Genomic DNA, 57671 nt, shown 5'->3' with positions numbered 1-57671 from the left:
GCAATAGCAGCAACACCTAGGCCAATAGGACCCGCACCAACAACCAATACAGCCTCGTCTTTTTGAACCGATGCACGCCTAACCGCATGGGCACTGATAGCAAATGGCTCTATTAAAGCAGCCGCCTCTGGAGCAATTCCATCAGCTGATAATATATTCAATACAGGAACATTTAAATAATCCGCAAAGCCACCATCAGCATGTACACCAATAACAGAAATATTTTCACAACAATTGGTGCGTCCACTTAAACATGACGGGCATTTCAAGCAAGCAACATAAGGAATAACTGCAACTTGTTGCCCAACTTTAAATTCAGATTGATTAGAACCGAGTTGAACAATCTCACCACAAATTTCATGTCCTAATACTCGCGGGTAACTAAAGAAAGGTTGGTTTCCACCCCATGCATGTATATCAGTACCACATATACCAACAGTTTTAATTTTAATTTTTGCTTCGTTCTCTGCTGGATTTTGAATTTTGCGCATTTCCCAAACTAATTTCCTGGGCTCTTGGCAAACTAATGTTTTTATTAATGACATAATGTTCTCCTTATTTGTATGGCTATTAATTTCTTCCAAAAAATAGAAAAAAAGCATTATGTTCATGAAATTTGCGATGTAATACACATAAACCCGCATTAAATATGTTTTTTATTTCTAATACACAGAGAAATATAACATTTAATTCATTAAGTACCGATAAAAAACAGTAAATTACTATCGAGCGCACGATTCAATGAAATTATCAGTTATAAATATGCCGTCCCACATATTCTCAGATTGGACAAAGTCGATTAAATGTTCAATACCACCAAAAAAAAATAAAAAACAAATTAAAATCAATCAATTAGATTTCAAGAGTGCCAATCTAATAATATTAGAAAGATAAGGAGTTAATGTGAAAAAAATAGATAGTACTATTAATCAAAATAATCATTTATCTAGAAGTCATAAATCGGATATTTTAGATATCGTACCTGAAAAAAGTCAGCGGTTAAAACGAGTGCAAATGACAGCAATGATCCTATTATTTTTAGCTGCCATTATTAACTACCTCGATAGAAGCTCACTTTCCGTCGCAAACTTAACAATTCGCGAAGAATTAGGCTTAAGTGCAACAGAAATCGGAATATTACTTTCTGTATTTTCTTTTGCTTATGGTATCGCCCAATTACCTTGTGGCCCACTATTAGACCGTAAAGGCCCTAGATTGATGCTCGGTATTGGTATGTTTTTTTGGTCATTATTCCAAGCGCTATCTGGGCTTGTTCACTCCTTTACTCAATTCGTATTTGCACGTATTGGTATGGGAATCGGTGAAGCGCCAATGAACCCATGTGGTGTCAAAGTCATCAACGATTGGTTTAATATTAAAGAACGTGGTCGTCCAATGGGTTACTTCAACGCAGCATCAACCATCGCGATGGCTATCAGTCCCCCATTACTTGCAGCGATGATGCTCGTCATTGGATGGCGTGGCATGTTTATTACTATTGGTGTACTCGGTATGTTCTTAGCTATTGGCTGGTATATGTTGTATCGCAACAGAGAAGAAATCGCCTTAACTCAAGAGGAACAAAATTACCTAAATGCAGGCAGTGTTAATGCGAAACGTGAGCCACTAAGCTTTGTAGAATGGCGCGGATTATTCCGTAATCGTACAATGTGGGGAATGATGCTCGGGTTTAGTGGGATTAACTATACCGCATGGTTATATTTAGCGTGGCTGCCGGGTTACTTGCAAACAGCTTATAATCTCGATTTAAAAAGTACAGGTTTAATGGCCGCTATTCCATTCTTATTTGGTGCCGCAGGCATGTTATTAAATGGGTATGCTACTGACTGGATGGTTAAAAAAGGCATGGCGCCTCTGAAAAGTCGTAAACTGAGTATCGTTGTTGGTATGGTGCTATCAGCAATATTCACATTTATTGTGCCGCAAGCAACCTCATCAATGTCAGCCGTTTTATTTATTGGTATGGCGCTATTTTGTATCCATTTTGCAGGAACTTCTGCATGGGGACTTATCCATGTATCCGTTGCTTCAAGAATGACAGCTTCTGTCGGTAGTATTCAGAATTTTGCTAGCTTTATCTGTGCCTCATTTGCGCCAATTGTGACCGGTTTTATTTTAGATAAAACGAACTCTTTTAATTTAGCCTTGGTTATTTGTAGTTGTGTAACATTACTTGGCGCACTTGCTTATGTATTCTTAGTCAAAATACCTATTACCGACACAAAAAATAAATAAACCCACACGTAGAACCACGGTGATTATCATGGTTCTACTCCCTTAAAACTCTTAATACTATTAAGCAATAATAGGGGAGATAAAAATCACGATTTATATCCCAATACTAATATCTTAGCTCCCCAAATAATATATTACCTATAGCTTAACTTTCATTATTGAAAAGAAAGTTTTAATACTGATGTACCTGTATACTCTCCAGCTTCAATGGTTTTTTTAGAGTTAATATTTTTTCTTAATCTCGCATGTATTGGTATATTAATATTATTTACTCCGTCAAACAGTATATTACTCTGAAGGGCATTATCAAGGTATAGATCAGCGACTAAATCCTCACCCATTTTTACTTTATTAGGATCGCCATTTTCACTATTTGCCGTAATTACGGAAAGATCAATTTTTGCGGGTTCAATACAATTAATATCTAAATTTTGTGTATTGCTTTCCTTAGAGAAACCAGGTTCATTTACCGCACCTTCCGTCATTGTTCCAAAATCAAATTGATACTTAGTTTGTCCAATATTACAATAATTAGTAATGTCTATAGATATATTTGCATCTTTGATGGCATAAAAATTTACCGCTGTTTGATACCAAGAAGTATTAGAGCCATTCACTGCATATGCAATACGAAGTGGCAATAGGAAAGAATATCTTTTTGCATCAACTGTTTCTCCAGCTTTTTTTTCTAAGCTCGCTTGATAATTCAATAATACAACTCCATCGCTATAATTAATTCGTTCTGTATATGGCCCACCTACTTTACATTCAACAGGAGGAAAACCAGTTAGCTCACCGATATTATATCCATAATAGCGCACCCCATCTTTTGTCCCAAAATATATACCTTCATTGCTTGAGGTTAACCTTAAAGTCAATTTTTTTGTTGAATCTTGTATTTTTTCAGGGATAATAAAGTAACGAGTCCAAGCATACTCATGGTTAAATACACAACCCGTTGACTGGTTAATATAATAAGTTGATAGCCCTGAAAAATTCATATTTATAGCCACATTAAAATCTAACCCATCAATAAATGAACCTTGAGTTATATTTGAATCCGCATTAAGAGTAGCTATACTTTTATATAACCGAACAATGTCAGCAGCGTATGCATTTAAAATACAAAAACTGGGCATAAGATATAATATGCAGATGAGCTTAATTACCTTCATTTTCACTTTCCTAATTAATAATAATTTGTATAGACAGTGATTAAACTATCAAATGGCCCTGTCTCTATATCTTTACTGGTATCAGTATGCAGTTTCAATACTATCGGAATACTATTGAGATTATCAACCTGATAATCAGTAGATATATCTTTATTCAAAGGGATCGCTGTATCATTTTTGTCATAAAAACCAATGGATAAATTATCATTACTCGTAGAAAGATAGTTATTATTAGCCATAGTAGGATCTACGCCGTATTTTCCAGTGGTGAAGTTAAGTTGTACGCGTTTGTTACTAGGTACTCCCCTACAAATAGTTTGTAAAACAATTTCTTTAGTCGTATCATTAATAGCCGACTTATCAATATAATCAAAAGAAATATTTGTATTATTATCTTCTACCTTAATATCACAAGTTCCTGCCTGCACAGTAGCTTTGAACGTTATTTCTATTTCATTGTCCCCACTCATGCTTTTGGGAGATAAAAAAAAACATGCGATATAAGTGAATGATAAGATTATTTTTTTCATCATCACTCCTATATTAATTATAGCTAATTACGAATGAAACCACACCAGAATATGAACCAGGTTTAATATCATCAGGTTCATTAGTAACTCCCTTAACATAGAAAATTAACTCTGGAGCTACCGTTCCAGGAATCGATTTATCTAAAGCAATCGGGGTCTTATCCTCATCGAATAATGACAACAACATACCTGTGTCACCACTCGTCGAAATATATTTAGTTGAATCTACGACAACAGGATCAATTGTAGAGAAGGTAATATTAAATGATGAACTTTTACATGATGACAGTTTTATCTTAAATTCCGAGTACTCGGTTTCCTTAGTATTAAGTAAACTATTTTTACTAATATCAGCCAACTGTACTGGTATATTATCATTATCTAATATACATCCTTTATCATTTATATTTCCAGAAAAATTTAATGTCACACCATTTTGGGCATAAACATTGCTAAAACAACCAATAAAAAAGGATAATAATAATAATGTATTCTTATTGATAATTAATCCTAACCTCAACATTGTCACTTCCTTCTAATTTAAATATAATTTTGTTTTGTCCATCATAAATACGGTTCGTTTTAGATTGTAATGTTTTAGTATTTAAATTAGTTATTGTTAGCTGAAGCGGCAACTTTTCTTTTTCACTTGCTAACGGATTGCCACATCCATCTAAATCCAGATAATAATAATTTTCTGTTCGTGTTGGTGTAATATAATTAATGTAACAAGGAGATGCTACTACCGTTATATTTAACCACAGGCTACCAGTCAACAAATATGAATTAAATTTTTCTTTACTTTCAAAATCAGGTACTGCCGCTATCGATTGTTGGCCGCTGAAAATAAAAATAAATAATAAATACGATTTAATATAGTTCATCATCAAATAAACTCATCATATTTTCGTTGCTGTACACTGTGCTTGTTGGCAACTGAATGGGATTGATTTTTTTCCACCAAAATCATTTAGATATGTTAGAAAAAACTGATTCAATTTTTTACTCTTAATTTCTATATCGCTAAATGGTTTAGCCATAAATACGGGAATATCAGATTCCACAGCATCTTTCTCTGTTTTACCCAATCCAATAATAGTTATATGGAAAGGAGTTGGGTTTTTAACTTTATAGCCTTGAGGTGTTTCAGTTAAAACTAGCTCACGTTGATAATCCGTATTTGCCTTAGCTAAAATCCCACTAGGTCTATAAAATAGTTTAATATTTGTTTGCAAAGCTACTTGTAGCACATTTCCTTCTTTTGCTTTGGGTGGAATTTCTCGTAAATTAAAATAGAATAATGACTCTCTATCCGCAGGAAGATTTTCAGCGAATCCAGTTTGGCTAATCTGAACAATCCCTTTTGTTTTCGGTGATAGTGACTGTAATGGAGGCAAAGCAACTAACTCACCATCTTCTATTTTTTTTCCATGCTCATCTTCTAGCCAAGATTGTGCAAGATACGCTGTATTATCATTGGTATTTTCAATGTTTAACACTATAGAATTTTTATCACCAGGAAAAATAGCTCTAGTTCTATCTAAAGACACCGCTGCATAAGATTGATTTAAAAATAATAATAAAAACACAAAGAAATACTGTTTAACATTCATAAAAACCTCAAGATTCAATTAATTTGTTTATATGCAAGGAACGGAAACTTTATTCTCAAGTTTTTTAGGTAATATCAATGAACACTGACCACTCCCCCAAATAACATCTAGAGCTTCGTTTTCTTTAACTCCTGCTAACCAAGCAATTCCATTATCTGCTACTATTCCCACTTCACGGCCTTCCGCTGTATAGACATAACTACCAAAATAGGCAAAATCACCATTTTTTAATGTGATTTGGGCAAATATTTTACCGCCACGATAAGTTGGAATTTTTCTATAACCAATCGCACCTTCAGTTAATGCTAATGATGCTAATGGATTTGGAGCATCAATATCTTTAGGTAAATTTTCTACATTTATCCCTACTGTCGTTTTGTTATAACTGACAATACTAGGAATAACGCCTAATCCTTGACTATTAGTTAATGTATTAGAATTTAATAATGGCACATCCGGCTCTTCTGCATCAATAACGACACGGGCTCTACCATTATTATTTCCTGCATTATAGGCAACACCATGCTGAGTTAACACAATACCGCCAGATAAACTTCCGGAAAGCGAGGCATTATTGCTATTATCTATCATTGTAGAAACACTATACTGGCTCATACTGTTTTCTGACTGCAACATTCCAGAGACATAAGCTAAGTTATTTGAATCTCTTCCCCCATCATAGCCAACACCTAAATTATAATAATTACCATCATTATTCTGACTGTAAGATACTTTATTTGAAAGATACCCACTTGATTGATAAGTACTCCAATTTATGTATTGATTTTGACTTAATGGAATGTTCAACATTAAATTGAGGCTATCATTATTAGTGTTATACTCCGATCTTGATTTAGTATAAGCTAAACTTGTAGATATATTTTTTATTTGCCCTACATTAAATGTTTTACCTAAAATAAAACCGTATTGCTCCGTTGAATCTCGATCCCAATATGTTTGTTTTTGCATACTTAAAGTGACATTAAATGCATCAAAATTCTTTGAGAGATTCATTTGATAACGTTCTTTAGGCTTATTAAGAACCCGATCTGTCTCATAATGAGTAATAAACTGATCCATTGAAACAAAGTGACGATCAGTAAATCTATAACCTGAAAAAACAATATTGACATCAGGATACTCTAAGTATTTAGAGTAATTTATTCGCCATGAATTTCCTGTTTGTTTTTTGTTATTCATATCATATTGGCGTAAATTTGCTGCTGAATGAGTCAAATCAACTGAAAATGTTCCTAAATATGGTACATTTTGTGCAATACCAAAAGCGCCAGACTGATAATCATTCGCTAATATTGAGCCACCAAAAACGGAGGTTTCATTCAAGACACCATAAAGAAAATCGCCCGTCAAAAATTTAATATTTTTTATATCAAATTTTTCAACGTTCGCCTTACCCGTTGAAAGGGTATATTCAAAATGACCGGGTCTCACTATATATGGTAGTGATGAGCTTTGAACGCTAAAACGTTGTATTTCACCATTTTCCTCTTCAACTGTCACATTTAACGTCCCTAAAGTATACGTTGGAATACTTTGGATTCTAAATGGTCCTGCGGGAACAACAGAATTATAAACAACCGCACCTGTTGCATCAGTCACTTTAACTAAGGCATTTGTTTTGGCCACACCAATTATTTCAGGTGCATATCCACGTAATGCAGGCGGTAACATAGAGTTATCAGACTCTAGACTGACACCTATAAAACGCCACGTATCAAATAGTTTAGATCTTATATAATTTTGCCCTACTTGTAATTTAGAGTTAATACTCTTCAGTGGCATATAGGCATATAAACGATTAAATTGTAAATTCTTATTGTGAAAGTTTTGGTTATCAGTATAAGACGCTTGATAATCCCCACGAAATCGTAATGCACTTAGGTTAAACCCTAATGTTCCATTAGAGAAAATACTTTTTGAATCAGCAACACCCTGACTTTTGTTATAATTAGCAGAAATGTTATAATCAAAAATAGCGCCATTAATTCCGTTATCCCATTGACTTTTAGGTAACCAGTTATAGTTAACGTACTCTATATATGACTGTGGAATATTAATATCCAGCTTTAACTTGGACAGTTCTGTTTTATAGGAAACACCTTTAAATGTTCCTAAATTAGAACAAGATTTTTCATCATAAGTTATTTGTGATAATATACTGCTATTCAGCCCCATGACTCCAATCAAGTCCTCTGTAATACATGGTGTTGAATCAACACTATAATTAATTCTTTGATTGTCCTTTAAGTCCCGTCCATTCATAAAAACATTAATGGTATATTCACCCGGTGGAATATAATTTGGATTAGTCAATCGAGTCATATCGATATTTTTTCTTTCTTTTGCATCCAAAAAATCCAAATTATACTCTAGCCCATCGGCTCTTATTGATGACGCAAATAAAGATAACAAAATTATTGTGACTACATTGTATTGACTATTCATAATATAAATTAAATGTTAGGTATGAATGATAGCTTCCTAGCTCAGCTAAAGAACCATTTTTAGCTTCCAAAATAAATGTAAAATTTATATTTTCTTTAGGTAAGGGCTCACGCCAAGAGTTATTAAAATAAATTGGCTTTAAAGTATTAAATTTATTTGGCGAAATAACAACATCACCATATAGAATAGATAACTTCAATTCATTTCCTACTTCACCAAGCTTGAATGAATCAACACTATCATTGTATAACGGCCCATTAAATTTTATTTTAACCAGCCCCTTTTCGAGGTATTTATCACATTCATTTATTTGTATGGAAAACACATCTTTAATAAAGTGCGCTCTTGATAAAGTCGATGCTCCTACTAAACCAAAATCAATAGATTGATTTTTGTTAGGAAGATAAATAGAACAAGGTGTGCTATAAACGCTTCCTGTAAATTTAGCTTGCCCTCTTAAATCAATTCCATTAGCTATGGGGATTAATCCCCCCATTAATAATAAAATATAAGAGAGATTACGTAATCGTTTAATCATGTTCATATTTATCTTCAACTAACTTAGATGACTATTGGTAACTAATTACAAAGTTAGAAATAGCTTCAAAATTCCCTTCAGTCACTAAATCTTTGGTTTCTGTACCTGAGCTTGTCTTATATGCGATAGCATTAAATGTCAGCTCATTATCTCCTTTAGTATTTAATCCTGTTAACACTTTAGCAGTACCTAATACAATTGGACCTAGTCCATTCGCTAACTCTAATTTAATACCCAAGTTATTAATTTGAGTATTAATAAATGCATTAGACGTGTCTTGTGATGGAGAAGTAAATCTAATTGAAGTTGCTTTACTCGTTAAGTCACAATTGCTCAATAGAATAGTGAATCTCTCTGTTGCAGTATTATTTGCATTAAGCTGAGATTTCGATAACTGATTAAAATTCACATTAATATCAGAACCATTTTGTCCCGCTTTTAAATCACAAGGAGTATCTAATACAGTACCGGTAAATGTAACTTTTCCTGAGTTAACATCTGCCGCATTTACAGTTGATGCAACACCTAAAGTCATAATAGTTGCTATAGCTAACGTTTTCATTTTCATGAAGGTTGGGTCCTATGTTTGTTTTAACACATAAATAAATAATTAAATAAATTTTTATTACCAATAAACACTTTAAGTTGGCATTTTAAAAATCAAATATTATTGTCAGGTATAAATGTTTGTAATGGAACTTGAAATATATCAGCCAATTTAGCTAGTAAATCTATATGTACGTAGTTAACGCCTAACTCATAACGAGATACTTGTTGTTGACTTAGACCAATACACTTTGCTAATTCATCGCCTGTTAAGCCTTTTTGTTTCCTTAATTCCTTTATTTTATTCCCTATATAAAGACTTAATACCGGTGTTTTTTTTGTCGTTCCCATAAATATTAACCTTAATTATGATATTCTCATAATATTGCTGGAATAGTCTCTATGCTTATCATCACACATTTAAACTTTATACAATATATAGTGATTTTTTAATTAAACACCTCTTAGTAATAGACTAATACTCACATTTAGACGATCAGCAACAAGCTGAATCTGTTCTATATTCAAACGAACAAGACCGCGCTCAATGCGCGAGACATGCTGTTGAGAGCAAAGCAGTAGCCGAGCCAAATCAGAGCCAGTTATTCCTTGATTTTGGCGTATCCTTTTTATATTGCTCCCAACAATTTCTTTAGGAGATAGCATCATATTTACCTCAAAAGAAAAATGTAAAACTGTTGTCAAAATACCCCAAATTGACAATAGTGCACTCAATCTAGTTGTATGTCTTGTTTTTGTTTATTTTTCAAAATATATAACTAAATAGACCGCTAAGTGCAGTATTAACATTCAAACAGTTTGTTTCGAAATGTTTGTTCATATAATTTTAAGAGGTGAGGTGAGGCGAGAATAAGATAAATTGCAAGTAAATTCAATGTACTAATGACAACTAATCTTAGTAACATTTAGTAATAGATACAGCGTGTTATTTAGTAGTTACATATTTGACACGCATATTAGTTTTACTTAAGATACCCCTGATTGATATGGGCTTGTCAATTTGGGGTATTTTGACAACAGTCTTACTTATCTGTTAGCCCAAATTCCTTTAAATCTAGCAGGATTACTTGCTGTATAACGAACAGTATGACGAATGTTAGTATGCCCTAAATAGTCTTGAATCAATCTAGTGTCAGCCCCCCCTATCAGCTAGTGCATAGCCACATGCGTGCCGTAACATATGCGGGTGTATTCCCAGTGTTAACTGAGCAATTTGACCTAACCTTGAGAACAACTGATAAAAACGCTGCCGTGTCATCGGTGTCCCTCTTTCAGTGATAAATAACCACTCTTTCTCTGCTCCAAGTAATGTATTTCTAACATCCAACCATTCTTGAATAATTAGAACTTCTTCTTCAATTAGCGGGTGGTTAACTGAAAAACCATTTTTTAAACGATGTACATACAATTCTCGACTTTCTAAATTTATATCGGATAGCTTCAATGACAGAGCTTCACTAGCACGTAATCCATGGATATAACACATATAAATTAAACAGGAGTTACGCTCAGGATGTCGAGAAGTCCGACATGCTGTGAGTAAGCGTATTATTTCGGATTGAGTTAAATATTTTCGTGTTGACATATAATGAATCTCTTGTAGTTGATACATTGCTATCATAATAAGAATACATACTATTACCTATTGTTTTTTATAAATCCTTATATAATTCAATCAAGTGAATAAGAAATCTTATTAATGAAATCGCAAACAATCAGTTTAATTTATATTTACAGTCGTTAATCACATGCTTATTTATCAGCAGTCCTTTGTACAAATATGAATACAATTTTATTACTAGCTTAAGCACGTCTAGAAAATCTCTATTTTATATAATGGTAAAAGTTTTACCCTAATTGAGAGTTACATATTACCCGTTTTGATTGTTATATCAACAAATTAATTCACATTAAAAAAAATAACATAACAAAATAGATATGATGATTATAATTTAACTATCTGATTGTGATTAATTTAGAAACTCTAAAAGATAATTGACAAAATAAGAGACAAAAGGAGGATGTTTAACAACGATAGACTTTTTGGTATGTTAGCACTTATATTTTATGACAGACTCCTATCTTTAAAACATCAAACTCTGATATTACAACGATATTTTTCTATTATGTCATTTTTTTACTATTTTAAACTGATAATCTACAATGTATTTTCTTTATTATAAATATATCCCCCTGCATTTTAGAAATATTTTTTTGCTTTTTTAAGTTTGATGATTGTAGTATTTTTCAAATTAGCGAGTCCGGCGCAACAACGGTCTGCTTCCCTTAAGATAAGTCTGCTATAATTTTTTGGATAGAAACTCATCGAACCTATATGTACCAACGCATATACCGATAAGTATTATTTGAGCCAATCGTTTAAGTAGATTAAGCTTATGTGTCACTTATAGGTATTTACTAATGGAATAACAAAAAAGGGAAGCAAAAAAAAGCACAACTACACAATAATAAAATATAAATAAACAATATAAAATTAAGTCCCCTTTTCTATACAGATATACGGTTTCTCTACCGCCAAAAAAACTTTTGCTTCTGTATGATACGTATCCTTTTTTTATTGCTTCAAATATAAAGTAAACATGACCAATGCTTACCAAAATAAAAAACAAATTAGTTACTAATGTTTTTAAATCCATTTTCAACTTTAATTTCCGTCATTAATTTGGAATTATTATAACTCAATTTTATCACTCACTGTTAGCTCTCCTGTTCCAATATTTGAACTAACCATCAACATCTTTGGAGGTACCTGCGAAAGCAACGGCAATGGTACTAAAATCTATCGAATCCCATATAAAGCCATTTTTCCAAAACCGCCAGCATTATAAAAACATCATCAATGATGATTTAATGACAAATAATGAAATACCAATCAGATATAATCCTATCCGTAAACTCCCCGCATTAGTGTTATTTAAACTTCACTTTCATGTTTTAGCTTGAACATGATGGTCGTTGATTCAAGGTCACCATTAATTGATTGAGCAAACTCAGGGATTTCACCACTAATCTGCCATCCTAGAGAACTATAGCAGCCTATTCAATTTGATTTGAGAACTCCATTTCCCCGAAACTATATATCCTCTTTGCGCCTTCCTCTGTAAGTTCATTATTCGCCAAGAAATCAATGCCGTCGAGTCTGGTAGATATTCTCTTTTTAGCATATTAAAAATAATTCGAGGGCACTTTTGTAAGACTCTTGGTGCTTTAGGATGCGTGCGATACTCAAGGTAAAATACGCACTAATAATTACAAAACTTGAATAAATGTAACTTAATTTTAATTTTACTTTCGTAACATCACATAGATAAGAGTATGGTTATTACATCGCAACGTTACACTTTCATATTAATTCCTATGAACCATCCCTTTTAAGCCCCATCATCGGGGCTATTTTTTTGCCCTTTCCCCTTCAATTTCCCCATTGACTTTTCTACAAATGAAAAGCCGCCATCATAGAAGAAGGATCAGATAAGCTTTATCACTTTGCATCAGAGCTGAAACGCCAAATCCAAATAGCTCAAAGAGCGGGGCCTAAAGCGAGTCAGGTCACTCTGGATGTAAAATATGCAGCAGTGACGATAAAAGCCCCATCCAATAGAAAAGGGACTCTCATTTATCTCAACTATGTTGGGTGCGCTGGAATGGATCATGACGGGAAGGCGCTTAATTGGCATATTCTAACTAATGAGCCAGTAAATAATACAGAAGATGCTTTGAAAATTATTGATTATTACGAAAAACGTTGGTTGATTGAAGAATATCACAAAGTCTGGAAAAGCGAAGGAACTGGCGTTGAAGAGCTTCGAGTGCAGAGCAAAGATAACTTAGATAGATTAGCGACTATTTATGCTTTTTTAGCAGTAAAGATATTCCAATTAAAGTTTGTAAATGAGCAAATTGAAGATATTAACTGTGATAAAATCTTGTCACCGAAAGCATGGAAGTTGCTTTGACTTAAAAGGTTAAAGGCACCACTTCCAGAAAAAACACCAACAGCCAAATGAGCTTATGAGCACCTTGCAAGGCTTGGCGGTTGGAAAGATAGTAAACGAAATGGAAGAGCGTCAGTTAAGACGCTCTGGGAAGGATGGCTCAAATTGCAGACCATTCCTGAAGGTTATGAACTCGCTCAGTTTCTTGAAAAGGACTTGTGATCAAGAGACAGCCCGCAAAGCAGGTGGTTTTATGTTTAAGACGCTAACGCGACTTAAACTGGCTAAAGCCATAAAACAAAAAGGGTAGCCTAAGCCACCCTCTTACTAACTTATAATTTTAATCTGAATTATTTCAGAACATTATAAATAACCGTTTCGCCTGCTTTCACATCGCCTTCAACTAAAATCTCGACGCCAGCGAAATCATCAATATTGCTGATGATAACAGGGCTAATCATTGATTTAGCATTAGCCTCAAGGAACGGTAAATCTAATTTTAGAATAGGCGTACCCGCTGTCACTTCTGCACCCTCTTCCACTAAACGAGCACAACCTTCCCCTTTCAGCGCTACAGTATCAATCCCCATATGCACAATCAGTTCGACGCCGTTTTCTGTTTCAAGGCAGAATGCATGGTTAGTTTCAAAAATTTTCACCACTGTTCCTGATGCTGGCGCTAGCACTTCGCTACTTGTTGGTTTAATAGCAATACCATCACCCACAATACGGCTAGAGAACGCTTCATCCGGAACATCGTCGAGGGAGAATACTTGCCCACTCACAGGTGCAACCAGAGATAAAATCACATTGCCTTTTTCTTTCGCTGGCTCTTTGGTTTTCTTCTCTTCTGCTGCAACAGCAGGGACAGATGCCGCAATAGGGCCTTTAGCAATAACCTCTGTCATCGCTTTTGCGACCAATTCAGCACGTGTACCGACAATCACTTGAACATTCTGTTTACTTAAGCGGATAACCCCAGAAGCACCTAAACGTTTTGTCATGGCTTCATTAACTACCGCTGAATCTTTAACGCCTAAACGTAAACGTGTGATACAAGCATCAATACTGACGATGTTGTCACTCCCACCTACCGCAGCAACATATTGGCGAGCTTCTTTTTGGATGTCGCTGTCACTGTTATCAGCAGGGCTAATGCTTTCGTCATAACCATCAATAGTTTCATCACCTGCACTCTCTTCACGACCAGGAGTTAACAGGTTAAATTTGCGGATCATAAAGCGGAAAATGACATAGTAAATACAGAAGAAGACTAAGCCTTGAACAATCAACATGTACCACTGAACGGCTAATGGATTACGTGATTGTAGCAGCATATCGACTAAACCTGCGCTGAAGCCGAACCCAGAGATCCACTCCATTGTCGCTGCAATATAGACAGAGATACCCGTTAATAATGCGTGAATGACGTACAGAACTGGTGCCACAAACATGAATGAGAATTCAAGAGGTTCAGTGATACCTGTAAAGAATGCCGCGAATGCACCCGCGATCATAATACCCGCTACTTTCGCTTTATTCTCTGGACGAGCACAATGGTAAATCGCTAATGCTGCCCCCGGTAAACCAAACATCATGATTGGGAAGAAACCTGCTTGGTAACGACCCGTAATACCCACTGTCGCTAGGCCTGCGTCAATAGACTTGGCACCACCTAAGAAGTTTGGAATATCATTAATGCCTGCAACATCAAACCAGAACACCGAGTTCAACGCGTGGTGTAGACCTACAGGAATTAATAAACGGTTGAAGAAGGCGTAAATACCTGCACCGACAGACCCTAAATCTTTAATACTTTCACCGAAAGAAACCAAACCGTTATACACCACCGGCCAAACATACATCAGTATGAAAGCTAAGATGATCATCAGGAATGACGTTAAAATTGGCACAAGGCGACGACCACTGAAGAAAGACAACGCTTTTGGCAGTTCTACACCACTATAACGATTGTACAATTCAGCAGACAGTACCCCAACTAAGATACCAACAAATTGGTTGTTGATTTTATTAAATGCCATAGGAACAGATTCCATTGGAACATTCATAATCATGGAGTAAGACGCCGGAGAACACAGCGTTGTCACCACTAAAAAGCCGACAAAACCCGTTAGTGCCGCCGCACCGTCCTTATCTTTAGACATCCCATATGCAACACCAATGGCAAACAGTACAGACATATTATCTATAATTGCCGCACCGGATTTAATCAATAACGCTGCGATTGCACTATTGGCTCCCCAACCATCTGGGTCAATCCAATAACCAATCCCCATTAGGATTGCTGCGGCTGGTAGTACAGCAACTGGCACCATAAGCGCCCTACCAATCCGCTGTAAGTAGCTAAGAATATTCACAAACTCCCCCTTTATCGCCCTATTTTGCCCCATATGCGGGATCTTATTTTCATACCTCTAAATAATAATCTAGAGGATTGAGAGTATCAATTTCATAGTCTAAATTAATTGTTTCGCGATGCAAAATAAATAGCTTTGTTTTGTGATAAATATCAACGAATACGTTCATGATCTGACTAAATTAGTAGCTATTATTGAAAACTTATTTTATTATTAAAAATAACTTATTTATACCATTAACCTGTATATTCTCAGCGCACTTGAATTCATGGCATGAAACCTAAGTAGCATGTCAACTAAGTGATAACGCACAATAAATTTGAGTATAGCGAGTATTCCTATATCTAATAAATAACATCGGGGATACATATATATGAAAGATTTCACAGACTTATTAGAGGTAAAAGAGAGATGAGGCTAATCCCACTTAACAATGCACATGATGTCGGAATCTGGTCCGCACAATATATCGCGGATAAAATCAACGCATTCAATCCAACCGCAGAGAACCCTTTTGTACTTGGTTTGCCTACAGGTAGTACTCCTTTGGCCACCTATAAAGCACTAATTGCGTTATATAACGCAGGTAAAGTCAGCTTTAAGCACGTAGTGACCTTTAATATGGATGAATATATTGGCATTCCTGCTAACCATCCTCAAAGTTACCATACCTTTATGCACGAAAATTTCTTCAATCACATAGATATTCAAGCTGAAAACATTAATTTGCTAAATGGTAATGCGCCCGATGTGGATGCAGAGTGCCAGCGCTATGAAGATAAAATTAAGTCTTATGGCAAAATTAACCTATTCATGGGTGGTGTTGGTAACGACGGTCACATCGCTTTCAATGAACCGGGCTCATCTTTAAATTCCCGTACACGCATCAAAACGTTGACTCCAGAAACTCGTCAAGCTAACTCTCGCTTTTTTGATAATGACATTAACCAAGTGCCGAAATTTGCACTGACCGTGGGTGTTGCCACATTAATGGATGCGCAAGAGTTAATGGTTTTAGCAACGGGTGCGAATAAAGCTAATGCGGTGCATGCCGCGATAGAAGGCTCAATCAACCATATGTGGACGGTTAGCTGCGTGCAAATGCATCCTAAGGCGTTGATTGTATGTGATGAACCTGCAACCCTAGAGTTAAAAGTTAAAACATTGAAATATTTCAAACAGATCGAATCTGAAATTATTGACACATTTAACTAAGATTATATTTATCAATCACCCGATCAGCGATAGCTGGTCGGTGACCCATTTCCCAGAGGTCAGGAGTTTTAAGCTATGTATGCACTAACTAATTGCATTATTTATACAGGTCATGAAAGACTGGATAACCATGCTGTCATCGTTGATGGTGAGACTATCAAAGATGTTTGTCCTGTCTCTGAGCTACCAGAAAACATTTCACAACATGATTTGCACGGTGCAATTTTGTCTCCGGGTTTTATTGACTTGCAAGTCAATGGCTGTGGTGGTGTCCAATTCAATGATAATAAAGAAAATGTTACATTAGAAAACTTGGATATCATGCAAAAAGCCAATGAACGTTCTGGCTGCACAAGTTATTTACCTACATTAATTACCTGCTCTGATGAATTAATGCAGCATGGCGTTGAAGTCATGACTGAATACTTAAAAAAACATAAAAACAAAGCGCTTGGCCTGCATTTAGAAGGCCCTTACATTAATATCATCAAAAAAGGCACACACAACCCTAAATTTATACGTCAACCTTCAGCGCAAATGATTGATTACTTAGCATCCCATGCAGATGCAATAACTAAAATCACTCTAGCCCCTGAAATGGTTGAACTCAATTATATTCACCAATTGAAAGATGCAGGAATTGTTATTTCAGCTGGGCATTCAAATGCAACGTATGAAGAAGCTAAACTCGGCTTTAAAGCAGGTATCCGTTTCTCAACGCATCTTTTTAATGCCATGCCATACATCTCAGGCCGTGGTCCCGGTTTAGTGGGGGCGATTTATGATACACCTGAAGTTTATGCGGGTATTATTGCAGATGGACTGCATGTACAGTGGGCGAATATTCGTAACAGTAAGCACTTGAAAGGTGATAAATTAATTCTAGTTACAGATGCAACTGCGCCAGCGGGAATTGATCCTCAAACTGGTGAAATGGATCATTTTATCTTTGCAGGTAAAACCATATACTACCGTAATGGACTGTGTGTAGATGAAAATGGCACACTTAGCGGTTCATCACTGACCATGATTGAAGCCGTTAGAAACAGTGTAGAACATGTCGGCATCGCATTAGATGAAACACTGAGAATGGCAACACTCTACCCAGCAAGAGCTATCGGAGTTGAAGAGACATTAGGCTCTATTGCTCCGGGGAAAATTGCGAATTTGACCGCGTTTAACCACGACTTCGAGATCCTTTCAACTTATGTTAACGGAGTTGAAGTCTACAAAAAATGAGTAACTAGCTAATGAATCAAAGCCACTCGCTAAAGCAAATTGGTAATATTGATCTTGTTAAACAACTTAATAGTGCTGTTGTCTATAGTTTGATTGACCAGCACGGCCCGATATCAAGAATTCAAATTGCTGAGCAAAGCCAACTTGCCCCAGCTAGTGTTACTAAGATCACTCGCCAACTACTCGAACGAGGTTTAATTAAAGAAGTTGACCAACAGGCCTCCACTGGAGGCCGTCGCGCCATCTCTATCGTTTCTGAGCATAAGCATTTCCACACCATTGGCGTTCGTTTAGGGCGCTATGATGCTACCATCGCCTTATATGATTTGGGTGGCAAAATGATTGTTGATGGTCATTACCCTATTACAGAGCCTTCCCAGCAAGCCGTTGAACAAAAGTTAATTTCCGCTCTTGAAGACTTCATTACGCAACACCATCGTCGCCTTAAAGAACTTATTGCTATTTCAGTAATCCTACCCGGTTTAGTTAACCCAAATAGTGGTATTGTTTACTATATGCCACATATTAAAGTTGATAATTGGCATCTGATCGATAATTTACAACATCACTTTAATATCACTTGCTATGTTGGGCACGATATTCGCAGCCTAGCGCTCGCTGAAAGCTATTTTGGCGCGACTCGTGATTGTGAGGACTCACTGCTCGTTCGCATCCACAGAGGCGCTGGAGCGGGTTTAGTGATTAACAAAGAGATATTGCTTAACCACAGAGGCAATCTAGGCGAAATTGGCCATATCCAAGTCGATCCACTCGGTGAGCTTTGTCATTGTGGCAATTTTGGCTGTTTAGAAACTATCGCCTCTAACCAAGCCATTGAAGCACGTGTGAGGCAACGACTAGAACAAGGCTATTCAAGCTCCCTTACCCCTGAAACTTGCACAATTTTACATATTTGCCAAGCGGCTAACAAAAGTGACCCACTGGCAACAGAAGTTATTCAACATGTTGGCCGCCAAATAGGTAAAGCTATCGCCATCTCGATTAACTTATTTAACCCTGAGAAAGTCGTCATTGCAGGCGATATTACCGAGGCAGCGCAAATCCTTTTACCCGCCATTCAAAGCTGTATTGATACCCAAGCGTTGAAGGGATTTAGAGAAAATCTCCCTGTCGTCACCTCGGCACTAGTCCATAACTCCGCCATAGGCGCGTTTGCTCTAACAAAAAGAGCTATGCTAAACGGTGAATTATTACAAAAATTGTTTGAAAACTAATTTTTGACCTCATTAATATCAAAGGCAGGCTTTCACGCCTGTCTTTTTATTTTCCTAAATAACGATAATCGCCTAGATTGATTGTTTTTCAACCTCCCTCTCCTCTTTCAACGAGAAATAAGCATTTTTGCACAGTGCTTGCTGGTTTTTGGGTCTCTGCTTTCTTAGATATTTTTTTCTGTTAAAAAGTTAAAAGCAGTTTTTTCAAATATGGGCTTGTTTTTTGCTGACTTTATCGACAAAATGATTATTCAACAAACAAACAGTCACGTTTTCTGAAAAATAGTGCAAAAAGCTGTTGACTGTCGTGTCTGTAATTAGCATAATGCGCCCCGCAACGCCGACGAAGGTTATGCAAAAAAAGATGGCTATGTAGCTCAGCTGGTTAGAGCACAACACTCATAATGTTGGGGTCACAGGTTCGAATCCCGTCATAGCCACCATTTATTGCGGGAGTGGCGAAATTGGTAGACGCACCAGATTTAGGTTCTGGCGCCGCAAGGTGTGCAAGTTCAAGTCTTGTCTCCCGCACCATTTTCCTTCTCGGTAGTATTGAATTTAAGATTGGGGTATCGCCAAGCGGTAAGGCACCAGGTTTTGATCCTGGCATTCCCAGGTTCGAATCCTGGTACCCCAGCCATCTTAATACGATAAATAGTAGAATTTCCCGGATGGGGTATCGCCAAGCGGTAAGGCACCAGGTTTTGATCCTGGCATTCCCAGGTTCGAATCCTGGTACCCCAGCCATCTTCTATCCCCTCTTGCAGTAAATATCATTCCAAATAAATATTAATGGCTATGTAGCTCAGCTGGTTAGAGCACAACACTCATAATGTTGGGGTCACAGGTTCGAATCCCGTCGTAGCTACCATTTATTTTTGTTGGGGTATCGCCAAGCGGTAAGGCACCAGGTTTTGATCCTGGCATCCCCAGGTTCGAATCCTGGTACCCCAGCCATTCTCTTTTTTCCCTTAAATAGCTCAATAACTCTGTACGGCACGTACGATTAGCTGATTTCAAACCATTTAGCTTATCGTTTTTATTGATAAATAAAATAAAATAAATAAAATCAGAAAATAAAGTTATTTTTACTGCCTATCAAACTAATTTATGTCGCCTAGCCCATTTTTATATCGCTTTTTTATAGAATAACTCTCTTTTTGTCTACTTTTTTGTTTTATTTAATCCTGATATTACTCCTTTACCAGTAGCTAAATCGTTTAAAGTGGTAGATAATCAACATTTCGCCCATAAAATTTACTTTTACATAACTTTTTTGTTAATTTTGTGACTTCAATCATTTCTCTTTAACTAACGAAAGTGATAATCTGCGCTCGAATTGTAGTTAGGTATGATTAATGTCTGCGAAATTATATCTTCGCTAACATTAGTAAATTCTATCCCATCTTCCATTCCAATAAATTAGTTCTCAAAAACTCTAATAAAAGTTTTAAACCTAATAATTATAATTTGCCAAAACGCAACATTTTTACAGAGAAATTTTATGCGAAACATGATAAAGCAACCAATATATAAGATCTTATATGTTCAGGTAATCGTAGCTATCATCCTTGGTATTGCTCTTGGCCACTTTTTTCCTGACATTGGAGAGTCATTAAAACCCCTTGGTGATGCATTCATCAAAATCGTTAAAATGATTATCGCACCAGTTATCTTCTTAACGGTAGTTACTGGTATCTCGGGCATGTCTAACATGAAAGCCGTTGGTAGCGTTGCAGGTAAAGCAATGCTGTACTTTATTACTTTCTCGACTGTTGCTCTCATCATCGGTCTTATCGTCGCGAATATCATTCGTCCCGGCGCAGGTCTTAACATAGATCCCGCAACATTGGATAATGCTAAAGTGGCAGGCTATGTTGCAAAAGCCCACGAATCCTCGATTGTCGGCTTTTTAATGAATATCATCCCTGATACGGTAATAAGTCCATTAGTCAACGGTAATATTTTACAAGTTCTGTTTATTGCTGTGATTTTCGGGTTAGCACTCGCTGCAACAGGTAAACACGGTGAACCCATTGTAAAATTACTACAAAATTTCTCTGAACCTGTATTTAAAATGGTTGCGATGTTAATGAAACTCGCACCTATCGGGGCATTTGGTGCAATGGCGTTTACCATTGGTAAGTATGGAATATCTTCTATCGGTAATTTGATGATGCTGATTATGACGTTCTATATTACCTCACTACTGTTCGTCTTAGTGGTTCTTGGTGCCGTTGCAAAATATAACGGTTTCTCTATCATTCAACTGATTAAGTACATCAAAGATGAGTTATGGTTAGTGTTAGGTACTTCTTCTTCCGAAGCTGCATTACCTAGCTTAATGAGAAAAATGGAGCACGCCGGGTGTGAAAAATCCGTTGTGGGATTAGTGATCCCGACAGGTTATTCATTCAACCTTGATGGTACCAATATCTATATGACAATGGCGGCATTGTTTATCGCACAAGCCACCAATATTGAACTCACTATTTGGGAACAAATTTCATTGCTGTTGGTTGCAATGATCAGTTCTAAAGGCGCAGCGGGTGTCACAGGCGCTGGTTTCATTACTTTAGCCGCAACCTTAATGGTTGTACCAAGCATCCCTGTAGCAGGTATGGCGCTTATTTTAGGAATTGACCGCTTCATGTCTGAGTGTCGTGCATTAACTAACTTAGTTGGTAATGCATGTGCCTGTATCGTTGTTGCTCGTTGGGAGAAAGAGTTAGATACCGAAAAATTAGCCCATGCATTTGCAGCTAAAAATGAAACATTAGATTCTGTCATTACTGAAGAAGATATCTCTCAGCCAACTATTTCAATTGATACTGCAAACAATAAATAACAAACTCGTTTATCCAAAAAAATAAGCCACGATTGTGGCTTATTTTTTATGCTATCAATTAAAGTTCAGTCACAACCTCACTTTGAGGGCGCCTAACTTTGGGCAATGCAGCATTAAAATCATCCTCTTGTTTGTAACCAAGGCAGACAACCGCGACTGCATTCAAGCCCTGTTCTGCCAGCTCGAACTGCTCATTAAGTATTGAAAAATCGATTCCTTCCATCGGTAACGCATCAACACCTATTACCGCAGCACCTAACAATAAGGTTCCCATATTTAGGTAGACTTGTTTTTCTATCCAATGGTTTAAGTCAGTAAATTGATTTTTATGCAGATTAACAAAGAAAGTACGCGCCATATGGTTTTGCTCTTTGAGCTCAACGCTCGCATATCGTCCGGCTTTATCTTCCAATTCTAATAGATGAGATAAGTATTCATCGGGTAACTCTGTTTTCCCACATAAAATAACGACATGAGAAGCATCATGAATTTTTTGTTCATTGAATGAATAAGTGCCAGAGGTCGCATTAATGACTTTTTGCTTCGCGTCAGGACTCTTAGCGATAATAAAGTGCCACGGTTGAATATTGACACTCGAAGGGCTTAGTCGTAATAGCTCTTTTATTTGGTTAATTTTCTCATCTGAGATAGTTTTGCTAGGGTCAAATTTTTTGGTTGCATAACGAGTATGTAAAACATCAACTAAATCCATTAATTACCTCTTTTTCCATAAGTTTTAAATAAAAGAATACCTGAATAAATTACTGTATGAATAATAAAATCTTTAGCAGAAAATTCTAGATATTTATCATCTATATCACAAATAAAAACAATACGTTACTTTATAGTCCTAAGGCATATTTTAATGCCAGCTTTTTAGCTTTCCCAGCACGTTGAGCCGCCATTAACCCAAGGTTTCTTAATACTTTCAATCCCGGTAAATTTTCACTAAATGCCATATAAATCACATCCATACCAGCTTGCATCACTAGGTTATCGGGTAAGCGACGGCGCTGATAGCGTTTCAATACATCAAGTGAATGCCATTCCTGCAAGTATTCGCGTGCATAAATCACTTCTTTGAGTAACGAGTCTACATCACGGTAACCTAAGTTCACGCCTTGCCCTGCTAATGGGTTAATGGTGTGTGCCGCATCACCAATTAATGCGAGTCCATCAATGACATAACGATTCGCATGGTGACGAACTAATGGAAACGCACCAGCGGCAATCGCAGTCACCTTTCCCAAGCGCTCAGGAAAGGCTTCGGAAATAACACCCGTTAATTGTTCCATCGACATTCCTTGTAAACGTCGAATTTTAGCTGGGCTGTCATACCAGACAAGTGAGGCCCAATGATCATAGAGAGGTAAAAAAGCTCGCGGCCCTGAAGGGAAAAACTGCTGCCACGTTTTATCTTGCTGTGCTTGTTGCGTTTGAATAGTGATTAGCATGCATGACTGACGATATTGCCAGCCTCGGCTACCAATACCTGCCATTTTTCTGACTTGTGAATTAGCGCCATCAGCCCCAACGACAAGCTTAGCTTGCAAAACTCGTTCATCCTCCAATTCCAACACCCACTCTTTTTGCTGCTTAGGCTGATATAAATTAACGAGTTTTGCGGGGCAAATAAGGTTTAAATTGCAGTATTTTTCGCACTCACGCCATAATGCTAGCTGTAGTACACGGTTTTCAACCATAAAACCTAGTTCGGACAACCCCAAGCTTTGGGCATCGAAAACCACGTTGCTATCGGGTTCTTCCCATGTTTCTAGCTGACGATAAGGTGCACTACGCATAGCATCTACATGTTGCCACGCCCCTAATTGGGTTAATAACTCAACTGATGAGCGGCTAATCGCAGAAATGCGAACATCGGGTGCACTTTGTGGCTCGAATGGTGTAGGTTGTACCCTTTCAAGTAATGCCACCTTCATTCCTTCTTGGGCAAAACCCAATGCCGCTGCCGCACCTATCATCCCTGCGCCGACGACGACAACATCATAAGATTCGATTTGTTTATTCATCACATTAGCCACTATTTACGGATTAATTGCTGTATTGTACCGAATATTTATTGCTCTCGCTGACAATATCTCCACTTGAACTCTAGTCACTGATGCCTCAAATGAATACAATACGCTCTAACTTTAAAACAATAGGCAAATTGCCTGCCCTTAGATTTCGTGTAGTGATATTATTAAATAATATTTTTGCATTTACCCCATCATACAATGATGTCTTTAATCAAAATGCATGCGAGTTCCCAAAAAAAATAGGGCAGGACTTTGGATTTACAACGCGTTTCGGAGTCCACTACACTAGCCGCTTCGAAAACACCGGATATACGACATGTCAACGAATAAAAAGCTATACATTAAAACTTGGGGTTGCCAAATGAATGAGTATGACTCATCCAAAATGGTTTCCTTATTAGAAAGCACTCATGGTTATCAACTAACTGAAATTGCAGAAGAAGCTGATTTGCTTCTGCTGAATACGTGTTCTATTCGTGAAAAAGCGCAAGAAAAAGTGTTCCACCAGCTTGGTCGTTGGAAATATTTCAAAGATAAAAACCCTGATATTATCATCGGTGTTGGTGGCTGCGTAGCTTCACAAGAAGGGGATTTTATTCGTCAACGTGCACCAAGTGTGGATATTGTTTTCGGTCCCCAAACCTTACACCGTCTACCTGAAATGATTAATCAGGTTCAAGGGACACGTAGCCCAATTATTGATATCAGCTTCCCAGAAATTGAGAAGTTTGACCGTTTACCAGAACCCCGTGCAGAAGGGCCTACTGCGTTTGTTTCCATCATGGAAGGTTGCAATAAATATTGTACATTCTGCGTAGTACCTTATACCCGTGGTGAAGAAGTTAGTCGCCCTTGTGATGATATTTTGTTTGAAATCGCACAATTAGCCGCACAAGGTGTACGTGAAGTTAACTTACTTGGCCAAAACGTGAATGCATATCGTGGCGCAACCTTTGATGGGGACATTTGCTCATTTGCTGAGTTATTGCGTCTAGTGGCTGCGATTGATGGTATCGACCGTGTGCGCTTTACCACTAGCCACCCAATTGAGTTTACAGACGATATCATTGAAGTTTACCGTGACACCCCTGAGCTAGTCAGTTTCTTACACCTGCCAGTTCAAAGTGGCTCTGACCGCATTCTTACTATGATGAAACGTGCACATACGGCCTTAGAATATAAAGCCATTATTCGCAAATTACGCGCAGCACGCCCTGGTATTCTGATCAGTTCAGACTTCATCGTTGGCTTCCCAGGTGAAACGAACGATGACTTTGAAAAAACCATGAAACTGATTGCTGATGTTAATTTTGATATGAGTTATAGCTTTGTCTATTCTGCACGTCCTGGGACACCTGCGGCTGACTTACCTGACGATGTCAGTGAAGATGAGAAAAAACAGCGTCTATACTTACTACAACAGCGTATCAACCAACAAGCAATGAGTTTCAGCCGCGCCATGTTAGGAACTGTACAGCGTATCTTAGTGGAAGGAACTTCGCGCAAGAACGTCATGGAACTATCAGGGCGTACCGAAAATAACCGTGTAGTGAACTTTGAAGGCACGCCGGATATGATTGGCAAATTCGTGGATGTGGAAATTGTGGACGTCTATACCAACTCTCTGCGAGGTAAAGTCATCCGCACTGAAGATCAAATGGATCTGCGCGTTCACGAATCCCCTGCTTCCGTCATTGCACGTACTCGAAAAGAAGATGAGCTAGGTGTTGGTAGCTACCAGCCTTAAGCCGTGATCTAACGATAGGATATTCAGTGACCGATACAAAAAACTTACAAATCGCAACACAAGAAATTTTCTTAGAACCCGCAGATAATCAGCGTTTAATGAGCCTCTGCGGGCCATTTGATGACAATATCAAGCAACTTGAACGCCGTCTTGCTATCGAAATTAGTCGACGCGATAACCGGTTTAAAATTTCAGGCAAGCCACTCAACGTTCAAGCAGCAAGTAAAATTCTACGTCAGCTATATGTCGATACATCCCCTATCCGTGGAATTATTCCTGATATTGACCCAGAAAATATTCATCTAGCTATTTTAGATAGCCGAGTTTTGGAGCAATCCGCCGATAGTGTGCCTGACTATGGCAAGGCCGTGAATATTAAGACTAAACGGGGCGTGATCAAGCCTCGAACTCCAAACCAAGCACAATATATCGCTAACATTTTAGACCATGATATTACGTTTGGAATTGGTCCTGCTGGGACAGGGAAAACCTATTTAGCGGTTGCCGCTGCCGTTGATGCTCTTGAGCGTCAAGAGGTTCGTCGTATTTTATTAACTCGTCCAGCTGTTGAGGCGGGTGAGAAACTGGGTTTCTTACCTGGGGATCTTAGCCAGAAAGTCGACCCTTACCTACGCCCTCTTTATGATGCATTATTTGAAATGTTAGGCTTTGAAAAAGTTGAAAAGCTGATTGAGCGTAACGTAATTGAAGTCGCACCATTGGCGTATATGCGTGGCCGTACATTAAATGATGCTTTTATTATTTTAGATGAAAGCCAAAATACTACCATTGAACAAATGAAAATGTTTTTGACGCGTATTGGATTTAACTCCAAAGCGGTTGTCACGGGGGATATTACCCAAGTTGACTTACCACGCGGTAGTAAATCAGGTCTACGTCATGCCATTGAAGTGCTTTCTGAGGTTAACGACCTAAGCTTTAACTTCTTCCACAGTGAAGATGTGGTTCGTCATCCTGTGGTTGCAAAAGTTGTTATGGCTTACGAGGCATGGGAAGAGCAAGACAATAAGCGTCGCCAACAGTTACGTGAAGAAAAAGAACAACAGAAGCAATTTGAAAAGCAGGAAAACTTATAAATGAGTGACATCGACATCATTCTCGATTTACAAATTGCGTGCGAAAACCCAGACGGATTACCTTCTGAAGCTTTATTCGAGCGTTGGTTAGCCGCTGTATTGCCTAAGTTTCAAGCACAAAGTGAAGTGACTATTCGCATTGTGGATGAAGCAGAAAGTCACCATTTGAATCTGACATATCGTGGAAAAGATAAACCAACCAACGTATTATCTTTTCCTTTTGAAGCACCGCCAGAAATTGAGCTTCCATTATTAGGTGACTTAATTATCTGCCGTCAAGTTGTTGAGCAAGAAGCTGTTGAGCAACAAAAAACAGCTGAAGAACATTGGGCACATATGGTAGTTCACGGCTGTTTACACTTGCTAGGATATGACCATATTGAAGATGATGAAGCCGAAGAAATGGAAGGGTTAGAAACTGAAATTTTAGCTGAATTAGGTTATAACGACCCTTATCTTGCAGAAAAATGATGATCTAACTATAATTTTTTAGCTTTCCTCTACAAAGGAAGCATTATTTTACAAAAAACTGACCGTAATGATGAAGATAAACGATCCGTTTTATGCTAAAAATAAATGAAATACGCTGTTTTTATTAACTAATCTCTCTTATTCAATAACTGAGGAATACAAAATTAACCGCCATGAGCGACGATAACTCTTCGAGTAGCGATAACCCTGGTCCTAAGAAAGGGTTCTTTGCACTATTAAATCACCTCTTCCACGGTGAACCTAAAAATCGTGATGACTTAGTCGAACTCATCCGCGACTCTGAACAAAACGATTTAATTGATCCTGATACCCGCGAAATGCTTGAAGGGGTAATGGATATTGCGGATCAACGCGTACGCGATATTATGATCCCGCGTTCCCAAATTATTACCTTAAAACGAAATCAAACGCTTGATGAGTGCCTTGATGTCATTATTGACTCTGCACACTCACGCTTTCCTGTAATAAGCGAAGATAAAGACCATATTGAAGGGCTATTAATGGCAAAAGACTTACTGCCATTTATGCGCACTGATACCGAACCTTTTAGTATTGATAAAGTCTTACGCCAAGCGGTTGTTGTACCTGAAAGTAAGCGAGTAGACAGACTACTCAAAGAGTTTCGTTCACAACGCTACCACATGGCCATTGTGATTGATGAGTTTGGTGGTGTCTCTGGGCTTGTTACCATTGAAGATATTTTAGAGTTAATTGTCGGAGAAATTGAAGACGAATATGATGACGAAGATGATGTCGATATTCGCCAGCTAAGCCGTCACTCCTATTCGGTTCGCGCTCTAACGCAAATAGAAGACTTCAATGAGGCATTTGGTACGCATTTTAGTGATGATGAAGTAGATACAGTAGGCGGCCTTGTGATGCAAGCATTTGGCCATTTGCCTTCTCGCGGCGAAACCATCACAATAGATAACTATCAATTTAAAGTTGCTATGGCAGACAGTCGTCGAATTATTCTGCTCCACGTGAAAATTCCTGACGATGCGCCTGTTCCAACTTTGGAAGAAGAACAGACTTAATGAACTCAACGTCTATTTATCAAAGCCAGTGGTTGCGATTACTACTGGCTTTAATCTTCGGAGCCAGTGGAACACTGGCTTTTTCGCCTTTTGATATCTGGCCTGCCGCGCTACTTTCTGTTTTATTTCTTCAACTACTCACTTTACAACGCACGGCCAAACAATCTTTTGCCATAGCCTTTGCATGGGGGTTAGGTTTATTTGGCAGCGGTGTTAACTGGGTTTACGTCAGTATTGCTGATTTTGGTGGCATGCCAGGCCCTGTTAATGTCTTTATCGTTATTTTATTAGCGGCTTATCTTTCACTTTATACAGGATTATTTGGCGCATTACTGAGCAAGCTTGCACCAAAAGCCAATATTTGGCGTTTAGTCTTTCTTGCGCCAGCATTATGGCAATTAACTGAGTTTCTGCGTGGTTGGGTGCTCACCGGTTTCCCATGGCTACAATTTGGCTATAGTCAAATCGATGGCCCAATGAAAGCCATCGCCCCTGTATTTGGTGTAGAAATGATTACCTTGCTGTTATTCAGCATCAGTGGTCTGTTAGTGCTTGCTATCATCCGTCGTAGCTTTATTGCATTAGCCGTCGCAGGCGTTTTATTGTTCGCTCCGCTTGTTGCCAAAAATGTACAGTGGATCATTCCACTTGAAGACAACAAAATGCAAGTTGCACTCGTTCAGGGCAATATTCCACAGTCCATGAAATGGGAAGCTAGTTTTTTACAAAAAACCAAAGATACCTATATGGCGCTGTCTCGCCCTTATATTGGTAAAGCTTCACTGATTATTTGGCCTGAATCTGCGGTACCTTCTGTTGAATTAGATAACCAAACGTGGTTAAAGTCTCTCGACCAACTCTTAACAGAATCGAATACACATTTAATTACGGGTATTGTTGATGCGAGGCCAAGGGATGGCGAGTATGAATTCTTTAACACAATTATTGTATTAGGGGATAAAACCCCCTATCTCTACCCATCTAAAAACCGCTATAATAAGCACCACTTAGTGCCTTTTGGTGAATTTGTCCCTTTAGAAGACTTACTACGCCCTATTGCCCCGTTCTTTAATCTGCCGATGTCAGGTTTTAGTCGAGGCGACTACCAGCAAGCTCAATTAGCCGTGGGGAATATTCATCTAACAGCCGCAATTTGCTATGAGATTATTTTAGGAACACAGGTTCGAGATAATTTCAAACCTGATAGCGACTACTTACTTACCGTCTCTAATGATGCATGGTTTGGTCAATCTATCGGCCCTTGGCAGCATTTCCAAATGGCCCGTATGCGCTCTTTAGAATTAGGTCGCCCACTATTACGTTCAACAAATAACGGTATTACTGCGGTCATCCGCGCGGATGGTTCAATACAAGATATCCTTCCACAATTTAAAGCAGCAACGCTTGCCACTGAGGTCACGCCAACAACAGGCTTAACCCCTTACGCACGTTGGAGTAATTATCCAATGTGGGGTATTGTTGTGCTCTTTGGATTGTTGGGGTTTGTTATGAATCGACGCCAGAAATAGTCATAATTCGCCTGCCTCAATAACACAATCTTTATTGAGGCAGGTGTTCACGCTAGCCAATCAGCTGCCCTTGTATATCAGCAATTTTTACAGTGGCAATACAACCCGCATTAAACTGTAAAAAATCATCCTCTATACCATCTGAAAAGATAACGCCATTATCTGGCATTAAAGACTCAAGCTCTAACGGCGCCTGTGGCTCTATAGTGCCAAAGACCCATTTAGTGCCTGTTATTTTGCTTAAAAAAGGTTCTCTAACACTAAACTGTAATTTCTTTTCCCCCCAACCGAACCCTTTAGAAAGCGGGTGTGACGTCGTACCCGTAATGGCTTGAGCCCCCGCTAAGATAGATTGAAACCACCCTGTTGAACCTAATCCTGTCGATATAATGATCCCTGAAGAAGACTGAAACTCTTGTTCACCGCGCCAATTTAACAAATAACGGGCTGAAGTATGGCTTTTAGGCCCAATAAATAAGTCATTAACCGCCAATAATGACTGCCCATCATTGGTCGTTGCCTGAGCAAAAGTCACTGATTTTTGCTCAACTTGACCTTTCAATGTTTTCGTCACCACCTCCTGTAACTGGCCAATTTCAAACGGCAGTAATTTACCATCCCACCTTGCAGGATCAGGGTTAATCGCTATAACGGGCTGCCCCTTTAAATACTTTAGTGTATTAGCGACTAAGCCATCCTGCCCAATCACAACGATAATATCTTGCTTAGAAAACTGGTAGCTTGGTAATAATTTTCGTTCCAATAATTGAAATCGCCCTAAAGATTTCAAAATTGATTCCGCTTTCACTAATTGTCGCTGATACAAATCATGTTCATTCAAGTAATCATCAATTTCAACATGGTTATGTTCTAAATAAAATTTTGCCTGAGGCCAAGTATTGAAACGTTCAATGAGCTCCTGTAAACGAGTTTTACGCATCACGAGAATAAATCGGGCATCATCAATCTTATTCATTATTTCGTTCCTTTTTTCATTAGCTGGCCGAATAAATCAGGGGAAATATTTAGCTCACCAATTTTTCCTGCATTTTGTGCTAATGATTCAAAGGCCATTGCCATCAATTGCTCTGGTCCCATTTTCGCCAAGGCAAGCGCTTTTAGGTTTTCCACAGGTAATTGGCTGTAGGCTTTCATTTTTGATTCAATAGAGTAGGCATCTGCATCAGATTGAATCCGTTGATTTTCTACACTCAGCGCTACCAGCTCATTACGTTTTGCTTCTGCACTTACCTGCGCCGTCAACTCTTCTTGCTCGATCTCTGCACGTTCACGTAACAATTTACGTTCATTATCAAGGCGAGCCTCTTCAATTTGCTGCTCTTTAGTTTGTACGGATAAGTCAGTTTCTAACTCGGCTTCTTTGATCGTTCTTTCTTGTTCAACAGAGAACTTGCGTCTGGCATAGATAGCATCGTCGGCTTCTTTCAAGATAGACTCTCGCGCTTGTGCCTCTAATGCTTTGAGTGTTTCAGGCGACGGCGCAATCGCCGCAATGGAAACATCTAGAATAGCAATACCTAATGACTCTATGACCGCCTGCTCTGCGAGTTGCTTACTGACTAATGTCACCAATGATTGGCTAATCAATAATGCATCCCGTAACGAAGTACTCTGTATCTTGGCTTGAATAATTGTTTGAGCCGCACGCACTACCCTATCGCCCAGTTTAAGCGGGTCTTCTGAGGCATAGCTTTTTCCATCTTTAGATAAATTGAAATTTAAAACATCTGCTGTTTTTTCGGCTGCAATTACCTGAAATGAAATTTGTCCTTGAACGCGTAAGCTTTGAAAATCAGCGGTTTGCAAATTAAAAATAAAGGGTGCCTCTTGCGCATTTAATGGAAGAGCAGCAATGGAAGTTGTATCCGCATTATACCAAAAACTGATACCTTTCCCTTGTTTACGGATCTTTCCATTCACAGATTGAATAACAAAAGTAGATGAGTCCGCCTTGAAGTATTTAAAGTTAAACATAGTAAGCTCCTTATTAATGTCCTTATGACTTTAATTGATTATTGTCCTTTAGACATTAATTAGTCAAGAAATAAATGTCTTAATGACATTAATTAGTTTTCAGCTTATAATTTGTCATTAAATTCAAACGTACAATTAATTAGGTAACAATATGAATGAAAAAGAATTTTTAGCAGGATATAACCGAAAAGAGTACCTTTCGCCATTGTTGACTGTTGATGCTGTATTGTTCACCTACCATGAAAATACCCTTAAAGTATTACTCGTTGAACGTGCAAATTATCCAGAAAAAGGCAAATGGGGGCTCCCCGGTGGCTTTGTCGATGAACTAAATGACCGCACTCTAGAAGAAACCGTTTTACGAAAATTACAAGAAAAGACAGGGGTGATCCCACCTTATATTGAACAATTGTGCACTGTTGGCAACCAGCAACGCGACCCCCGAGGTTGGTCTGTGACTGTTTGCTATACGACGCTGATCGCCTATCAATCCTGTAAGGCACATATTGAAAGTGTCGATTCGGTCAAATGGGTATCTATTGATGAAATAAATAATTTGTCATTAGCGTTCGACCATTTTCAACTCTACCAACAAGCTCGGGAACGCTTAAAACAAAAATCGCTCTATTCCATTGTGCCGGGATTCGCTTTACCTGATGTGTTTACCTTGTCTGAGCTACAGCATGTTCACGAAGTTTTGATTGGTAAGCCGCTGCAAAATAAATCATTTAGGCGTCGCTTGGAGCAAGCAGATTTACTGATTGATACCGGAGAGAAGCGCCATGAACGTGGGCGCCCTGCAAATTTATACCGTTTGAAATCTCAATCCGCTGATTATCGTTTTATTCGTAATTTAGAATTTTAAGAAGGTAAGCATCTGATAGACAGATTCCATTATCAGATGCTAGATGATTCACTCATGGCAAATTGTAGGGGTAACAATATAGGTAAAAATCAATTTATTGGATTTATAATAATTGTGGGTGATCCCATCAGGGAACATTTCATGCAAAACTTTCATCCCTACCCCCTTACTACAATAATTTTTATCTAACCCCTCTCGCATATTTTGCTGCCAGCGTGCTTCTTCCAACACATTATCTGGGATACCTTTGATGGTGTATTGGTAAAATAGCATGCCGTTCTTTGCCGTCACTTCTGTCAATAAAGTGACATCATCAACCAGCATAGGTAATGCTTTGGCCATATCCGATAAAAAAATTCCCCTTAACAACGTTGGGTCATCATCCCCTTTTTCATTAAACGCTTTAATTTTATCTTCTGTAGAGTTGGCCTTGATTTTATCATATCGCTGTTTTACGTCTGCATTTGTTACCAACCCAGAAAGTTGCTCAGTTTTTGTTTTTTCGTCCGCATCAGGAGAACACCCTACCACGAGTATCACGCCTAACAATAACCAAACCAATTTTTGAAACAAAACCATCCCATTCACCTATTCTATTATTTATATAGCGAAATGAGTTTACCACAATGATAAATTAAACTTATATTCAGAAAGCCCCCTTAATAGTGAGGGGGACGATAAAAATATTAAAGTGATGCTAACCACATGCGCACTTTTAAACCGTAAGAGCTGGTCCAGCCAGATGTAAAACTGACTAATTCGCCATTATCAATCACCATAAATGTTGGCGTAGCGCTCACACCGACAGCATTAGACAGTTGCCCACTAATGTCATTGATAACAGGGAAATTTAAATCCTTTTTTTCCATACCAGTCATTAAGCGAGACGTTTCACCCGAGCGGATCGCAACAGAAATGATTGGCATACCTGATTGGTTTAAATCTGACACTGATGGGGAGGTAAGATTGCACACCCCACACCATGTTGCCCAAAAATAAACCAATACCGGTTTTTCTTTACTTAGATTAGCCAATGAAACGGTTTCACCATTAGCTAAAGTATGTTGCTCTAATAACACCGGAGCAAGGGTCTGGGGTTTACGCCACAGATCCATCACGGTAAAGGCAACAAATAAAATAATTACCAAAACAATAATTTCTTTAGACCACTTTTTCAGTCTATTCATAAGGTTATTAACCACTTAATTTTCAAATAACTAAAATTTAATCTATAGAATACCGAAGCATTTAATCGAAATTAATGCTTTGTTGGTCTAATTAAATTTCTATTCTTATTTGAGATCTAACCTCTAAATAATTCGCGTTGTGGCTAGGTAACAAGTCAAACTAAGCCCTAGAAACATACACAAGTCTGTGACTAGGGTTAGTGAATGATACAAGCAACGCCACAACGTGAAGTATAACGAGGATTATTTCAGCTTAGCTAACTGCTCTTTGACAATTTCCTCAAACTGCTGCGCATCGATAGCGCCCGGGATCATTTCATCACCGACTAACGTTGCAGGCGTACCATTTACCCCCAGCTTTTCGGCTAACCTCATATTAGTACGGATACCCTCATGACTTTTTTCGTTGGCCTTCAGCTTGTCATTCCCCGTCGCTTTAAGGGCTTCTTTGATGTTGGCATCAGATAGCATGCCTTGCTTTTGCATAAACTTATGATGCAGGGCTTCAAATGCTTTCGGGTTCTCTTGCCATAAAGTCATCGCTAATTGAGAGGACTCCAGTGACGTTTGCCCTTTAAATGGCAAATACTTAATCACGATCGCGACGTCGTCAGGGTACTTTTTCACAATTTCTTCAAGCTGAGGGTCGAAACGCTTACAGAATGGGCAGTTAAAATCCGTAAAGTTAACCAACACAAGTTTTGCGTCTTTTTTCCCTATACGTGGGCTGGTTGGGTCATTGAATAACGCCTCTTTCTCCGTCTTTAGGGTTTCTTTCATCTGAGCTTGCTGTTTCTCACCTTGTTTAGCTTGTAAAGCAACAATGGCTTCTTCCAGAATTTCAGGATTTTGCACTAAAGTATCACGCACCAACTTACGCACTTGTGCTTCTTGATCTGCCGTTAAAGGAGCTGCTTGAGCAGTTGCTCCAATCATTAATGACGAAAATAAAACGGCTAAAATTGTTTTTTTCATTTTTTGGCTCCTTTGGCCTGATTCATAACTGAGATTAGCGACTCACGGTCAAGTATAGTTGACAGCACTTCGCCTTCGGCCAAGCTAGGGCCATAAATTTGGTTAAATGGAACAGCAACCTGTCCTCGTTTTTGCAAAAATGCAGTAATTTCTGGTGACGGTTTCGTCCAATCACCACGTAAAGCTACCACATCCGGCTCACTGAGTAATTGTTGGATATCATCCCTCAACAATACATTATATTTATTGGCTTTACAGGTCACGCACCACTGTGCGGTTACATCAATAAACACACGCTTATTATCAGCCAACGCCGCTGTGATTGCCTCTTCTGTTAATGGCTGCCAGTTAACGCTATCTTTAACAAGCGCACGGCTGCCAGAATGTTGGTCTTGAGTCATCCAAACAAAACCACCAGCAAAAACCGCAAACACGATCAAAGGCAAAATAGCGGCCCGCAAACCTCTTTTGATTGCAATCAAAACCACCAGCACAACAAGAAAAGCTATTGCAATTACCGTTGATACAGTGACACCAAAATGCGGAATTAATAAGCTAATTAACCATAAGCTGGAAACTAGCATCAGTAGCCCAAGTACTGCGCGTAGTTTTAACATCCACATACCCGGTTTTGGTAACAGCCTCGCAATGGCAGGGAAAGCCGCAATTAATAACCAAGGCAAGCTCATCCCAACGCCCAATGCGGTGAAAATCAACCACAACTCTTCCATTGGTGCAGCTAGGGCAAAAGCCACCGCTGTGCCCAAAAATGGTGCAGAACAAGGTGTCGCTAAAAGCGTAGCAAAAACGCCTTGCCAGAAATGGCCACTGTTACCATGCCCACCAGCCGTTGCTAAACGCGTATTAGCTTTACTACCTAAATTAATTTCAAATAAACCAAATAGGTTTGCTGTGAATAATGCGGTCACCAGCACCATAAAACCAATAAACCATGGATTTTGAAATTGAATGCCCCAGCCAACAGCTTGCTGACCAACCCGCAGTAAGGTCATAAGTAAAGCCAGCAACCAAAACGAAACTAAAATCCCCGAGGAGGACAGCAAAAATTGGCGGCGAATGGTTTTTTGCTCACCTTGTGGAACCATTAAAATTGAACCCAATTTCATGGCAAGTACAGGGAGAACACATGGCATCAAGTTGAGGATCAAACCACCTAGCAAGGCAAATAAAACCACTTGCCCAAGTGAAATGGCACTTCCTGCACTGTTTGTATTAATTGCGCCTGAAAAAGTGCCTATCTGGCTGCTAACCTGCTGCGAAATATCACCATCAGTCACAACAAAAGAAATCGTCTTTCCTGTTAAATCGGGAGACTCCCCTCCCCAATCATCGCCCACATCAATCGTTGCAGTTAAACTATCACCTGATGTTGTAATAACCGGCACACCAAAGGTTGCACCTTCAACAACATCAGTAAAAATATTTGGTTTAACCCAAGGACTATTTGCATTTTTTTGCAGCTCAATAATGAGTTTTTCATTAGAAAAGCTCGCTTTCGTTTGCTCAACAAGACCACTACTTGGTGGCACAGCACCCTTCGCCTGATTAAATGCCCACGTAAAATCAGCTGGAGCTGGCTCTGTTAGATCTAACTCAAATGGGTAATCGGTTAAAACACATACATTACTACAGGTTGATAGGGTCAGTGTTCCTGAAAGCTTATCGAGCTTCTCGCGACTTTGCACTGTGATAGGGAACACAACATCCCCCATATAACCCTGTGTTGAAACACCCGCGACATCGAAACGCCCCGGTGCTGGCCATTGCCAATCTGTTGATTCAACAGGGGATGACCAAACAATTTCAGGTGCAACGCCCCCTTCTCCAGGTGAGCGCCAATAGGTTTTCCAACCTTCATCAAGTTGAACATCAAGCAAAATTTCAATTTTGCCGTTCTCTTGTGGTGAACTTAATAACCGGACTTGTGCATGTCTTGGGGTGTTGTCATTCATCCACCCTGTATTAGCCGGTTTTAGCCATCCCGTATCCGCAGCCTGTAAGCTGCTAGAAAATAAAACAAATAAAATAAGAAATAAATTAATCAAAAAACGCATTGTTCCCTCCAGAAAAAATGACACAAACAGATCCCTATTTGTTGTGCGCTAATTCCGAAGGTTACAAAATTGTAAGTGTCGTCTGACTCGTGGAGGGGCATGTTTCTCTTCATTGTTTGCTCTAAATATGAGTAGATTAGCGCAAATTAGCATTAATGCAGCGAAAGAAAAAAACATAAAGAAGAATGGTTCAATAACAGCAGGTAATAACGTCATTAACGACTTCTCGCTCAACTCACAACTAGAAAGGTGTGTGCTGTTGTTATCACTCTGTTTTAACTGAGATTGTTCTAAATAGGTAAAATTAGACCCAGCGGAATTCTGTGCTTGCACTAAAACATCGGGCACAAAAAAATTGGCGAACAGACGCTCTCCGACAGCACGTTGATTCATACAAATCAACACCATCAGACAGGCGAGTATCACTAATCCTTTACCTAATTTTAAATGCCTGTTCATGCTTATCTCGGTATATCTTCCTGAAATAACACCAATTATATGATTTTAACAGCCATAACGATAGGAACCAAACTTTGATTGATACCGTTACTCCATCTATAACATAACTATAAGTTAAATTGAGGTTACATCTTACACAGCAAAACATTCCTTACAAGCACCATCATTTAACTTTACAAATAATCCCTCCTTTTAATTCAATTCAACAAAAATACGTTCCCCATAAAATTAGGCATAGATATTGCCATGCTCCACAGATCAAAAGAAAAACAAGGTAGTTTGCACCCTAACAGTACACAACTATCCGTTTTATACAAATTTTAGCAACTACTGACCATGTTAGTGCGGTAATTCAAAAACTCGCCAAATAATATGCGAGATAGCTCCCGAAATTGAAACATTTCGTTTTCAATATGTAACAAATTTAATTACTTTTTAACAATAATAAAACATATAGCCGATAATCGTGGCATGGACAAAATCCACGAAATATCTGCGAACACAACACAACAAAGCCACAGTAATTTAGGCGTTATCTATTTTAGTAGCATTTAAATTACGACGGGTTTACACCGATGTTCTAAAGGAGCTGTAATTATGCGTATAAGTAAGCTTGTATTATCGATGATGATTTTAGGTGCAACCTGTGCAGTTCAAGCAGAAGAATTGAACGGTACTCTGAAAAAAATCAAAGACAACGGTGTAATAGTTGTTGGTCATCGTGAATCTTCAGTGCCATTTTCCTATTATGACAATAATCAAAAAGTGGTTGGATATTCACAGGATTATTCCAATGAAATCGTCGATGCAGTAAAGAAAAAACTGAATATGCCTGATTTACAAGTTAAGTTAATTCCAATTACTTCACAAAACCGTATTCCATTACTGCAAAATGGCACATTTGATTTCGAGTGCGGTTCTACAACCAATAACGTAGAAAGACAAAAACAAGCCGCTTTCTCAAATACGATTTTCGTTGTAGGAACCCGTCTATTAGCTAAGAAAGATTCTGGCGTGAAAGACTTTGCTGATTTAGCTGGGAAAAATGTGGTTGTTACCTCAGGAACAACGTCTGAAATCCTCTTAAATCAATTAAATGACGAAAAAAACATGAAAATGCGCATTATCAGTGCGAAAGACCACGGTGATTCATTCCGTACTTTAGAATCTGGTCGTGCCGTTGCCTTTATGATGGATGATGCACTGTTAGCTGGTGAGCGTGCGAAAGCAAAGAAACCTGATATTTGGGAGATCGTAGGCAAACCACAAACTGAAGAAGCCTATGGTTGTATGTTGCGTAAAGATGACCCGCAATTTAAAGCACTGGTTGATGAAGCGATTGCCAATGCACAAACGTCAGGTACGGCTGAAAAATCCTTTGACCGTTGGTTCAACCAACCTATTCCACCCAAAAATCTGAATTTGAAATTTACTTTATCTGACGAAATGAAAGCGCTGTTTAAAGCGCCAAACGATAAAGCATTAAACTAATAAAAACGACAAACAGGGTGTTACTGCTGTAGTTGCCAAAGAGATGCAAGGCGGTCGTTCCCCGCCTTGCTCACTCTTCGCAGTATTCGGGACTCATTAATCGCCCACGGGAAGTCAATATCATGTCTATTAATTGGAATTGGGGGATCTTCTTTCAAGAAGCCCCGTTTGGGAATACCACGTATTTAGGGTGGCTAATATCTGGCCTTGAAGTCACTGTCACGCTTTCCATTTGCGCATGGATTATCGCATTCTTAGTTGGTTCATTTTTCGGTATTCTACGCACCGTGCCTAATCGTTTTTTAGCATTTTGGGGTACTGCATATGTTGAATTATTCCGTAATGTGCCACTTATCGTGCAATTCTTTACTTGGTACTTGGTGATCCCTGAGTTGCTCCCTCGCTCAATTGGGGATTGGTTTAAAATGGATTTAGATCCTAACTATCAGTTTTTTATCTCTTCAATGTTATGCCTTGGACTATTTACCGCAGCACGTATGACAGAGCAAGTTCGCGCCGCCATTCAATCGCTACCCAGAGGGCAAAAAAATGCAGCACTTGCGATGGGGCTGACATTGCCGCAGACCTATCGCTACGTCTTATTACCTAATGCCTACCGCGTCATTTTGCCACCAATGACATCCGAAATGCTAAATTTGGTTAAAAATTCAGCTATTGCATCCACCATCGGCTTAGTCGATATGGCAGCTCAAGCTGGAAAATTGTTGGATTATTCCGCACATGCGTGGGAATCATTCACTGCCATTACGTTAGCTTATGTCGGTATTAACGTCATCATTATGATTTTAATGACGTTACTTGAACGAAAAGTGCGTTTACCTGGCACCATAGGAGGGCGATAAGATGATTTATGATTTTGATTGGAGCTCAATTGCGCCAAGTATGCCCTTCCTCATTGATGGTTTTATTGTTACCGCAAAAATTACATTAACGGCCATTGTCGTCGGGATTTTGTGGGGAACGGTATTAGCCGTTATGCGATTATCCACCTTTAAACCAATCAGTTGGTTTGCGGCACTGTATGTTAATACCTTCCGTTCAGTCCCACTTGTCATGGTTTTGCTGTGGTTTTACTTAATTGTGCCTAACTTATTACAAAATGTTCTAGGCTTATCACCAAAAAATGATATTCGTTTAATTTCAGCAATGATAGCCTTCTCTCTTTTTGAAGCGGCCTATTACTCTGAGATCATTCGTGCAGGAATTCAAAGTATTTCACGCGGTCAGGCCTCCGCTGCATTAGCGTTGGGTATGACTCACATGCAAACTATGCGTTTGATTATCTTGCCACAGGCTTTTAAGGCGATGATACCTCTGTTGTTAACTCAAGGTATTGTGTTATTTCAAGACTCTTCACTGGTATATGTGCTTAGCTTAACGGACTTTTTCCGTACTGCTACGAATATTGGAGAACGCGATGGCACGCAGGTAGAGATGGTACTGTTTGCAGGTCTGGTGTACTTTATTATCAGTTTTGGCGCTTCTATGTTGGTGAATTATCTTAAGAAAAGGACTGTTTCATGATTACCCTGAAAAATGTATCCAAATGGTATGGCCAATTTCAGGTGCTTACAGACTGCACAACTGAAGTTAAAAAAGGCGAAGTTGTGGTGGTGTGCGGGCCATCTGGTTCTGGTAAATCCACATTAATAAAAACAGTGAATGGTTTAGAACCTATTCAACAGGGTGAGATTTTTGTGAATGATATTCAAGTTAATAACAAAAAAACTGACCTTGCAAAACTTCGCTCTAAAGTTGGGATGGTATTCCAACACTTCGAGCTATTTCCTCATTTGTCGATTATTGAAAATCTGACATTAGCGCAGGTTAAAGTATTAAACCGCGATAAAAAAGAAGCTGAAGCAAAAGGTTTGAAATTATTGGAACGCGTGGGTTTATCCAGCCATGCCAATAAATTCCCAGCTCAGCTTTCAGGGGGACAGCAACAACGTGTCGCTATCGCTCGAGCGCTGTGTATGGACCCAATAGCAATGTTATTTGATGAACCAACTTCAGCGCTAGACCCTGAAATGATCAACGAAGTCTTAGATGTTATGGTTGAATTAGCCAATGAAGGCATGACCATGATGGTGGTTACCCATGAAATGGGTTTCGCCAAAAAAGTGGCTAATCGTGTTATTTTTATGGATGAAGGCAAGATTGTTGAAGACAGTAAAAAAGAAGACTTTTTCGCTAATCCTCAGTCTGATAGAGCAAAAGATTTCCTCGCTAAAATCTTACACTAAATTCATTTATTACATTGCAGGAAACCATTAGGTTTTCTGCAACTTTTTATAAATAATCTGCCCAATAATCCCCCCTCCACCATCTTTTGGATGATGTATTCCATCCATCACTTTCACCTCCGCAAAATCAAATGGAGAAACGCCCTCTAAACATGCCACATTAATGCCATATTCTTCTGGGTTCGAGCGTCTTTGATGGAAAGTGTAAATGCCACATGTTGAGCAAAAATAATGTACCGCTTGATGAGTGTTAAAGCGGTACTGAGTCAACTTTTCTTCACCTTCAAGAATGTTGACGCCAGATAATGATGCAGAAACTGCGATAGCTCCTCTCATGGAACAAAAAGAACAGTTACAACGCCTAGCTGTATTAAAACCATCTTTTAATACAACAGTGAACTTTACCGCGCCACAGTGACATTGCGCTTTCATTTTAACCATTCGATGTTCTCCTCCTCTTTAATCTTCCCCTTAATTTATGCGTAATATTTTCATCTTATTAAGGGATTGATGCTCTTTTGTACTGAATATAAATGTACCTTTTTACGTTTATCGGCAAATAACCACTTGCGGAATTTGAAATAGTTCAACAAACCACTACCATTTAGCCGACTTTTTAGTTAAGTTGTCTGGCTATCAGCGTAAAATATCCTGATCCGCTCCCTGAAAAGCAATATCCGGCTTCCCCCGTAGGTTCAGCTAATCAACTATTGTTGTTTTCGGTGCAGATCCGCTATGCTATGCACATCTTAACTAAGAAAGACATTCACGCTACTGATGTAGCATTTATTCACCATAGGATTATCGGTGCCATGCAAGAACAATATCGTCCAGAAGATATAGAGCCTAAAGTACAGCGTCACTGGGATGAAAAAGCAACTTTCAAAGTGACTGAAGACAACAGCAAAGAAAAATACTACTGCCTGTCCATGCTTCCTTACCCTTCTGGTCGACTACACATGGGCCATGTACGTAACTACACCATGGGTGACGTTATTTCTCGTTACCAGCGTTTGTTAGGGAAAAACGTTCTTCAACCAATTGGTTGGGACGCGTTTGGTCTACCCGCTGAAGGTGCTGCGGTTAAAAACAACACCGCACCAGCGCCTTGGACTTATGCCAATATTGATTACATGAAAAGCCAGTTAAAAATGCTGGGTTTCGGTTATGATTGGGATCGTGAAGTCACTACTTGTACTCCTGAATATTATCGTTGGGAACAATGGTTCTTTACTAAACTGTATGAAAAAGGTTTAGTGTACAAAAAAACCTCTGCGGTTAACTGGTGCCCACATGACTTAACTGTTTTAGCTAATGAACAAGTGATTGATGGTTGTTGCTGGCGTTGTGATACCCCCGTTGAACGCAAAGAAATTCCACAATGGTTCATCAAAATTACAGACTATGCAGAAGAGTTGCTCAACGACCTCGATAAATTAGAGGATTGGCCAGAGCAAGTTAAAACCATGCAACGTAACTGGATTGGTCGTTCCGAAGGAACTGAGATCACCTTTAATGTTGCCGAACGCGATGAAACCTTAACGGTTTATACCACTCGTCCTGATACCTTTATGGGGGCGACTTATGTGGCTGTTGCCGCAGGTCATCCTCTAGCAAAAGAAGCTGCCACTAATAATCCCGAATTAGCGCAATTTATTGATGAATGCCGTAACACCAAAACCGCAGAAGCGGATATGGCAACCATGGATAAAAAAGGGATGGCAACAGGTTTATTCGTTATACATCCATTAACCCAAGAAAAACTGCCTATTTGGGTTGCCAACTTTGTCTTAATGGAATACGGCACTGGTGCGGTTATGGCGGTTCCTGCTCACGACCAACGTGACTGGGAGTTTGCGCACAAATATAACTTACCAATCAAAGCGGTTATTGCCGATGCAGAGGGTAACGAACCTGATTTATCCCAAGAAGCAATGACAGAGAAAAACGCACTGATTAATTCAGGTGAGTTCAGTGGACTAGAGAACCAAGCTGGCTTCAATGCGATTTCAGACAAACTGGTTGCTCTGGGCGCAGGCCAACGTAAAGTTAACTATCGCTTACGTGACTGGGGTGTTTCTCGTCAACGTTACTGGGGTGCACCTATCCCAATGGCAACCTTGGAAGACGGCACTGTTGTTCCTGTTCCTGAAGACCAACTGCCCGTGATCCTGCCTGAAGATGTGGTTATGAATGGTATCACTAGCCCAATTAAAGCCGATCCTGAGTGGGCAAAAATGACCATTAACGGTCAACCTGCGCTACGTGAAACAGATACCTTTGATACCTTTATGGAATCCTCTTGGTACTACGCGCGTTATACCTGCCCACAGTATGATGACGGCATGTTAGACCCAGCTGCGGCTAACTATTGGTTACCTGTAGACCAATATATTGGTGGTATCGAACACGCCATCATGCACTTAATGTATTTCCGTTTTTTCCATAAATTGATGCGCGATGCAGGGTTAGTCAACTCAGATGAACCCGCAAAACGTCTACTATGCCAAGGCATGGTACTTGCTGATGCATTCTATTATATTGGCAGCGATGGTCAGCGTGTTTGGGTTTCTCCAGCTGACGCCATTGTTGAACGTGATGACAAAAACCGTATTACTAAAGCCGTAGACAGTGAAGGCCATGAACTGGTTTATACCGGTATGAGCAAAATGTCTAAGTCTAAAAATAACGGTATCGATCCACAGCTAATGGTAGAAAAATACGGCGCAGATACGGTTCGCTTATTCATGATGTTTGCAGCTCCACCAGAGTTAACTCTTGAGTGGCAAGAATCTAGCGTTGAAGGTGCTAACCGCTTTGTTCGTCGTGTGTGGCGTTTAGTGCATGAACATTCTCAAAAAGGAGCCACCTCTCCTTTAGATATCAGTGCATTAACACCTGAGCAAAAAGACTTACGCCGTGATCTGCACAAAACAATCGCTAAAGTCTCTGATGATTTCAGTCGTCGTTACGCATTCAATACCGCGATTGCTGCCATCATGGAGTTCTTAAACAAATTAGTTCGTGCACCACAAGAAACCGAACAAGACCGTGCATTAGTCCAAGAGTCACTCGAAGCCATTACTCTGATGCTATCACCAATCATTCCACATGCTTGCTTTGAAATGTGGAAAGCGCTAGGTCACCAAACAGACATCGATTTTGCACAATGGCCTGTTGCTGATGAGAACGCCATGATTGATGACACTAAACTGATTGTCGTTCAAGTCAATGGTAAGGTTCGTGGCCGTATTACCATTCCTGCGGATGCCACTCAAGAGTTTGTCTTAGAAATGGCGCAACAAGAGCCTAGTGTGTCGAAATACCTTGAAGAGGTTAGTATACGCAAAGTAATCTATGTTCCAGGCAAATTGCTAAACCTTGTTGTAGGTTAATATTAGGTTGTTGGCTGATAAGGAGGCCAAGTGCGCTATCTGATCACTTTATTTTTGAGTCTTGCGGTGCTAGTCACCGCAGGCTGCGGTTTTCGTCTTCAAGGAACAACCCAGATCCCTGAAGAACTGAAAACCTTACAGCTAAGTTCCAGCGACCCATACGGCTACCAAACCAGAGCGCTCAGGGAACAACTACGACTCAATAACGTTAAGCTTATCGAAACGGGCAACGCCAGCGTCCCTATTTTGAAAATCGTCAGCTCCAATGAAAACACGGAAACTGTTTCGATTTATCAAGATGGTAAAGCTGCAGAGAAGCAATTAACGCTAACTATGAATGCGCAAGTGTTAATGCCTGATGGCGCTGTCTACCCACTGCAAAGTCGTGTTGAGCGCACGTTCTTCGACAACCCTTTAGAAGCACTTGCAAAAGATGCAGAAAAAGAGATTGTTAGGCAAGAAATGCAAGAGCAGGCCGCACGTATTCTCGTGCGAAAACTACTACTTGTTCACTCAGCGGAGCTTGAAAAAGCAAAAAACCAAGCGGCTGATACGAATACTCAACCATAATGACGCGTATTTACCCTGAACAATTGGCCTCTTCGTTACAAGAGTCTCTAAGAGGCCGCTATTTAATTTGGGGCAATGAGCCCCTCCTTCTACAAGAAAGCCAAGATGCCATCCGCAAAGCTGCACAAGAGCAAGGCTTTGAGGAACACTTTACTTTCTCTTTAGAGCAAAATACGGATTGGGACGAAATTTTTGGCCTATGTCAGGCTCTTAGTCTCTTTGCTAGCCGCCAAACACTCACATTGTTGTTACCTGAAAATGGTCCTAATGCGGCCATGGCTGAAAAGCTAACTCAGTTAGCTCAATTACTGCACCCCGATTTATTGCTGATGCTACGGGGACATAAACTCACCAAAGCTCAAGAAAATAGTGGTTGGTTTAAAGCTATCAGCCAAGATGCAATTTACATCAGTTGCTTGACACCTGAATACCAACGCTTACCTCAATGGGTGTCTAAGCGGGCTTACAGTATGCGCCTCTCTATAGAAACTGAAGCCAACCAATTACTTTGCTATTGCTATGAAGGAAATCTGCTCGGTTTAGCTCAAACACTTGAACGACTATCATTACTTTATCCAGATGGAAAGCTCACCTACCCTCGCGTAGAAAGTGCAGTCAATGATTCTGCTCACTTTACGCCGTATCAGTGGGTCGATGCATTACTCGCAGGTAAATCACGTCGTTCATGGCATATCTTGGAGCAGCTTCAAAAAGAAGATGTCGAACCCGTTATTTTATTGCGTTCTATACAACGTGAATTAATGCTACTCATTACCTTAAAACGCCAATCAGCGACAGCATCGCTAAAAGTGTTATTTGACCAACACAAAGTTTGGCAAAACCGTCGGGGATTGCTCACGGAAGCCCTACAACGTTTAACTCTGCAACAATTGCAATCTGCATTAATGCTATTAGCACAAGCAGAAATTAATATTAAGCAAGACTTTGGCCACTCTGCTTGGCCAGACTTACAATCGCTGTCTATGTTATTATGCGGAAAAACATTCGCAGAGAATTTTATTCATGGCTTCACAAAAAGAAGTTAGCGGCTTACAAGCTTTGTTTGGTGGAACCTTTGACCCTATTCATTATGGTCATTTACGCCCTGTTGAAGCATTAGCCAAGCAAGTAGGCTTAGAAAAAGTCATTTTACTTCCTAATCATGTGCCACCTCATCGACCACAGCCAGAAGCTAGCCCATTACAACGTTTGGAAATGGTGAAGTTGGCTATTCAAGATACCCCATTATTTACCATTGATACGCGGGAACTTGAGAAAAACTCGCCATCTTACACAATTGAAACACTGGTACAATTACGCCAAGAAATGGGAGCCACTCAACCTCTTGCGTTTATTATTGGGCAAGATTCATTACTCTCAATTAATACTTGGCATGGATGGGAAAGAATATTAGATAACTGCCACTTATTGGTATGCGCGCGTCCAGGTTATGCTACGCAATTTTCAGACCCGATAATGCACGCATGGCTCTCACAACATCAAACGCTAGACCCGGTGCGGCTCAATCAAACTGCTAATGGCTATATTTTTATTGGTAATACACCATTAGTGAATATATCTGCAACACAAATCCGTAAAAAACTTAATACCGGCGATTCATGTAGCGAATTGATCCCTGACGCTGTTTTACAATATATTCACCAACAGCATCTCTATCAACGGTAAGGTATTTCTCTTACCGTAACACAGTTAGGGTAAGGCTTGAAAAAATATTGCTTACTTAAATAGTTATCTGGATATTGTTCCAATAATTGGCGCATCATGGTTAACGGCTGGCTTATTGGTAAATGTCCTTCTCGGTAATCATTGATAAGCCATAATAACCGTTTTTTCTCATCTTTCGTTGCCTTACGTTTAAAATATCCTTGCATATGACTAAGGGCGTTCACTTGAATATTCCTTGTAGGAATTGATGCAAATATTTCCATTAAGCACACTTTATAATAATTGAAAAAAACGTGGAGATCGGCGTTCTTTTGCATACTCGCCACTAGCCGCCCTGTAAACTTATAGCCTACAGGGGAATATGCCATTATCAGGTACTTATGGCAGCTATGAAATTGAATGACTTCAGAGTGAGTTAAATTAAGATATAAATTCTCAAGCCGCTGTAATACATATAATTGAGTTAAAAAACAGTCCCAGCTATCAATATCCTGTAATTTATCGCTCAGCAAAATAGGTATACTCGCGGGATATAACCCTATTAATTGATAAGCACTTTGTGTGGGGAAAATAATACCAGCCGCTTTATCTTTCACCTTTTCTTGCACATTATGCGTCATCAGTTTCACAATAGGTATAACCTGTTGCTGGATATTAATCGGTATTTGATTATCCCCTTCAAATATAAAAACGCTTGGCTTAGTCATTTTACACCACACTTTTCATTCTAAAATATTTGTCAGAGTGATAGTTTTCGAGTCTATATTGTAAAGTTAACACAAACTTCTTGCTCAATGCGCAGATATGACTATAAATTTCCCCCCACAATGAATAAAAAAGAATTTAGCCGATTTTTCTTAAAATCTAGGGTAAAATAGGGCGGCTGATAATGAGTTTGATTCATGCGTTATCAGTAAAACGATTTATCTACAAACTACAAACAGTGTTTAACATTATATTCTGTTTATTTGAATAAAAGGTGAACCTTTTGCAAGGAACTGAACTCCAACAATTTATTATCGATCAGCTTGATGATGCAAAAGCAGAAGATATCATTACTATCGATGTCCAAGGAAAATCCAGTATTACTGACCAAATGATCATCTGTACAGGGACATCAAGCCGTCATTTGATGTCGGTGGCTGACAGATTAATAGAGGCTTGCCGTAAAAACGGCCTAATGCCATTAGGCGTGGAAGGGCAAGGTATTTCAGATTGGATCGTAGTCGACCTTGGCGATGCTATCGTCCACATTATGCAAGATGAAAGTCGCCGTATGTACGAACTAGAAAAACTCTGGAGCTGAGTTTGAAATTACAGCTCATCGCCGTTGGAACAAAAATGCCGGACTGGGTCCAGACCGGCTTTATGGATTACCTCCACCGATTCCCCAAAGATATGCCGTTTGAATTAACGGAAATCCCCGCAGGGAAACGAGGGAAAAATGCAGATATTAAACGTATTTTAGAAAAAGAAGGTGAGCTTATGCTTGCCGCTGTCGGTAAAGGCAACCTTATTGTGACTCTTGATATTCCGGGAGATCGTTGGGATACGCCGAAATTGGCAGTACAACTTGATAAGTGGAAACAAGATGGCCGTAATGTAAGTTTATTGATCGGTGGCCCTGAAGGCTTAGCTCCCGCATGTAAAGCTGCCGCAGAGCAAAGCTGGTCGTTATCACCTCTTACGCTTCCACATCCACTAGTACGAGTCCTTGTTGCCGAAAGTCTTTATCGCGCTTGGAGTATTACGACTAATCACCCCTACCATAGGGAATAGTCAGGTTTGAATATGTTCAAAATGGCAATGGGATGAAAACACAACGCACCCCTTTTCGCGATCATACCGCTGAATCTGTTTTGTTTATCCGCCGCGCACTCATAGCGCTGGGTGTGATTGTCATTTTGACCTCTATCCTCGTGACCAATTTGTATCATCTGCAAATTGTCCGTCATGAGGACTATCAAACCCGGTCAAATGATAACCGAATTAAGTTGGTACCTATCGCGCCAAGCCGTGGCATTATTTATGATAGGCGAGGAACACAACTGGCACTGAATAGCACATTTTATCAGTTAGAAATTGTGCCTGAAAAAGTCGATAACCTAAATGAAACCTTAGATAAACTACGCGATGTCGTTGATTTAACAGACGAAGACATCACTAATTTTGAAAAAGAACGTAAGCGTTCCCGTCGCTTCACATCCATCGCATTAAAACCCCAACTCACTGAAGTACAAGTGGCTCGCTTTGCTGTTAATCAATACCGTTTTCCGGGGTTAGAGGTTAAAAGTTACCAACGCCGTTCTTACCCATATGGCTCAGCCTTAACACATGTCATTGGTTACGTTGCAAAAATTAACGATAAAGACGTTGAACGACTCGATAAAGAAGGTTTATTGCCCAACTATGCAGCTAGCCATGACATCGGTAAATTAGGTATCGAGCGCTACTATGAAGATGTCTTGCACGGTAAAACTGGCTATGAAGAAGTTGAAGTTAATAGCCGTGGACGTGTCATTCGCCAACTTCATGAGCAGCCACCTCAAGCAGGTCGGGATATCTATTTGACCATTGACCTTGAGTTACAAATTTATATTGAAAAAATATTGACCACCAGCCGTGCGGCTGTTGTGGTTACTGACCCACGCAATGGCGAAATATTGGCTCTAGTATCTAATCCGAGTTATGACTCAAACTTATTCGTCAACGGAATATCAAACAAAAACTATCAAGCGTTACTCAATAACCCTGATCGGCCATTAATTAACCGAGCGACTCAAGGGCTTTATCCTCCTGCATCAACGGTTAAGCCCTTTATTTCGGTTGCAGCACTCAGTGAAAAAGTCATTACACCAAACACCACGATTTTCGACCCAGGTTGGTGGCAATTACCCGGCTCTGAGAAACGCTACCGTGACTGGAAACGTTGGGGACATGGTAAATTGAATGTACTCAAATCAATTATTGAGTCTGCGGATACCTTTTTCTACCAAGTCGCTTATGATATGGGTATTGACCGCTTATCGGCATGGATGACGCGCTTTGGTTATGGTGAATATACAGGTATTGACCTTGCAGAAGAACGTTCTGGTATTATGCCGACCCGAGAGTGGAAACAAAAACGCTATAAAAAGCCTTGGTATCAAGGGGATACTATCCCAGTTGGGATTGGACAAGGCTATTGGACGGCAACCCCCATCCAAATGTCAAAAGCATTGATGACATTAATTAATGATGGTCAAGTTAAAACACCTCACTTACTTTATGGTACAAAGCTTGGTAATGCCATGGTTCCTTATGAAGACAAAGAAACCACCCAAATTGGGGATATTCATTCTGGATACTGGGAGCTTGCTAAACACGGTATGTATGGCGTTGCAAATGCGCCAAATGGGACGGGTCGTCGTAGCTTTATCGGCACGCCTTATAAAGTTGCTGCGAAATCGGGAACAGCTCAGGTCTTTAGCTATGAAACTTATAATGCAAGCAAATTAGCAGAGCACTTACGTGATCATAAATTAATGATTGCATACGCCCCATATGATAAACCAACGATTGCGGTTGCCATTATTTTAGAAAATGGGGGCGCAGGACCTGCGGTTGGTGATATTGTCCGACAAATATTTGACCATGTTCTTCTTGGTGATAATCGTACTGAGGTCATAACCGCACCTACCGCAGTAGGGGAAGACCGATGATGCAAAAGACTCAATCAAATACAGTGAGCAAGAAAGATTATGACAGACGATAAGAAAAAAATTTCGTTATCAACACGTCTGCACATAGATGTGCCTATGCTATTGATCATCATCGCCTTACTTGCTTATAGTGCGTTTATCATGTGGAGTGCTAGCGGGCAAGATCCCGAAATGATGGAACGGAAGCTTGGGCAGATCGCCACAGGTTTAATTGTCATGATTGTCATGGCGCAGATTCCACCACGTATGTATGAAAACTGGGCACCACACCTGTTCATCCTATGTGTCATTTTATTGATCTTTGTGGATGTTTTTGGGCAAATAAGCAAAGGAGCTCAGCGCTGGTTAGATTTAGGTTTTATCCGCTTCCAGCCCTCAGAGATAGCAAAAATTGCAGTACCACTGATGGTTGCGCGCTTTATGAACCGAGATTTGTGCCCACCTTCATTCAAGAATACCTTGATTGCACTGGTACTCGTTTTTGTCCCAACGTTATTAGTCGCCGCACAACCTGATCTTGGAACATCTATTTTGGTTGCCTCTTCAGGACTATTTGTCTTATTCCTCGCAGGTATGAGTTGGCGACTGATTGCCATTGCTGCTATCGCCCTTGCCGCCTTTATTCCACTGTTATGGTTCTTCTTGATGCATGATTACCAACGAGCTCGAGTAATGATGCTACTTGACCCTGAAACTGATCCGCTTGGCGCTGGCTACCATATTATCCAATCAAAAATTGCGATTGGCTCCGGTGGACTAATGGGTAAAGGCTGGTTACATGGAACACAATCACAGCTAGAGTTCTTACCAGAAAGACATACTGACTTTATTTTTGCTGTATTAGCCGAAGAGCTTGGCTTAGTGGGCGTATTGATCCTGCTCGGCTTATATATTTTACTGATTATTCGCGGGTTATATATTGCCGCCAGCGCACAAAACACCTTTGGACGCGTGATGGTCGGCGGTTTGATATTAATTCTTTTTGTTTATGTATTTGTAAATATCGGCATGGTCAGTGGTATATTACCTGTCGTCGGTGTTCCCCTACCTCTAGTGAGTTACGGCGGTTCCGCCTTAATTGTTTTAATGGCTGGATTCGGTATTATCATGTCGATACATACACACCGAAAATTTCTTTCCAAAAGTTTATAAAATGAGGCTTAGTATGCGTTTACAATGGATAATGCTTGGCGTCGCTGCCGCGCTACTTAGTGGCTGTGTGACAGAAGAAGTGAAGCAACCTGCCCAAGTGCCAACCAATGTGCCCACTCAAGATGTTTTAGGCGCAGAGCCTCATTATGAGCCTTTCCACCCAACGGCTAATAATGACTATTCGCGTAATGGGCAACAATATCAAATCGTTCGCGATCCTGCGCAGTTTTCCCAAATTGGTTATGCATCAATTTATGGTGCAGAATCCGCAGGCAATATGACTGCAATAGGCGAACGCGTAAACCCGGTGGAATTAACCGCTGCCCACCCAACATTGCCAATTCCAAGTTATGTGCGCATCACCAATATGATGAATGGCCGCATGATGGTAGTACGGGTTAATGATCGCGGGCCTTACATTCAAGGTAAGAGCATTGCTGTTTCACGGGCAACCGCTGACCGCTTGAACTTAATGCCAACCACAAAAATTAAAATTGATGCCATCCAAGTGGCTCAAGATGGTACGCTCTCAGGCACAGGAACAATTGGCTCTAATTTCGTTAAACAAAGTTACGCATTGCCAGGTCGCCCACAATTGGGCTCCGGTCCAATGGGTACCCCTGTCATGGAAAATTTGCCAATTCCTGAAAATACCCTGCCTGTTCAACAGCCAAAAGAGCCTATGCAGCCAACAATGCCCGATATGAGCTTACAAGCCCCAGCGCCAGCAGCACCTCCTGCAACAGAAGACGCAGTACCTGAACGTGGTTTCCTCGTTCAAGCGGGCGCAATTAGCAATCAAAGTAATGCTCAAAGTATGCTGAATGAATTGAAAACCCAGTTTAATGTGCCTGGACGCTTGCAGCCTTATAATGGTATTTTCCGCGTACAATTAGGGCCATTTGCCACAAGACAGCAAGCTGTTGAGGTACAAGGCCGTCTACAATCCGAAAGAAATCAAACTTCGATGGTAGTCGCCCCTTAAAAATGAATTAATCGCTTAAGTGCGTTAGGTTGTTTAAATCATTAAATACAATCTAACGCATGGCAGCGTTAAACTGACAAAAATAATTGGCGTAACACAAAAGTCCCTTTTTTATTAGTTTATTCTTTTGTTAAACTGCGCCTCCTTGTGTTAACCGAATTTCGGATGTAATGGTAAAAACCATGAATAATGTCGCTCTATCACGCATCGTGCGTCTGACAGTGCTAGGTTCCGCACTGCTTCTTTTGACTGCCAATATTGCAAATGCCAATGAAATTTTTCCTAATACCCCAATCCCAGCAGCACCGCCTATCGACGCTGAAGCTTATATCTTAATTGACTACAATTCAGGAAAAGTTCTTGCTGAAAGTAATGCGGATCAACGCCGTGACCCAGCAAGTTTAACCAAAATGATGACCAGTTACGTCATTGGTCAAGCCATTAAGTCAGGCAAGATTGGTGTCAATGATATTGTGACTGTGGGTGATGATGCATGGGCAACAGGTAATCCTGTGTTTAAAGGCTCATCATTAATGTTTTTAAAACCAGGAGACAGAGTTAGTGTTTCACAGCTGACCCGTGGCATTAATTTACAGTCAGGTAACGACGCTTGTGTTGCTATGGCCGATTACATCGCCGGTGACCAAAGCAACTTTGTTCAGCTTATGAACGGCTACGTGAAAAAGTTAGGGTTGCAAAATACCCATTTCCAAACGGTTCATGGCTTAGATGCCGAAGGTCAATATAGCTCAGCACGCGATATGGCGCTTATCGGTCAAGCATTAGTGCGCGATGTCCCTGAAGAGTATGCAATCTATAAAGAAAAAGAGTTTACTTTCAATAATATCCGTCAAACTAATCGTAATGGGCTCTTGTGGGACAAAAGCCTTGCTGTTGATGGGATCAAAACAGGCCACACCAATGCCGCAGGGTATAACTTAGTTGCTTCGGCAACTGAAGGAGACATGCGTTTGATCTCCGTCGTAATGGGAGGGAAAAGCAGCAAAGGTCGTGATGCGGAAAGTAAAAAATTACTCACTTATGGCTTTCGTTTCTATGAAACAGTCAAACCATTACAAGCCGGTGTTGATTTTGCCAGCGCGCCAGTTTGGTTTGGTGATGAAAACGAAGTAAAATTAGGTGTAGTTGAAGATTTATATCTCACCATCCCACGCGGTCGTTTAAAAGATTTAAAAGCAAGTTACGAGTTATCAACCACGGAGCTGGAAGCACCTTTGTCTAAAGGCCAACAAGTCGGTACGATCAGTTTCCAGCTCGATGGTAAAACTATCGAGCAACACCCATTATATGTACTGAAAGATGTAGAAGAAGGTGGCTTTTTCAGCCGTTTGATTGATTACATCAAATTGTTATTTCATCGTTGGTTTGGTTAAGACTTGAAACTGAAATAAGTCACCCCCATATAAAAAGTATCGAAATGTTTGTTGGATGAATATTTATCGTTGGCTGGTAAACTACCAGCCAACCTTTTTTTCAACCAATGGCAAAATTTAAAAAATTAGGAGTGCCCATGAAAACGAAATTAGGTGAACTGCTTGAGTTCCCATGTCCATTGACTTACAAAGTAATGGGCTTGGCACAGCCTGAATTGGTTGATCAAGTGATTGAAGTGATCCAACGCCATGCACCTGGTGATTATTCACCAGAGGTAAAACCTAGTAGCAAAGGCACGTATCACTCTGTTTCTATTACTATCAATGCCACCCATATCGAGCAAGTTGAAACCTTGTATAGCGAATTGGGTGCGTTAGAATTAGTTAAAGTTGTACTATAAGTTATCACTAACTGGAAACCGAATAGCATCGAAGCTGTTCGGTTTTTTGTTTCTACCAGCTTAATAAGCTAATTAATTATTCTAGTCCTGATAAAATCAGTATCCCAAAAGTCCATATCTCGATAGCTTGAAGTCTAGCAAATATAGGCGTTATACTGCGCCAACGATAGTGACAACGTGGACACTCAAATTTTGTCAGAGAGAAGTATAATTATTCGCCAGCTCGGCCTAGCCCCATATCAAGCTATTTCTGATGCGATGCACCAATTTACAGAGCATCGTACCCCCGAAACTTGTGATGAAATCTGGTTGGTTGAACACCCTCGCGTGTTTACTCAAGGCCAAGCAGGAAAAGCTGAGCATGTACTGGCTCCCGGTGATATTCCTGTCATTCAAAGCGATCGCGGAGGCCAAGTCACCTACCATGGCCCAGGTCAGCAAGTCATGTATGTCATGTTAGACTTAAAACGCAATAAGCTTGGGGTTCGCGAATTAGTGACCGCCCTTGAAAACACGGTTGTTAACACATTAGCCAGTTTTCATATTGATGCTTACCCTCGTCCTGATGCCCCTGGTGTTTATGTTAACGGTGACAAAATTTGCTCCTTAGGCCTGCGCATCAGAAAAGGATGTTCTTTTCATGGGCTCGCTTTGAATATTGATATGGATCTTGAACCTTTTAATCGTATCAACCCTTGTGGTTACAGTGGATTAAAGATGACTCAAGTTAGTGATCTCGCTCCCAAAGTGTCATTATCTGATGTTCAGCCTGTGCTAATTGCTCAATTCTGTGACACACTGGGATTTCATATTGTTCAATAATAATGCTATAATTTTTTAACATTTTTAAAAAATTTTTTAATGAATGGATTACACCCCCCATTTGGTTTTATTTAGAATTAAAATTTATCCATCAGCATAAAAGATAACTGGAACCATCATATTATGAGTAAACCAATTCAGATAGAACGTGGAATTAAATATCGTGACGCCGACAAAATGGCGCTGATCCCTGTCAAAAACGTCGTGACTGAACGAGAAGAGATTCTACGCAAACCTGACTGGATGAAAATTAGGCTTCCCGCTGACTCTACCCGCATTCAAGGCATTAAAGCTGCCATGCGCAAAAATGGGCTGCATTCTGTCTGTGAAGAAGCATCTTGCCCTAACCTTTCTGAGTGCTTTAACCACGGCACAGCAACCTTTATGATCCTAGGAGCGATTTGTACACGCCGTTGTCCATTCTGCGATGTCGCCCATGGTCGTCCTAATGCACCCGATGCGAATGAGCCTGAAAAATTAGCACAGACCATTAAAGATATGGCATTACGCTATGTGGTCATTACTTCTGTCGATCGCGATGACCTACGTGATGGCGGTGCACAACATTTTGCCGATTGTATCCAAGCTATCAGAGAAAAAAGCCCCTCAATTAAAATTGAAACATTAGTACCCGATTTCCGTGGAAGAATGGATCGCGCACTTGAGATTTTAACTGCAACACCACCCGATGTTTTCAACCACAACCTTGAAAACGTACCACGTATTTACCGTCAAGTTCGCCCTGGTGCTAACTATGAATGGTCATTGAAGCTCCTTGAAAAATTTAAAGAAGCTCACCCTGATATTCCAACGAAATCAGGCTTAATGGTCGGTTTAGGTGAAACTAATGAGGAAATCATTGAGGTTATGCGTGATTTGCGTCGTCATGGCGTTACCATGTTAACTCTTGGACAGTACTTGCAACCAAGCCGTCACCATCTGCCTGTAAAGCGTTATGTTAGCCCAGCAGAATTTGATGAGATGAAAGAAGAAGCTATGGCTATGGGCTTTACCCATGCCGCTTGTGGGCCTTTTGTGCGCTCCTCTTACCATGCTGACTTACAAGCTAAAGGTGAAGAGGTTAAATAACGGTTTATTCTACTTCTATCAGCCTGGTTAACCTATGTGTTCAATCAGGCTTTTTTATTGCTTTAGTGACTTTTGAGACATTAATAATATAAAAAAACTCGCTCCAGATAACTAGAGCGAGTTTATAGCTGTTCGTTTCTATTGTTAATTATTAAAATTACAGAGAGACAACGTTAACAGCAGATGGGCCTTTAGCACCTTCAGTGATTTCAAATTCGACTTTCTGGCCTTCTGCTAAGGTTTTGAAACCTTCGCTTGCAATCGCAGAAAAGTGCACAAATACATCTTTGCTACCATCTTCTGGAGTGATAAAACCAAAACCTTTAGACTCGTTGAACCACTTAACGTTACCTTTAACTTTAGACATCAAATTATTACCTTTAAAATAAAATAGACACACCATCTGTATCAAGCTCAGTACATCAGATCTTTAAGTTACTTGTCTACAACCTAGATCACGAAAATTAACTAAAAAGATAAAAATCTATTATTAGTCGGAATAATTCCCTATAATCCAGCCAATAATTCTTGATAATAGTAATTAGCCCAACCAATAGTTTTAGATATATCCAATTATTTAGTCTTTACCTCTCATGCAAAAGTAACCAATCTTTAATGTCTAACCCCCCTGTGTAACCTACTAATTTTCCGTCATGCCCTAAAACCCGGTGACAAGGGATAATTAAAGATATTGGATTACGGGAGTTCGCCATTCCTACCGCACGGCAATAATTCACAGATCCTAATTTCAAAGCCAACTCTTTATAACTCCAACGTTCACCATATGGGATGCCACACAAATGTTTCCACACTTTTTTTTGGAACTCCGTTCCTTGAGGATTTAAAGGAACCGTAAAAATTTTCCTTTTGTGATTAAAATATTCTTTTAATTCTTTAACACAAAGTTTGGTGTATTCATTTTTAATTTCTTTTTCTACTTTTTCTTCAACAAAATAGATGCTGCTTATTCCTTCGTCATCAGCTGTAATATGAACCCACGGTTTAGGAAAATTTTCCGGTGCGGCTAAATATTGATGATACATAGTATCTCCTTAAGAGGATGCAATACCTGATTGTATATGGGACTTCCCTTGTTATGGTGGCTGATAATATCATAATGCATATTTTATGATCAGGGATTACTATCATGGACGAAAAGTCTCTTTACGCCCGAATACTCAATTTATCCCCTCCTTGGAGTGTCG

54 protein-coding genes, 6 tRNA genes and 2 pseudogenes (1 of these 62 running past the window's edge) are annotated in these 57671 nt (G+C 39.5%); 35 read left to right on the top strand and 27 right to left on the bottom strand.

Annotation, left to right across the window (positions count from 1 at the left end; all coding sequences use genetic code 11):
• Positions 1-545 carry the 5' portion of a zinc-binding alcohol dehydrogenase family protein gene (locus tag ACLPIE_RS06355; protein ID WP_430260679.1) on the bottom strand. The gene continues 478 nt to the left of window position 1, outside the view, so only the first 545 of its 1023 coding nucleotides appear in the window; it begins with the start codon at positions 543-545; its stop codon lies beyond the left edge, outside the window.
• Positions 546-990: 445 nt separating this feature from the next.
• Here ACLPIE_RS06355 and ACLPIE_RS06350 point away from each other — a divergent pair.
• Positions 991-2256: pseudogene (locus ACLPIE_RS06350) on the top strand (MFS transporter); the annotation flags it as partial.
• Positions 2257-2411: 155 nt separating this feature from the next.
• Here ACLPIE_RS06350 and ACLPIE_RS06345 read toward each other — a convergent pair.
• The 12 genes from ACLPIE_RS06345 to ACLPIE_RS06290 form a co-directional block, all read right to left on the bottom strand.
• On the bottom strand, positions 2412-3431 hold the full coding sequence (locus tag ACLPIE_RS06345; protein ID WP_430260678.1) for a hypothetical protein: 1020 nt from the start codon (positions 3429-3431) through the stop codon (positions 2412-2414).
• Positions 3432-3445: 14 nt separating this feature from the next.
• Positions 3446-3961 carry a fimbrial protein gene (locus tag ACLPIE_RS06340; protein ID WP_430260677.1) on the bottom strand — a complete coding sequence of 172 codons (516 nt, stop codon included), beginning with the start codon at positions 3959-3961 and terminating at the stop codon, positions 3446-3448.
• 13 nt (positions 3962-3974) lie between these two features.
• The gene (locus ACLPIE_RS06335; protein WP_430260676.1) at positions 3975-4484 is read right to left on the bottom strand and encodes a fimbrial protein; all 510 of its coding nucleotides are present in this window, start codon (positions 4482-4484) and stop codon (positions 3975-3977) included.
• Entirely contained in the window at positions 4456-4848 is a 393-nt protein-coding gene (locus ACLPIE_RS06330; RefSeq protein WP_430260675.1) for a hypothetical protein, read from the bottom strand. The genes ACLPIE_RS06335 and ACLPIE_RS06330 overlap by 29 nt, the downstream gene beginning before the upstream one ends.
• A 12-nt stretch (positions 4849-4860) precedes the next feature.
• On the bottom strand, positions 4861-5574 hold the full coding sequence (locus ACLPIE_RS06325; protein WP_430260674.1) for a fimbrial biogenesis chaperone: 714 nt from the start codon (positions 5572-5574) through the stop codon (positions 4861-4863).
• Positions 5575-5601: 27 nt separating this feature from the next.
• The gene (locus tag ACLPIE_RS06320) at positions 5602-8040 is read right to left on the bottom strand and encodes a fimbria/pilus outer membrane usher protein (protein ID WP_430260673.1); all 2439 of its coding nucleotides are present in this window, start codon (positions 8038-8040) and stop codon (positions 5602-5604) included.
• Positions 8033-8584: a fimbrial protein gene (locus tag ACLPIE_RS06315; protein ID WP_430260672.1), complete on the bottom strand. Its 552-nt coding sequence runs from the start codon at positions 8582-8584 to the stop codon at positions 8033-8035. Before ACLPIE_RS06315 ends, ACLPIE_RS06320 begins: the two co-directional genes overlap by 8 nt.
• Before the next feature lie 25 nt (positions 8585-8609).
• On the bottom strand, positions 8610-9146 hold the full coding sequence (locus ACLPIE_RS06310) for a fimbrial protein (protein ID WP_430260671.1): 537 nt from the start codon (positions 9144-9146) through the stop codon (positions 8610-8612).
• A 92-nt stretch (positions 9147-9238) separates the two neighbouring features.
• Positions 9239-9475, bottom strand: a complete 237-nt coding sequence (locus ACLPIE_RS06305) for a helix-turn-helix domain-containing protein (protein WP_430260670.1) — start codon at positions 9473-9475, stop codon at positions 9239-9241.
• A 102-nt stretch (positions 9476-9577) separates the two neighbouring features.
• On the bottom strand, positions 9578-9829 hold the full coding sequence (locus ACLPIE_RS06300; protein WP_430260669.1) for a helix-turn-helix domain-containing protein: 252 nt from the start codon (positions 9827-9829) through the stop codon (positions 9578-9580).
• Positions 9830-10171: 342 nt separating this feature from the next.
• Positions 10172-10270 (bottom strand): hypothetical protein, encoded by a 99-nt coding sequence (locus ACLPIE_RS06295; protein WP_430260668.1) that lies wholly within the window; start codon positions 10268-10270, stop codon positions 10172-10174.
• A 7-nt stretch (positions 10271-10277) separates the two neighbouring features.
• Positions 10278-10730 (bottom strand): tyrosine-type recombinase/integrase, encoded by a 453-nt coding sequence (locus ACLPIE_RS06290; RefSeq protein WP_430260667.1) that lies wholly within the window; start codon positions 10728-10730, stop codon positions 10278-10280.
• A 1891-nt stretch (positions 10731-12621) separates the two neighbouring features.
• Here ACLPIE_RS06290 and ACLPIE_RS06285 point away from each other — a divergent pair.
• A pseudogene (locus tag ACLPIE_RS06285) lies at positions 12622-13323 on the top strand (IS4 family transposase); the annotation flags it as partial.
• 128 nt (positions 13324-13451) lie between these two features.
• Here ACLPIE_RS06285 and nagE read toward each other — a convergent pair.
• On the bottom strand, positions 13452-15479 hold the full coding sequence (gene nagE, locus ACLPIE_RS06280) for an N-acetylglucosamine-specific PTS transporter subunit IIBC (protein ID WP_430260666.1): 2028 nt from the start codon (positions 15477-15479) through the stop codon (positions 13452-13454).
• A 411-nt stretch (positions 15480-15890) separates the two neighbouring features.
• On the opposite strand from nagE, the gene nagB reads away from it, so the two are divergent.
• The 10 genes from nagB to ACLPIE_RS06230 all read left to right on the top strand — a co-directional run bounded on the left by nagB (position 15891) and on the right by ACLPIE_RS06230 (position 22016).
• Positions 15891-16694, top strand: a complete 804-nt coding sequence (gene nagB / locus ACLPIE_RS06275; protein WP_430260665.1) for a glucosamine-6-phosphate deaminase — start codon at positions 15891-15893, stop codon at positions 16692-16694.
• A gap of 75 nt (positions 16695-16769) precedes the next feature.
• Positions 16770-17933 carry an N-acetylglucosamine-6-phosphate deacetylase gene (gene nagA, locus ACLPIE_RS06270; RefSeq protein ID WP_430260664.1) on the top strand — a complete coding sequence of 388 codons (1164 nt, stop codon included), beginning with the start codon at positions 16770-16772 and terminating at the stop codon, positions 17931-17933.
• 11 nt (positions 17934-17944) lie between these two features.
• Positions 17945-19168, top strand: a complete 1224-nt coding sequence (nagC, locus tag ACLPIE_RS06265) for a DNA-binding transcriptional regulator NagC (RefSeq protein ID WP_430260663.1) — start codon at positions 17945-17947, stop codon at positions 19166-19168.
• A 366-nt stretch (positions 19169-19534) separates the two neighbouring features.
• Positions 19535-19611, top strand: a tRNA-Met gene (locus ACLPIE_RS06260).
• A gap of 6 nt (positions 19612-19617) precedes the next feature.
• Positions 19618-19702, top strand: a tRNA-Leu gene (locus tag ACLPIE_RS06255).
• 31 nt (positions 19703-19733) lie between these two features.
• Positions 19734-19808: transfer RNA gene (locus ACLPIE_RS06250), tRNA-Gln, on the top strand.
• 32 nt (positions 19809-19840) lie between these two features.
• Positions 19841-19915 (top strand) — tRNA-Gln (locus ACLPIE_RS06245).
• Positions 19916-19962: 47 nt separating this feature from the next.
• Positions 19963-20039 (top strand) — tRNA-Met (locus tag ACLPIE_RS06240).
• Between the two features lie 11 nt (positions 20040-20050).
• A tRNA-Gln gene (locus ACLPIE_RS06235) sits at positions 20051-20125 on the top strand.
• Between the two features lie 547 nt (positions 20126-20672).
• Positions 20673-22016, top strand: a complete 1344-nt coding sequence (locus ACLPIE_RS06230; RefSeq protein WP_430260662.1) for a dicarboxylate/amino acid:cation symporter — start codon at positions 20673-20675, stop codon at positions 22014-22016.
• A 58-nt stretch (positions 22017-22074) separates the two neighbouring features.
• Here ACLPIE_RS06230 and nfsB read toward each other — a convergent pair whose 3' ends face one another.
• Positions 22075-22728, bottom strand: coding sequence for an oxygen-insensitive NAD(P)H nitroreductase (nfsB, locus tag ACLPIE_RS06225; RefSeq protein ID WP_430260661.1), 654 nt, complete (start codon positions 22726-22728; stop codon positions 22075-22077).
• Between the two features lie 130 nt (positions 22729-22858).
• A complete protein-coding gene (gene ubiF, locus ACLPIE_RS06220; RefSeq protein WP_430260660.1) occupies positions 22859-24046 on the bottom strand; it encodes a 3-demethoxyubiquinol 3-hydroxylase in 1188 nt (395 codons plus the stop codon).
• A 325-nt stretch (positions 24047-24371) separates the two neighbouring features.
• Here ubiF and miaB point away from each other — a divergent pair, with 325 nt between their 5' ends.
• From miaB to lnt, 5 genes are all read left to right on the top strand, one after another.
• Positions 24372-25802 carry a tRNA (N6-isopentenyl adenosine(37)-C2)-methylthiotransferase MiaB gene (gene miaB / locus ACLPIE_RS06215; RefSeq protein WP_430260659.1) on the top strand — a complete coding sequence of 477 codons (1431 nt, stop codon included), beginning with the start codon at positions 24372-24374 and terminating at the stop codon, positions 25800-25802.
• Between the two features lie 98 nt (positions 25803-25900).
• Positions 25901-26899, top strand: a complete 999-nt coding sequence (locus ACLPIE_RS06210; RefSeq protein WP_430260801.1) for a PhoH family protein — start codon at positions 25901-25903, stop codon at positions 26897-26899.
• Complete coding sequence (gene ybeY / locus ACLPIE_RS06205) at positions 26900-27370, top strand: rRNA maturation RNase YbeY (protein WP_430260658.1); 471 nt, start codon at positions 26900-26902, stop codon at positions 27368-27370. It abuts the gene before it with no gap.
• A gap of 173 nt (positions 27371-27543) precedes the next feature.
• Positions 27544-28428, top strand: a complete 885-nt coding sequence (gene corC / locus ACLPIE_RS06200; RefSeq protein WP_430260657.1) for a CNNM family magnesium/cobalt transport protein CorC — start codon at positions 27544-27546, stop codon at positions 28426-28428.
• Entirely contained in the window at positions 28428-29957 is a 1530-nt protein-coding gene (lnt, locus tag ACLPIE_RS06195; protein WP_430260656.1) for an apolipoprotein N-acyltransferase, read from the top strand. The genes corC and lnt overlap by 1 nt, the downstream gene beginning before the upstream one ends.
• Before the next feature lie 52 nt (positions 29958-30009).
• Here the strand turns inward: lnt and ACLPIE_RS06190 are convergent, their stop codons facing one another.
• The gene (locus ACLPIE_RS06190) at positions 30010-30933 is read right to left on the bottom strand and encodes a diacylglycerol kinase catalytic domain-containing protein (protein WP_430260655.1); all 924 of its coding nucleotides are present in this window, start codon (positions 30931-30933) and stop codon (positions 30010-30012) included.
• Positions 30933-31952 carry an SPFH domain-containing protein gene (locus ACLPIE_RS06185; RefSeq protein ID WP_430260654.1) on the bottom strand — a complete coding sequence of 340 codons (1020 nt, stop codon included), beginning with the start codon at positions 31950-31952 and terminating at the stop codon, positions 30933-30935. Before ACLPIE_RS06185 ends, ACLPIE_RS06190 begins: the two co-directional genes overlap by 1 nt.
• 151 nt (positions 31953-32103) lie before the next feature.
• Between ACLPIE_RS06185 and ACLPIE_RS06180 the strand changes: the two genes are divergently transcribed.
• Positions 32104-32817, top strand: coding sequence for an NUDIX hydrolase (locus ACLPIE_RS06180; protein WP_430260653.1), 714 nt, complete (start codon positions 32104-32106; stop codon positions 32815-32817).
• 48 nt (positions 32818-32865) lie between these two features.
• Here the strand turns inward: ACLPIE_RS06180 and ACLPIE_RS06175 are convergent, their stop codons facing one another.
• From ACLPIE_RS06175 to ACLPIE_RS06155, 5 genes are all read right to left on the bottom strand, one after another.
• Complete coding sequence (locus tag ACLPIE_RS06175) at positions 32866-33396, bottom strand: protein K (protein WP_430260652.1); 531 nt, start codon at positions 33394-33396, stop codon at positions 32866-32868.
• Positions 33397-33503: 107 nt separating this feature from the next.
• Positions 33504-34004 carry a protein disulfide oxidoreductase gene (locus tag ACLPIE_RS06170; RefSeq protein WP_430260651.1) on the bottom strand — a complete coding sequence of 167 codons (501 nt, stop codon included), beginning with the start codon at positions 34002-34004 and terminating at the stop codon, positions 33504-33506.
• Positions 34005-34247: 243 nt separating this feature from the next.
• Positions 34248-34979, bottom strand: a complete 732-nt coding sequence (locus ACLPIE_RS06165; protein ID WP_430260650.1) for a DsbA family protein — start codon at positions 34977-34979, stop codon at positions 34248-34250.
• Positions 34976-37054, bottom strand: a complete 2079-nt coding sequence (locus ACLPIE_RS06160; RefSeq protein ID WP_430260649.1) for a protein-disulfide reductase DsbD family protein — start codon at positions 37052-37054, stop codon at positions 34976-34978. The genes ACLPIE_RS06165 and ACLPIE_RS06160 overlap by 4 nt, the downstream gene beginning before the upstream one ends.
• 48 nt (positions 37055-37102) lie before the next feature.
• A complete protein-coding gene (locus ACLPIE_RS06155; RefSeq protein ID WP_430260648.1) occupies positions 37103-37513 on the bottom strand; it encodes a metal resistance protein in 411 nt (136 codons plus the stop codon).
• A 597-nt stretch (positions 37514-38110) separates the two neighbouring features.
• Here ACLPIE_RS06155 and ACLPIE_RS06150 point away from each other — a divergent pair.
• The 4 genes from ACLPIE_RS06150 to ACLPIE_RS06135 all read left to right on the top strand — a co-directional run bounded on the left by ACLPIE_RS06150 (position 38111) and on the right by ACLPIE_RS06135 (position 41271).
• Positions 38111-39004 carry an amino acid ABC transporter substrate-binding protein gene (locus tag ACLPIE_RS06150; RefSeq protein ID WP_430260646.1) on the top strand — a complete coding sequence of 298 codons (894 nt, stop codon included), beginning with the start codon at positions 38111-38113 and terminating at the stop codon, positions 39002-39004.
• 122 nt (positions 39005-39126) lie between these two features.
• Positions 39127-39867, top strand: coding sequence for an amino acid ABC transporter permease (locus tag ACLPIE_RS06145; protein ID WP_430260644.1), 741 nt, complete (start codon positions 39127-39129; stop codon positions 39865-39867).
• 4 nt (positions 39868-39871) lie between these two features.
• A complete protein-coding gene (gene gltK / locus ACLPIE_RS06140; RefSeq protein WP_430260800.1) occupies positions 39872-40549 on the top strand; it encodes a glutamate/aspartate ABC transporter permease GltK in 678 nt (225 codons plus the stop codon).
• On the top strand, positions 40546-41271 hold the full coding sequence (locus ACLPIE_RS06135) for an amino acid ABC transporter ATP-binding protein (RefSeq protein ID WP_004257041.1): 726 nt from the start codon (positions 40546-40548) through the stop codon (positions 41269-41271). The genes gltK and ACLPIE_RS06135 overlap by 4 nt, the downstream gene beginning before the upstream one ends.
• Before the next feature lie 27 nt (positions 41272-41298).
• Here ACLPIE_RS06135 and ACLPIE_RS06130 read toward each other — a convergent pair whose 3' ends face one another.
• Entirely contained in the window at positions 41299-41712 is a 414-nt protein-coding gene (locus tag ACLPIE_RS06130) for a GFA family protein (RefSeq protein ID WP_430260642.1), read from the bottom strand.
• Between the two features lie 371 nt (positions 41713-42083).
• Here ACLPIE_RS06130 and leuS point away from each other — a divergent pair, with 371 nt between their 5' ends.
• Genes leuS through nadD form a run of 4 tightly spaced genes read left to right on the top strand, consistent with a single transcriptional unit; the run spans position 42084 to position 46922 of the window.
• A complete protein-coding gene (gene leuS, locus ACLPIE_RS06125) occupies positions 42084-44666 on the top strand; it encodes a leucine--tRNA ligase (protein WP_430260640.1) in 2583 nt (860 codons plus the stop codon).
• Positions 44667-44696: 30 nt separating this feature from the next.
• Positions 44697-45236, top strand: coding sequence for an LPS assembly lipoprotein LptE (gene lptE, locus ACLPIE_RS06120; RefSeq protein ID WP_430260638.1), 540 nt, complete (start codon positions 44697-44699; stop codon positions 45234-45236).
• The gene (holA, locus tag ACLPIE_RS06115; RefSeq protein WP_430260636.1) at positions 45236-46282 is read left to right on the top strand and encodes a DNA polymerase III subunit delta; all 1047 of its coding nucleotides are present in this window, start codon (positions 45236-45238) and stop codon (positions 46280-46282) included. Before lptE ends, holA begins: the two co-directional genes overlap by 1 nt.
• Positions 46260-46922, top strand: coding sequence for a nicotinate-nucleotide adenylyltransferase (gene nadD, locus ACLPIE_RS06110; protein ID WP_430260634.1), 663 nt, complete (start codon positions 46260-46262; stop codon positions 46920-46922). The genes holA and nadD overlap by 23 nt, the downstream gene beginning before the upstream one ends.
• On the opposite strand, the gene ACLPIE_RS06105 is transcribed toward nadD, so the two are convergent.
• A complete protein-coding gene (locus ACLPIE_RS06105) occupies positions 46913-47629 on the bottom strand; it encodes a YbgA family protein (RefSeq protein WP_430260632.1) in 717 nt (238 codons plus the stop codon). The two genes, nadD and ACLPIE_RS06105, sit on opposite strands and share 10 nt — an antisense overlap.
• Before the next feature lie 272 nt (positions 47630-47901).
• On the opposite strand from ACLPIE_RS06105, the gene rsfS reads away from it, so the two are divergent.
• The 9 genes from rsfS to lipA all read left to right on the top strand — a co-directional run bounded on the left by rsfS (position 47902) and on the right by lipA (position 56466).
• Entirely contained in the window at positions 47902-48228 is a 327-nt protein-coding gene (rsfS, locus tag ACLPIE_RS06100; protein ID WP_080641496.1) for a ribosome silencing factor, read from the top strand.
• 2 nt (positions 48229-48230) lie between these two features.
• Positions 48231-48701, top strand: coding sequence for a 23S rRNA (pseudouridine(1915)-N(3))-methyltransferase RlmH (gene rlmH / locus ACLPIE_RS06095; protein ID WP_430260630.1), 471 nt, complete (start codon positions 48231-48233; stop codon positions 48699-48701).
• A 32-nt stretch (positions 48702-48733) separates the two neighbouring features.
• On the top strand, positions 48734-50623 hold the full coding sequence (gene mrdA, locus ACLPIE_RS06090) for a peptidoglycan DD-transpeptidase MrdA (protein WP_430260628.1): 1890 nt from the start codon (positions 48734-48736) through the stop codon (positions 50621-50623).
• 39 nt (positions 50624-50662) lie between these two features.
• Positions 50663-51775 (top strand): peptidoglycan glycosyltransferase MrdB, encoded by a 1113-nt coding sequence (mrdB, locus tag ACLPIE_RS06085; protein WP_430260626.1) that lies wholly within the window; start codon positions 50663-50665, stop codon positions 51773-51775.
• A 13-nt stretch (positions 51776-51788) separates the two neighbouring features.
• Positions 51789-52760, top strand: coding sequence for an endolytic peptidoglycan transglycosylase RlpA (rlpA, locus tag ACLPIE_RS06080; RefSeq protein WP_430260624.1), 972 nt, complete (start codon positions 51789-51791; stop codon positions 52758-52760).
• Positions 52761-52942: 182 nt separating this feature from the next.
• Positions 52943-54154, top strand: coding sequence for a D-alanyl-D-alanine carboxypeptidase DacA (dacA, locus tag ACLPIE_RS06075; protein ID WP_430260622.1), 1212 nt, complete (start codon positions 52943-52945; stop codon positions 54152-54154).
• A gap of 137 nt (positions 54155-54291) precedes the next feature.
• Positions 54292-54555 (top strand): DUF493 family protein YbeD, encoded by a 264-nt coding sequence (ybeD, locus tag ACLPIE_RS06070; RefSeq protein ID WP_430260620.1) that lies wholly within the window; start codon positions 54292-54294, stop codon positions 54553-54555.
• 177 nt (positions 54556-54732) lie between these two features.
• On the top strand, positions 54733-55377 hold the full coding sequence (lipB, locus tag ACLPIE_RS06065; protein ID WP_430260618.1) for a lipoyl(octanoyl) transferase LipB: 645 nt from the start codon (positions 54733-54735) through the stop codon (positions 55375-55377).
• Between the two features lie 123 nt (positions 55378-55500).
• The gene (lipA, locus tag ACLPIE_RS06060; protein WP_430260616.1) at positions 55501-56466 is read left to right on the top strand and encodes a lipoyl synthase; all 966 of its coding nucleotides are present in this window, start codon (positions 55501-55503) and stop codon (positions 56464-56466) included.
• A 157-nt stretch (positions 56467-56623) separates the two neighbouring features.
• Here lipA and cspE read toward each other — a convergent pair whose 3' ends face one another.
• Together cspE and ACLPIE_RS06050 are read right to left on the bottom strand one after the other, a co-directional pair.
• Positions 56624-56833: a transcription antiterminator/RNA stability regulator CspE gene (cspE, locus tag ACLPIE_RS06055; protein WP_014657708.1), complete on the bottom strand. Its 210-nt coding sequence runs from the start codon at positions 56831-56833 to the stop codon at positions 56624-56626.
• Positions 56834-57050: 217 nt separating this feature from the next.
• Complete coding sequence (locus ACLPIE_RS06050) at positions 57051-57509, bottom strand: methylated-DNA--[protein]-cysteine S-methyltransferase (RefSeq protein ID WP_430260614.1); 459 nt, start codon at positions 57507-57509, stop codon at positions 57051-57053.
• Between the last annotated feature and the right edge of the window lie 162 nt (positions 57510-57671).

This window comes from Providencia sp. Me31A (genome assembly GCF_050487165.1).
In the GTDB taxonomy this organism is placed as follows: Bacteria; Pseudomonadota; Gammaproteobacteria; order Enterobacterales; family Enterobacteriaceae; genus Providencia.
This window is presented reverse-complemented; position numbering and strand designations above follow the sequence as displayed.

Excerpts from the sequence above, each read along its gene's own strand:
- ACLPIE_RS06345 (WP_430260678.1), bottom strand. The coding sequence starts at position 3,431 with ATGAAGGTAATTAAGCTCATCTGCATATTATATCTTATGCCCAGTTTT.
- ACLPIE_RS06340 (WP_430260677.1), bottom strand. The coding sequence starts at position 3,961 with ATGAAAAAAATAATCTTATCATTCACTTATATCGCATGTTTTTTTTTA.
- ACLPIE_RS06335 (WP_430260676.1), bottom strand. The coding sequence starts at position 4,484 with ATGTTGAGGTTAGGATTAATTATCAATAAGAATACATTATTATTATTA.
- ACLPIE_RS06330 (WP_430260675.1), bottom strand. The coding sequence starts at position 4,848 with ATGATGAACTATATTAAATCGTATTTATTATTTATTTTTATTTTCAGC.
- ACLPIE_RS06325 (WP_430260674.1), bottom strand. The coding sequence starts at position 5,574 with ATGAATGTTAAACAGTATTTCTTTGTGTTTTTATTATTATTTTTAAAT.
- ACLPIE_RS06320 (WP_430260673.1), bottom strand. The coding sequence starts at position 8,040 with ATGAATAGTCAATACAATGTAGTCACAATAATTTTGTTATCTTTATTT.
- ACLPIE_RS06315 (WP_430260672.1), bottom strand. The coding sequence starts at position 8,584 with ATGAACATGATTAAACGATTACGTAATCTCTCTTATATTTTATTATTA.
- ACLPIE_RS06310 (WP_430260671.1), bottom strand. The coding sequence starts at position 9,146 with ATGAAAATGAAAACGTTAGCTATAGCAACTATTATGACTTTAGGTGTT.
- ACLPIE_RS06305 (WP_430260670.1), bottom strand. The coding sequence starts at position 9,475 with ATGGGAACGACAAAAAAAACACCGGTATTAAGTCTTTATATAGGGAAT.
- ACLPIE_RS06290 (WP_430260667.1), bottom strand. The coding sequence starts at position 10,730 with ATGTCAACACGAAAATATTTAACTCAATCCGAAATAATACGCTTACTC.
- nagB (WP_430260665.1), top strand. The coding sequence starts at position 15,891 with ATGAGGCTAATCCCACTTAACAATGCACATGATGTCGGAATCTGGTCC.
- nagA (WP_430260664.1), top strand. The coding sequence starts at position 16,770 with ATGTATGCACTAACTAATTGCATTATTTATACAGGTCATGAAAGACTG.
- nagC (WP_430260663.1), top strand. The coding sequence starts at position 17,945 with ATGAATCAAAGCCACTCGCTAAAGCAAATTGGTAATATTGATCTTGTT.
- ACLPIE_RS06230 (WP_430260662.1), top strand. The coding sequence starts at position 20,673 with ATGCGAAACATGATAAAGCAACCAATATATAAGATCTTATATGTTCAG.
- nfsB (WP_430260661.1), bottom strand. The coding sequence starts at position 22,728 with ATGGATTTAGTTGATGTTTTACATACTCGTTATGCAACCAAAAAATTT.
- ubiF (WP_430260660.1), bottom strand. The coding sequence starts at position 24,046 with ATGAATAAACAAATCGAATCTTATGATGTTGTCGTCGTCGGCGCAGGG.
- miaB (WP_430260659.1), top strand. The coding sequence starts at position 24,372 with ATGTCAACGAATAAAAAGCTATACATTAAAACTTGGGGTTGCCAAATG.
- ACLPIE_RS06210 (WP_430260801.1), top strand. The coding sequence starts at position 25,901 with ATGAGCCTCTGCGGGCCATTTGATGACAATATCAAGCAACTTGAACGC.
- ybeY (WP_430260658.1), top strand. The coding sequence starts at position 26,900 with ATGAGTGACATCGACATCATTCTCGATTTACAAATTGCGTGCGAAAAC.
- corC (WP_430260657.1), top strand. The coding sequence starts at position 27,544 with ATGAGCGACGATAACTCTTCGAGTAGCGATAACCCTGGTCCTAAGAAA.
- lnt (WP_430260656.1), top strand. The coding sequence starts at position 28,428 with ATGAACTCAACGTCTATTTATCAAAGCCAGTGGTTGCGATTACTACTG.
- ACLPIE_RS06190 (WP_430260655.1), bottom strand. The coding sequence starts at position 30,933 with ATGAATAAGATTGATGATGCCCGATTTATTCTCGTGATGCGTAAAACT.
- ACLPIE_RS06185 (WP_430260654.1), bottom strand. The coding sequence starts at position 31,952 with ATGTTTAACTTTAAATACTTCAAGGCGGACTCATCTACTTTTGTTATT.
- ACLPIE_RS06180 (WP_430260653.1), top strand. The coding sequence starts at position 32,104 with ATGAATGAAAAAGAATTTTTAGCAGGATATAACCGAAAAGAGTACCTT.
- ACLPIE_RS06175 (WP_430260652.1), bottom strand. The coding sequence starts at position 33,396 with ATGGTTTTGTTTCAAAAATTGGTTTGGTTATTGTTAGGCGTGATACTC.
- ACLPIE_RS06170 (WP_430260651.1), bottom strand. The coding sequence starts at position 34,004 with ATGAATAGACTGAAAAAGTGGTCTAAAGAAATTATTGTTTTGGTAATT.
- ACLPIE_RS06165 (WP_430260650.1), bottom strand. The coding sequence starts at position 34,979 with ATGAAAAAAACAATTTTAGCCGTTTTATTTTCGTCATTAATGATTGGA.
- ACLPIE_RS06160 (WP_430260649.1), bottom strand. The coding sequence starts at position 37,054 with ATGCGTTTTTTGATTAATTTATTTCTTATTTTATTTGTTTTATTTTCT.
- ACLPIE_RS06155 (WP_430260648.1), bottom strand. The coding sequence starts at position 37,513 with ATGAACAGGCATTTAAAATTAGGTAAAGGATTAGTGATACTCGCCTGT.
- ACLPIE_RS06150 (WP_430260646.1), top strand. The coding sequence starts at position 38,111 with ATGCGTATAAGTAAGCTTGTATTATCGATGATGATTTTAGGTGCAACC.
- ACLPIE_RS06145 (WP_430260644.1), top strand. The coding sequence starts at position 39,127 with ATGTCTATTAATTGGAATTGGGGGATCTTCTTTCAAGAAGCCCCGTTT.
- ACLPIE_RS06135 (WP_004257041.1), top strand. The coding sequence starts at position 40,546 with ATGATTACCCTGAAAAATGTATCCAAATGGTATGGCCAATTTCAGGTG.
- ACLPIE_RS06130 (WP_430260642.1), bottom strand. The coding sequence starts at position 41,712 with ATGGTTAAAATGAAAGCGCAATGTCACTGTGGCGCGGTAAAGTTCACT.
- leuS (WP_430260640.1), top strand. The coding sequence starts at position 42,084 with ATGCAAGAACAATATCGTCCAGAAGATATAGAGCCTAAAGTACAGCGT.
- holA (WP_430260636.1), top strand. The coding sequence starts at position 45,236 with ATGACGCGTATTTACCCTGAACAATTGGCCTCTTCGTTACAAGAGTCT.
- nadD (WP_430260634.1), top strand. The coding sequence starts at position 46,260 with ATGGCTTCACAAAAAGAAGTTAGCGGCTTACAAGCTTTGTTTGGTGGA.
- ACLPIE_RS06105 (WP_430260632.1), bottom strand. The coding sequence starts at position 47,629 with ATGACTAAGCCAAGCGTTTTTATATTTGAAGGGGATAATCAAATACCG.
- mrdA (WP_430260628.1), top strand. The coding sequence starts at position 48,734 with ATGAAAACACAACGCACCCCTTTTCGCGATCATACCGCTGAATCTGTT.
- mrdB (WP_430260626.1), top strand. The coding sequence starts at position 50,663 with ATGACAGACGATAAGAAAAAAATTTCGTTATCAACACGTCTGCACATA.
- rlpA (WP_430260624.1), top strand. The coding sequence starts at position 51,789 with ATGCGTTTACAATGGATAATGCTTGGCGTCGCTGCCGCGCTACTTAGT.
- dacA (WP_430260622.1), top strand. The coding sequence starts at position 52,943 with ATGAATAATGTCGCTCTATCACGCATCGTGCGTCTGACAGTGCTAGGT.
- ybeD (WP_430260620.1), top strand. The coding sequence starts at position 54,292 with ATGAAAACGAAATTAGGTGAACTGCTTGAGTTCCCATGTCCATTGACT.
- lipA (WP_430260616.1), top strand. The coding sequence starts at position 55,501 with ATGAGTAAACCAATTCAGATAGAACGTGGAATTAAATATCGTGACGCC.
- cspE (WP_014657708.1), bottom strand. The coding sequence starts at position 56,833 with ATGTCTAAAGTTAAAGGTAACGTTAAGTGGTTCAACGAGTCTAAAGGT.
- ACLPIE_RS06050 (WP_430260614.1), bottom strand. The coding sequence starts at position 57,509 with ATGTATCATCAATATTTAGCCGCACCGGAAAATTTTCCTAAACCGTGG.